The sequence below is a fragment of the Nitrospiraceae bacterium genome (assembly GCA_019637075.1).
GTDB lineage: Bacteria > Nitrospirota > Nitrospiria > Nitrospirales > Nitrospiraceae > JAHBWI01.
The window spans coordinates 288,358-346,028 of sequence record JAHBWI010000003.1 but is presented as its reverse complement, the minus strand read 5'-3'; the positions used below and the strand labels follow the sequence as shown (position 1 = coordinate 346,028).

The following is a 57,671-nucleotide window of genomic DNA, read 5'->3' as shown; positions in this document are numbered from 1 at the left end:
AAACCGCATGGTCTGCCATCCAGGGCAGGCTGCTCAAAATGCCCGTCCAGCAAGGCCGCAGCCGATGGCAGCACCGGAGGCGTAGCGGCTGATCACTCAGATGTATCTAAATAGCCTTCTCAAAATGGTTCCTAGTAAGGCCCGCAGGCGAGAAAATACCGCAGGCGTACCCTTGCGGTACGTTGAGGATATTTTCGAACCGAGAACGCCGCTAGGAGCCATTTTCAGAAGGCGATCAGAAGTACCAGGCGAGGCCGGCCATCACAAACCGTGGACTCCCCGGCACAAAATGCGTGTCCGCCACGCCGGCCGCTTCGTTCCGCAAACGCGAGTCGAAGAAGAACGTGGCCTGCTCCCATTTCGTATTGAAGAGGTTCTGCACGAACAAGAACGCCTCCAGCCGTCCGTGCGGCAATGTGACCGGGAGTTGATAGCGCTCGGAGAGGTCGAACGTGGTCCAGGACGGCGCCTTCGCGCTGCGGTCCTCGACCAAAGGCCTCACGCCGAGGTACGTTGCCTGGATCTGTGAGGTCAAGCCTTCCGGCCAACGCAGCAGCAAAGCACCGTAGGCCGTCACTTCCGGGGCCAGGGGAATGGCATCCCCGTTGTTGAATTCCGCCTTGGTCCAAGTCACACTGCCGTTGAAGTAGAGCGGCCCCCAGACTTGCCCGCGCGCAGCGACTTCCATCCCGCGCCGGCGAGAAGCTCCACGAATCTCCGTCGTCCCCGCGTCCCCGACGAATACAAGTTCCTGTTTCAAATCCAGCGCCCAGAGAGTGGCGATCAGCTCAACTCCATCCTGCCCCCAGGGCTTCGACCGAATACCGACTTCATAATTCCTCGCCCGTGCCAATGGCGACGCGGCTTGAGCCACGGCCGAACGGGCATCGTTGCTGTGGTAGCCCTCGCCGTAGTTGGCAAAGAATTCCGTCCTGAACCAGGGTCCCAAGATGACGTTCATCTTCGGCAGCACAACCCCCGAGCTGGTATTGCCGGCAGGCTGTTCCGTGCAAGTCGCGCAGCGGTTTCGCACGTCGAAAGTGAACACTTCCGTGCGAACGCCTCCGGCCAGTCGCAGCCACGGAGTCGGCTGCAGTTCCAATTTGAGGAACGGCGCGTATGAGGCCTCGAAAATGGTGCTGTCCACGGTCGTCCCTAACGGCGCCCGTTTCACTTGCGGACCCAACCGTGCATGGATGTCGTCCGCTCGCGCCTGCACCCCGACCGTCGCGGCGGCGTCCATGTCGAAGAGGTGGCCGCTGTGGCGATAGCCGACATCGCCGCCGTAGATCACGCGCCGGTCCGATTGTTGGAACCCGTCGCCGTTGACCGGATCGTTGAGAAAGAACGTGAAATCGGTGAACAGGTCGAATCGATAGTACTGCGCGTAGGCATTCGCGAAGAAACGCCCGCCTGAGGGGGTGTCGTAATGGTAGTTGATTCGCCCGGTGCTGCGGAGCGTCTTGCCTCCCTCGCTCGGATCGATCGAGCCGAACCGGTCGAGCGATCCATCGTGCAAGGCCCGCAGGGGAATCTCGCCCGAGCCGTTCCACTGCGACTTCTGAAAAGTTCCCGTGATGACCAGTTCATCGCGCCCGAGCGGATTCATCGTGGCCTTGCCCAGGAGATTGCCGCGGAAGTAGCGATTGTCGTTCTGGAACGGCCCGTCCGTGTAATAGCCCTCCGCCGCAAAGAGGGTCCGCACCGCATCCTTCGTCGGCGAGAACATCAAGAGATGGCGCTGCGTGTTGAACTGCCCTCCCGCCGACTGCACGACGCCTTCCGCCACCACCTCGCGTGTACGGAAGTTGACCGCGCCCGCCGTGGCGAAATCGCCGTACTCCGGCAGGTACGCGCCTTTGTACACATCCACCCCTTCGATGGTTTCCGGGATGATGAAGTTGAGATCGGTGTAGCCCTGCCCGTGGGCGTGACTTCGCAAATTGATCGGCATGCCATCGGCAAAGAAGGCGACATCGGTACCGTGATCGGCATCGAACCCCCGCAGGAAGTACTGGTCGGCCTTTCCGGCTCCGCCGGAATGCTCCACCGCGATAAAGCCGGGAATGAGCCGCAACACCTGGGCCGGGCGACCCTGCGGCTGCATGAGATATTCCTTGTCGGGAATGAACTGCTGGGAAGAGGCGGCGACCGGTTGATCGGCCGTCACGTGAATGTCCGGCACTTCCACGTCCGGAGCGTCGGGATCGTGAGCCTTGGCGGGATCGGTCCATAACAGGACCGCCGCAACCGCAGACAACAACCAATGCCTGCTCACCGGCCGCTCACCGCAACCCCTTACCTGTCGTCGTCATCGTGAGCTTGCCGTGCTTCACGCCCTTCACGCTGACCAGCGCATCGGCGACCTTTCGGATCTCGACCCCCTTCCCCTTGACGACCAACACCTCCAGGCAATGGTCGTGGTCGAGGTGAACATGCAGGCCGGCGAGGATATGCCCCTGAAAGTCGTGCTGGATCTGCGTGAGTTTTCGGGTGAGGTCGCGGACGTGATGATCGTAGACAAATGTAATCGTGCCGACCGTGGGCTGGTTGTCGCCCCACTGTTGCTCGACCAGATCGTTCCGGATCAGATCTCGGATCGCTTCCGAACGGTTCGTATAGTTACGCCGCTCGATCAGACGGTCGAATTCACCGAGTAGATGCTCGTCAAGCGACACGCCGAACCGAACCAGCCCATTCCCGCCCTGCTTCGAGGTGTTACGTTTTGTCATTTCGTGGCACGGACATTAGCACGAGCGGGCATGGACTGCAAGACAAAGGGCATGGACCCGGTTGGATGGAGAATCAGGAGAGCGCCGTCGTGACGGTCCGGAAATACGTCAGGCGACGAGCCTGACCGGTGAAGGCTCCGACAGTAACATTTCGCCGTCACGGTCGATGAGCCTGAGAAAGAACGCGCTGAGCTCGGGATCGAACTGTTTGCCGGCCTGATTCTCGATCTCTGCCCGAGCCTGGGCCAGCGTCATCGGCGACTTGGCTCCGTTCCGATGCGTCATGACGTCGAAGGCATCGGCAACCGCCGCGATGCGTCCGGAGAGCGGAATCTGTGTACCCTTGATCCCGAGATAACCGGTGCCATCCCACCGCTCGTGGTGGGTCAGGGCAATTTCCCTGGCCATCTGGAGAAGCGGCGCGACGCTACCCGAGAGGAGCTTCGACCCGATTTTCACATGTTGCCGCATCACTTCTCGGTCTGCCTCGGTAAAGGGCCCGGCTTTCAGCAGTACCTCGTCGGGGATGCCGATCTTGCCGACGTCGTGTAGGGGAGCAGCCTTTCTGATCAACTCGACCTGGTCCGGTGACAATCCGCGCAGTTCCGCCAAGAGCGCCGCGATACGTCCCACTCGCCAGGCGTGCGAACCGGTCTTGTCATGCCGATAACCGGCCGCCAGAGCCAGTCGGTGCAAGATATCGAGTTGCGTTTGTTCGACCGCCTTGGTCCTCAACAACACCTGCGCCTCGAGGTGCTCGCTCTGTCGCCTCAGTTGGTCATGGAGTTGCCTGGTCAGCAGCTGGTTTTTGATCCGCAGCGCAACCTCGATGGCATCCACCGGCTTGGTCAGAAAATCTTTCGCACCTTCCGCCAGGGCCTTGTGCTTGGTGGCGACGTCCAACTCGCCCGTGACGATCAGAATCGGGAAATACTCGTCCCGAGCCACGACCGGGAGCAACTGCCGCATCACCTCGATTCCATCCAAATGCGGCATCCGCATGTCGAGCACGAGCAAGTCGGGCTTCACCGTGCGGAATAACTCGATGGCCTGGCGAGGATCGTTCGAGGCCGTGATGGACCGGTAGCCCGCTTGCTTCAAAATGGCTTCCATCAGCTTGACGCTGTGGACTTCGTCGTCGATGAGGAGGAGCTTCGCGGTCGTCGTGTCGATCTCTTGCATGGGCGATTAAGCGGTTAGTGGTAGGCAGTCCCAGCCATTTAGGCTAGCACGCTCACGCCGCTTCTCCAATGGATTTCCGCTTCTTCAGTTCCACGTTCGGATACGTCAGAGCGCTCAGGGCCTGCCGGAGTCTGTCCATGGTCAACGGTTTGCTCAGCAAGCCGTCGACCCGATCAGACCCGGGCGCCTCATCCTCCGTCGAGTCTCCGCCCGTCAACAACAGCACGGGCGTCTCTCGAGAGATGTCCTTGATCACCACCGCCAGTTGCAGCCCGGTCATATGCGGCATCCCATGATCCGTGACCACGAGGTCGATGACTTCCGGATTGAATGCCGTGATCGCCTCAGCGCCGCTGCCGAGCAGAGTCACCTGATGTCCGGCCACGCGCAGATACTCGCCGGTCACCCGCCCTACCAGCGGATCGTCATCCACGACGAGCACGTTCAACCGGACTCCGTCCAAGGTTCGCCCGGCGGTATCGCCTTCGGGCGCGTCGGCCGCTTGGACCGGCAATTTGAGGCTGAAGGTCGTGCCTTTTCCAAGTTCGCTGGTGATATCGATCGTGCCGCGCAGCCGTCGAATGATGCCATAGACCATGGCCAGCCCCAAACCCGACCCCTTTTCCCCTTTGGTCGAGAAGAAGGGTTCGAGGCATCGCTGCCGCACCTCCTCGGTCATGCCCGTGCCCGTATCGCTGACTTCCACTCTCACATGGTCGCCGCCATCCGCCTTGGTTCGAAGGGTAATCGAGCCGCTCTTCGGCATCGCATCGACGGCATTGAAGATCAGATTCGTGAGCACTTCCCGTAGTTCGGATTCATGCCCCGCCACGGGCGGCACCGCCTCCAGCTCGGAGCGTACTTCCACCGTCACACCGTGGGACAGCGCCTGATCCTTCCACTTCGGCTGACTCAGCTTGATGCTCTGCTCGACCAGACGGTTCAGATCGACGACCCCGACCAGATCGGCCTCCGTCCTCGGCCGATAAAATTCCCGCAAACGACTCACGACCTTGGCGGCGTCCTTGGCCGCCAGGTTGATCGTTTGTAAATACTCGGTCAGCTGCGCTTTGTTGTCCGACATCTGCGGATCGATGAGCAACAACTCACTAAACCCGACGATCGGCGAGAGCGTATTGTTGAAATCGTGGGCGATGCCGCTGGCCATCTGCCCCAAGGCCCGCAGCCGTTCCTGCTGGACCATGTGCTGTTGCGTCGTCTTCAGTTCAACCAAAGCTCCTTCCAGCTTGGCATTACTGTCCCGCAGTTCTGCCTCGGCCCGTTTGCGCTCCGCAAGATCCGAGGCATTGCTCAAGGCCACCGCCACCTGATCGGCCAATTGGCGCAGGAGGTCCTGCGCCTCGCGCGTCGAAGCGGCACCGGCCGGATAGCCCAGTGCAATGCAGCCCAACACCTGCTGCGACCGAAACAGGGGGAAAATATGCACGGACTCGACGTCGGGCACGCACAATCTCCCGAACAGCGCCCCCGCCGCATCCCGACTCAACCGGACGCGATCGCGATGCTCAAGGAATAACTTCCCGATGGCCTCGTCGATCTCCACGCCCTCCACCGTCGTCTGTGCCGCGCCCCGGCCAGCCCTGGCGTACCACCATCCTCTTCCCTGCTGTGATGGATCCAGGAGCAGGACCGCGACGGCTTCGCAAGGCGACACTTCACGCAGCCGGACCAGCACCGTATCGACAATGAGGCTGGGATCCAAGAGCGAGAGGACCGAGCGGTCGATTTCATGCATCGTGGCGAGTTGAGAAAATTGCTGGGCGATCTTGGACGACATGGCATTGAACGAGCCGGCCAATGTTTCAAACTCGTCGCCGCTCGTGACCTGGACCGCTGTGCTGAAATCCCGGCGCGCGATCCTCCTGGTACCTTCCCCCAATTGCTCCAACGGCACCATGGTCTTGCGGATTTGCATCACGCTGAGCAGCGCAACAAATAGCACCGCCAGCAGCACCACGATGGTGAAGCGGTATCGGAAACTCGCCAGCGGCGCCAGGACCTCGCTCCGAGGCTGGCTCAGAATCACGACCCAGGGTTCTGCGGAAAATTCGAATTTGAGAGGAATCGTCCAATAGCCGGCGGTGTACAGATCGTCCCCGTCTCGCCCCTCAAAGACCGCGGTACCTCCCACCTGAGCCTGTTGGGCCCACTGCTCCCGTACAGGTGCCGATACGTCGTCGCTGCAGAACAGGGCGGCAGTCTCACCGAACACGCACATCGTCATTTCGGACGGGAGCGTACCGATGCTATCCGCCCCCCAAAGATAGTCCGAGGCGATTTCCGCCAAGAGTGCTTGTTCACCTCCCTCACCAGACGCCATCACCTTGGCGAGAAAGAGCTGCGACGCGTCACCCGGCCTGTTCTCTGAAACCAACAGGGTCTTTCCCGACCGCAAGAGCATCCATTGAGCCTGAGAGAGAGTGGGCGCAACGGACATCGCGCCGCCCAGCACCTCCGGCGGCTCGGACGGCCTGAGTCGCGCAATGCCGCTGAAGCCGGATTTGCTTGCCGCCTCGCGGGATGGACCGGCGAAGACACCGGTCCCCCAGCCGGAGGAGAGCAATTCGGCCTGCAGCAGCAAAAGCCGCTGGTAGATCGCCATGCCCATGGCTTTACTCTCTTGTCGAACCCGGCGTTCTGCTTGTTGAGTGAGTTGATGGGTGACGTCGCCGAACGAGACGAGGCTCAGGGCCCCGACCGGCAGGAGGGCGCACAGCACAAAAAGGGAAAAGATACGGCGCGCGACGCGGCTGCGAAGAAATGAGCGCTCAATATGGAGCATGGGGATCTCGCCGTCAGAACTCGGTAGCCAGCCCGACAAACTTGCCGTCGTTCGCGCGAATCACATCGTCGTGGCTTTTCTTGGCCGTTAGGGGCTCCACACTCTCTCCGTCCTTGCCGATGCTGTAGAGATCGTAGTCGGAGTTGATCGGATGGAGGAACCGGTCCTTCCGCGGCTTCCCGCGATCGACGTTGCCGGTGCCGTTTGCCGCAGCATAGGCCTCGTCGGGTAGGAGCCAATGCCAAGCGCCGCCTTTATTTCCACCACCGTTGCCGCCTCCGGCGCCATTGCCACCGGCACCTGCACCTCCACCATTTCCACCCGCGTTGCCGCCACCACCGGCGCCCCCTGCACCGCCTCCACCGTTTCCACCCGCGTTGCCGCCTCCGGCGCCATTGCCTCCGCCGTTACCCGGGAGAGCCAGCGCCGCGATGTTGAGATATTCATAGGGATTACCCCATGGATCGACCATGCCACCGGCGCCGGCTTCGGCCAGCGTATCGGGCAGGGTTTCATTGGCTGCCTCGTAGGCATCCACCGCCCGCTCGATGTAGCGAATTTCCGCGATGCAACGCGCGATCCGGGCCTTGTCGAGGTAGCCGACGTAGGCCGGCACGGCGAGACCAGCCAGGGTGCCGATGATGGCCACGACGATCGACAGTTCGACGATCGTAAATCCTTGCTGTCTCCGAAGGCATGAGGCCATCGCCATGGAAATCTAGAAGCCGGAAGCGGTGGGCAGCGGCTGCGGTTGATGATGTTCGTCGGGGTCAGCCTTCGTGCGGAACGATTCCATGGAATGTGAGAACCGGTCGACCGTGACGCGCAAGCGTTCGGTCTCTTGCTCGACCTCACACATCGCCCCCCGCTCCGCCGCCTGCTTCAACCGTTCCAGGTGCGGTTTGATCTCCGCATGGTTCGCCTCGAGCGATTCAATTTTCTCCCGGAGAGCGGCGACCATTACCCCCAAACAGGCCGCCTCGGTCTGCAAATAATCGCCCTTGCGAATCGAAGTCCGCACAGTGAGGTCGCCGGCGGCAACCCGACGGAAGATTTCCCGGAAGCGATACAACGGGCCGGCGATCCGGTGAGAAAAGAAGATGCCGTGCAGCACCAATAGAATCGAAGCGACCAGAACCGCGGGCCAGAACCGGCTATGCAAGAGCAAGAACTGATCGGCCACCACCTTCGCCTCTTCGGAGGACAACGGGATGCGATCCAGCTGCAGCATCAACGGCACGAACAGCGCGGCCGCGATCGCAGCGATGAGAATGACTTGGTAACAACAGCTTACGGTCACAAACCGCGGTTGAAAGGTATTCCAGAGGAAGTACCGGCGAACGCGCGGGCGGCTCATGAGACAGGGGCCTTTCTCGTCCAAGCCAATTGCTCCTGGTTCTTGAAGATGATTCGCCCGCCGTTCGAGGGCTCATAGTAGAACGCCAATTGATAGCGCCCTTTCTCCGCGTCCTGATACGCGATCACGTAGAGTGTCTTGGCGTCTTCTTTGGTTTCAGTCACCTGGGTGATGACATAGCCGTCGGCCGTCACGGCGCTGGTGCCGAAGCCGATGCGGTGACTGTCGATGAAGATGTGCTGATCGTTGTAGCCCTCAGCGTGGGTTTCCCACACACCGATCAGCGTCGACGGTGCTTCCGGCTCCGCGGCGCAACCGACCGACAACGATAGCCACAACACAGCAAGCAACAGCACGCTCGCACGCCGACCTTGCACGGCAACAACCTCCTGCCGAGACCTAGCTGTCCCTTCAACTGAATTTAGTATGCCGCAGTCCGGGACGAATTCAATTGTTTCGACGTTTTTCACAGGGCGTCGTCGATGAATACTACCTAGTCGATTCTCCGAACTTCAGCCATGGGGAGGGAATTGCAACCGAGCCCAGGAGCACCAGGAAGAGTAGTCCACGAGGGATGGAGGGAGGAGCAGCAAGGCGGATTAGACTCCACCGCCGAATCCAGGTGCGACGCGAATTCGCTCGATAGAACCGAGATGCCCGAACAGAGAACTATTCGGTCTGGATGGGTATATAGAGGACGCTGCCTTGGCGATTGACGAGCAGTAACGCCAAGTCCGTCGGCCGCATGGGCTCGGCCAGCCGCTGGAAGACCGTGAAGTTTTGAATCGGCTGCCTGTTGAGTTCCAGGATAACGTCGCCCGGTTGTAAACCCGAGACTTCGGCCAGGCTGCCTTCTTCGATATCGGTCACGACGAGGCCCGCGTTCACGCTCAAATCCATTTGCCTGGCCAACGCTGGAGTCACGTCGTCGACGATGACCCCGGCCAGCGGATGACCGGAAGCGGCGGTCGAGGTGGACTGAGATTTCTTCACCCGTTCTCGGGGCGCCTCCTGCACGGTCAGGTCGGTCTGCATGAGCCGCCCATCGCGGACCAATTCAAGCCGGTGCTTGCTGCCGATGGCCGACGCGGCGATCAGGTTGCGCAACTGTCCGCTATCCATAATATCGCGCCCGTCGAACCGCACGACCACGTCGCCCCGCTTCAACCCGGCCCGTTCCGCGCTGCCCTTCGATTGAAGATCGGTGACGATCGAGCCCTTCACGTCCGGCAAGTGAAACACCTTGGCCAACAGCGGCGTCACGTCCTGCGTCCCCGCGCCCAGGAATCCCCGCACGACCCGGCCGGTCTTGATAAGGCTTTGCATCGCCGACTTTGCCATGTTGCTGGGAATCGCAAACCCCACACCGACGCTGCCGCCGGTCGGGCTGGCAATGGCCGTATTGATGCCGACCAATTCGCCGTTGATGTTGACCAGGGCGCCGCCGGAGTTGCCCGGATTGATCGGGGCATCGGTCTGGATGAAGTCTTCGAAATCAGCCACGCCCACATCGGCGCGCCCCACCGCACTGACGATTCCAAACGTCACGCTCCGGCTCAAGCCCAGCGGGTTTCCGATCGCCAGCACGAAATCGCCGACCGCCAATCCCATCGAATCACCCCAAGGCACGGTGGGCAATCCGGTCGTGCTGATCTTCACCACCGCCACGTCCGTCTTGGGATCCGTCGCCACGACATGGCCCTTGAACTGCCGGCGATCAGCCAGAATCACCTCGACATCGACGGCATCCGCCACGACATGGTTATTCGTAATGATGTAGCCGTCCTGCGAAACGATGACGCCGGATCCTTGCCCGTACTGGCGGCGCGGCGGCACATCCTTGAACATCCCGAACGGCAATCCCTCGTCACTGAAGGCCTGATCGTGCACCACCACCGTGGATGCAATGCTCACCACCGCGGGAATCACTTTGGCCGCCGTCGCCCGGACCTGCGCCTGCAGATCGAGCGCGCCCGTCACAGGGATCGTACGCAACGGCGCCGAATTCGGAGCGGCCGCAAAGGCCGTCGTGGAAAGAGAATAGGAGATGAGAAGCAGGGTCACGAGGCGGAACGAAAACTGAGGCATAATGGACGATTCCCTCTCCATGCAGCATCACAGCCTACCATGCAGGCCGCACACACGCATCCAGAAGTTACAATTCCACCCGTCGGAGCCGCAAGGCGTTGGTGATGACCGAGACCGAGCTGAAGGTCATGGCCGCGCTGGCGAGCATCGGGCTGAGCAGCAGACCGAAGAACGGATAGAGCACCCCCGCCGCGATCGGCACTCCGATCATATTATAGAGGAAGGCAAACAGGAGGTTCTGGCGGATGTTCCGCATGGTGGCGCGGCTCAAGCGGCGGGCACGGACGATTCCCCGCAGGTCACCGTGGAGCAGCGTGATACCGGCGCTTTGCATCGCGACATCGGTGCCGGTGGCCATGGCCAGCCCCACGTCGGCTTGGGCCAGCGCCGGGGCATCGTTGACCCCGTCTCCCGCCATCGCCACGACTCGGCCCTGTTTTTGGAATTCTTGAACGAGCCGGCTCTTTTCTTCCGGCTTCACTTCGGCCCGGACATCATCGAGATCCAGTTCCTTGGCCACCGCCTCGGCCGTGGCCCGATGGTCGCCCGTCACCATGACCAGCTTCACGCCGGCTCGCTTGAGCGCCCGCAGGGCTTCAGGCGTTGAGGCTTTCACCGGATCGGCCACACCGATGACTCCTGCCGGCTTGCCGTCCACCGCCGCGAACATGACCGTCTGTCCCAACCGGCGGATCAAGTCGGCGTTCGCTTCCACGTCATGCAACAATGCCGGCGGAATCCCGGACTCTTGCAGGAAAGCCATCGTGCCGACGGCGACAAGGTGGTTTCCGACCTTGCCCTTTACGCCCCTGCCGGTCATGCTATGAAACTCACGAACCGGATCGAGCGCCACCCCTCGCGCCTGGGCCCCTGCCACAATGGCGGCGGCCAGCGGATGCTCGCTGCCCCGCTCGACGGAAGCCGCTAGTCGTAACAACTCCGTCTCAGGCCAGGGCGACAGGGCACTGACCACACGAAGCTTGGGTTTCCCTTCCGTCAGCGTGCCGGTCTTGTCGAACACCAGCGTATCCACCTTCTCGAGCGTCTCGAGGGCCTCGGCCTTGCGTACCAGCACCCCGGCCGTCGCCCCCCGGCCCGTTCCCACCATGATAGACATCGGCGTGGCCAGCCCAAGCGCACAGGGGCAGGCGATGATCAATACGGCCACGGCATTCACCAGCGCATAGGCCAAACGGGGTTCCGGCCCGAAGAACGCCCAAGCCAGGCCCGTGAGCACCGCAGTCCCGACCACCAATGGGACGAAATACCCGGCGACGACATCCGCTACGCGCTGGATCGGCGCGCGGCTCCGTTGCGCTTCGGCCACCATGCCCACGATTTGCGCCAGCACCGTTTCGGCGCCGACCCGCTGCGCCCGCATCACCACACTACCCGTCCCGTTGATGGTCCCGCCGGTAATGAAGCTGCCGACGCCCTTTTCGACCGGGAGCGATTCACCGGTGATCATCGATTCATCGACCGCCGTCGCGCCTTCTTCGATCGCCCCGTCCACCGGCACCTTTTCACCGGGCCGGACACGGAGACGGTCCCCGATCCGCACCTGTTCCAACAGCACATCTTCTTCGCGACCGTCACCGAGCACCCGTCTGGCGGTCTTCGGCGCCAGTCCGAGCAACGCCTTGATCGCGCCGGTCGTACGGCTGCGCGCCCGCAACTCCAGTACTTGCCCGAGCAGCACGAGCACCGTAATGACGGCCGCTGCCTCGAAATACACCGGCACTGAACCGTTTTCCATCTGGAACGACCGCGGAATGAGGTCCGGCATCAGGGCCGCGACGACACTATACAGGTAGGCGGTGCCGGTCCCGATCGCGATGAGCGTGAACATATTGGGGCTGCGATGGATGATCGAGTTCCATCCCCGTTGGAAGAACGGCCACCCGGCCCAGAGCACGACGGGAGTGGACAGCCCGAGCTGAATATAGGCGGAGAGTTGGTCCGGAATGAGATGCTGCAACGGATGCCCGGGAACCATGTGCGACATAGCCAGCACGAACACCACCGCCGCCGGTCCCAGCGCGATCCAGAACCGTCTCGACATATCGACGAGTTCCGGGTTGGCGGCTTCGTCGATCGTGACGACCCTCGCTTCCAACGCCATCCCGCACTTCGGACAGGCGCCGGGCTCTTGCGCGACCACCTCGGGATGCATCGGACAGACATACTCGGTCTTCGTAGCGGCCTGCAGGGGCGATGCAGGTTCCAGCGCCATGCCGCATTTCGGACAGGGCACCGGTTTGTTCTCCAAGACTTCCGGGCACATCGGACAGATGTATTGCGTGCCGGGGGGAGCCGGAACGGGCGGTTCCATCGACTTGGCGGCACCGGGCTTCATGTAGCGTTCGGGGTCGGCACGAAACTTCGTGAGGCATCCCTGACAGCAAAAGTAATAGGTCTTCCCGCCATGGGCGAACTGTCCCGCGGCACCGGTCGGCTCCACCGTCATCCCGCAGACGGGATCGATCTCTCCCTTGGCGGCGGAAGGAGCAGGCCCAGGGTTGAGCATCGGAAGCGACTTTTTCCCGGCCGGCATCAGAGGGGCCGGCGAGGCAGGCGCAGAGAGGTAGCGTTCCGGATCAGCCGCGAACTTGGTGGCGCAACCTTGGCAGCAGAAATAGTAGGTGGTGCCGCGATGGCGATGGGTGGCGGCGGCGGCAGCAGGCTGGACCGTCATGCCGCACACAGGATCGCGCGCTCCCGCCGGCGAGGCCTCGGGCGCGGGTGCCTGCATCATCGGCAGCGAGCGGGATTTGGGCGGAGCCGTCTTGGCCTCGACCTCGACCGGCCGGAGATAGCGATCCGGGGCCGAGCGGAACCGGTCCAGGCAATGCGTGCTGCAAAAGTAATAGGTCGCACCCTGGTACTCAAACCGCCCGGCTGCCTTCGCCGGATCCACCGTCATGCCGCAGACGGGATCGATCGCCATTCATCACTCCGTTGAGAAACGAAGAGCTTATGGCCAACGGCTCATGGCAACAGCGTTTGGAGATTTCCTTTCTCCCGCCATACGCTATACGCCATCAGCTATATGCTCCGACTATTTTTTCGTACCGTCTCCATCCAAAATGCTCTGGATGATCAGTTTCAAATTGTCCGGGTCGATCTGTTCGACCTTGATATTGCCGTCGAGCAGAATGGTCGGGGTCTGCTGCAACTTGATGCGCTCGCCCCAGCGCCGCCCATCCTCAAACGCCTTCGCCGGCTTCGCGCTCGCCAACCCTGCTTCAAACGCCACCGGGTCCAGCCCGACCTCGCGCACCAGCATTTCGCGGATCGTGCGGTCGATGATGCCGATCTTGTCCTTATGAATGATGCGGAAGAGGACCCGTTTCATTTCGGCGCCCTTGCCCATCATCTTGGCCTGTTCGTACATGTCGAAGGCCGTGGGCAATTTGCCCGGAATGACCGGATAGCCGACCATCGTCACCTCGAGCTTGTTGCCGAACTCCTTTTCGAGAATCGGCAAGCCTTCACCGTCGAAACGGTGGCAATGGGGGCAGTAAAAGTCCGCAAACTCCACCATCTGCACCTTGCCCGGCTTATGGGTCGAGCGCTCATCCGTAAGCAACTCAAACTTTCCCTTGAGTTCCGGCTTCCCTGCCGACGCCGTTCCCACCGACCACACTCCGATCAACAGCGCCAGCATCCCCAGCCCGACGCCGCTCAGTCCCCGTCGCATCACACGCATCATGCCCCTACTCCTTTTTCAATCGGTTCTCGCCTGCCTGTTCGTAGCCTCATTATAAACAATGCCCGTTCAACAATCCCTTCGATGCCGTTCGTTTGGTATAATGCGCAGGATGCGCGTAAAACTTCTAGAGTGGATTGTCCTGACGGCCTGTGCGGCGCTCCTGACCGCCTGTGGAACGGCCAACGATACGTTCTCGCCCCCGCCAGGCGCGCCGCCGGCACCGCCGTTTACCCAGATACGAGCCGCGGTCGATTCCTTCAAGGGCCAAAGCGTCGTGCTCGGCGGCCAGGTGCTCACGGCCCGCCGCCTCAAAGATGGGACACGCATCGAAGTGTTGCAGCTCCCGCTGAACGACTCCCATCAACCGACGATGGACCTGACGAAGTCGGAAGGCCGCTTCGTCGCCGTGCAACGCGAGTTTCTCGATCCTGCCACGATACCCCACGGCACCTTCATCACCATCGCGGGGGAACTCACCGGCAGCACAACGTTGCCGCTGGATGATTCCGAGTACACGTATCCGGTAATCGAAATCAGGACCATGCGGACCTGGATTCCTCAGGAACCGGTGGTGGTCCGTCCACGCCCCTACCCGTACTACAGTCCCTATTGGCATCCCTATTGGGGCCCCTACCGGCCGTTTCCTTATTGGTAGCGGGCCAGGGAGACGCCAGACGTCGGACGGGAAATGTGAGACGGGGGTGGGAGGACGAGGGACGGAAGGCGTCAGACGGGAGACGTTAGGCGCAAGGCCCGGTGAGCGACAGGTTCACATTTCACGTCTTGAGCTTCGCATCCCACTCATCGCCTCTCTCGTCTAACGTCTCACTGCTCACGTCTCTGGTCTTGGGCAGAAAGCAAACCGCCCCGCCCACCGGAGTCCGGCGAGCGGGGCGGAGAGACGGGAATCAACCGGCGGGAGCTACTTCCACATCAACAAGGTGCCACCCGGTGACTTGGGATTGAGATGATCCCGGTACGTCAGCGTGTTGCCCTGAGTCGCGTAGAACAGGTCGCTGGTCGGGATACCGATGTACTTGGTCTCTCCCGGCTTCAACACCACTTCCGCCTTGAGCACGAACGGTGACCCGGCGTTGAGCGCGTCGGTCATCTGGAATCCCCGCTCCGTGCTGGAGTTGTTCGTCACCTTGATCAACAGGGGGCGGCCCGGCCGCACCTTGAAGTCGACCACGCTCGTGTCAGGATAGTAGGCCTTCAAGCTGCCGATTTCCACGGCATACAGCTGGAGATCCACGTCCAATTCCTTGAACGGCTGGCCCACGACGGAGCCCGTTTCAAGGTCTCCCACTTCGACACCACCCGCCTGCAATGCCAAGGCGGCGGAACTCATCATCGCCACCGTACCCACTGCCACAATGCCCGATACGATCCTGCTCAACATAATGCACGCCTCCTGTCAGGTTAAAGAGATGAAGACGGACGATGCTCGGCCGACAGACAAGGAGGCAGTCCCGTGCCCTCGAGCACCTGCCCCCCGATGATCTGTTGGCCTACGATAAGAAACAGCACTTTCATTCGCTTGATCTTGTCTAAAAATTTTCCGCTCGCGACCGCCAACACTTCCCGCGAGCCGTCGCTCTGCGGCTGGTCGGCCTCGATGCTCACATAGTACGCCTCGAACCCTTCGAACTCCCGATTGAAGACCTCCGCCCTCAGGAGCTGCTCCAGGGACCCGTCCCCGGCCAGCGCCGTCGAGACACCCAAGACCATTACCATATAGAGGGTAGAGGAGAGAAGTCGTCGCACCGAAAAATCTCCGCGAGCGTCCGAGTTATAGTCCCGCTCAGGAAGCGCGTCTACCGCCCGGCGCCGACGGCTGCTCACCGGTACTACAAGATCGTTCGACGTATTCGCCTACTTGCCCTTCGCGCTTTTCTTCCCCGAGGCCTGCTCGGCATGAGCCAGGGATTCCTCGGCATGCTTCACGGCTTCCTTCGCATGCTCCAGCGCTTCCTTGGCATGGGCATCATTGCTCGCCTTCACCGATTCCTCGAGATGCTTGATCGCTTCCTTCTCGTGCGCCAAGGCTTCCTTCGCATGCGCGACGGTCTCTTTCACGTGCCCATCTTTTCCGGCCCAGACTAAGCCGGTCGGCGAGGCTAAGGCCGTTGCGACAACGGCACACAGCGCGAATCGACTCCCATAGTTGATCATATTCTTCCCTCCCTTCTGCTCTTCAATTGGTACCAGGCCGGGGGATTGTACTCCTGCGCGAGCCATTTGTCAGGTCATAACGAGGTGGCAGAGGGACGCATATGGGTAGTACGCGTCCCTCTATCGGAACCCACTGCGTGGTCAGCGCAGTCCAACCCAGGTCCCGTCCACCAGTCGCAGCCCAATCTTTTTGCCCCACGCGTCAAGACAATCGGCAGAACCCGCATGAGCTTGCCGCGGCGGCCAGAGGCAGGCCGTCCTGGCCGTAACTCGCATACATCCAGGTCTGCCACCGCTCTGCGCGATCATCCTCCGAACTCATGCTGGCATATTTCCCCATCACGAATATGAACTCAGGCCCCGTCGCATTGCCCGACGCCGGCACCTTCGCCCTACCCGGGCCGTCGTAGGCATAGGTCTCGACGACGAACGACGTCCCGACAGGAAAGGCTCGGTCATCCCCGGTACAGAGCGCCTTCGAACTCACATAACAATGGATACGCCGACAACCGGCTGCCGACTGGACGAGGGCTGAGTAGCTCGGCCAGGCCCGATAGCCTGTCGGAAGCGGCATGGCCACCTCCCGAACACCTACGCCTTGCTCCCCGCTGATATGGAGGGCGATCGTGAGCAACCGCACCACTGCCACCTTCAACCCAGGATACTCGGCGAGCTCAGAGGTCCTGTGCGGAAAGGAACCGACGACCGCTGCCAATCCACCTTGCATGGCTTGCTCCTTTCGCGTCCGTCCGCTCTCTACCGGACGAAGGGATTCATCACCATCCGTCGATCGGACGGATCGGTCTGTCCAGGCATCGAGGTTTGCCGTGATCGGATCGACGCGGCCCTGGCCGCGAACAGCCCCGCCTCGACATGCCTTCCCAACAACTCCAATACCATGGCATAGCGGGAGAGCAACTGACCGACGACCGGATGCTGGAATCCGAGCCGCGCTTGCTGAATCACCAACGCTCGCTCATACAAACCCTGCGATTCATGCCACAGAGTCTGTTGATCCGAGAGGTACGCCATATTGCCGAGGATCGTCCCGACCAGCGTGGCTTCCCGCCCCGATACCCCTTCGCTCACGGAGAGCGCCTCCTCGAAGTACGTCCTCGCCAGTTCATAGAGCCCTTGGGTCTGATAGAGACACCCGAGGTTGTTCAAACTCACCGCCACGGACGGATGGCTCACGCCGAAGCGCGCGCGACGAACCGCCAACGCGCGCTGATAGAAGGGCTCGGCCCAACTGAACAACCCCCGCTCCTTGTACAGCGCGGCGAGATTGTTCAGCACGGGGGCCAAATCTGCATGACCCGGCCCGTAGGCCTGCTCCAAGATCAGCAAGGCCCGCCGATAGAGGGATTCCGCTTCCGCCTCGCGCCCCTGCTGTCGATGGAGTTCGGCCAGATTGTTTAGGCCTACGGCTACGTCCGGATGCGCGGCCCCCAGAATGCGCCCCTCGATCGCGGAGGCGCGGCGAAATAACGACTCGGCAGCCTGGAGGTCGCCTTTGGCTCGATGCACCTCCGCCAGATTGTTCAGCGCGGCAGCGACATGCTCATGTTCGGACCCCAGCGTACGTTCCCAGAGGCCTAACGCCTGCTCATAGTAGGACTGGGCCTGATCGAGCTGTCCCTGATCGTGGTAGACCAAGCCGAGTTCGTTCGAGGCCTCGGCCAGGTAGACATCCTGAGACCCGTCCCTCCTCGCCTGCGCCAAGGCTTCGGTCAGGATACGTTCGGACTCTTCGAACCGGGCGGCCTCGCGGGCCTGACCACCGGCGGCCAACACTCGGCCCCAACCCGCTTCATCCAGTGCTAGGGCCGCATCCGACCACCAGCCGCCGGTCAACAGCAGAGCCAAGAGCAGGGCCGTTGCTGCCATGGCAGGGAGCCGATTATTGGGGGAGCGGCCAACCCTCCGCTCCCCTGCGGGGATCCTGCGAGGAGGTAGGTCATACCCCACACATAGGCCCCCTATTTTGTTTATGGTTTTCTGATGGACATCCATCAAGCTCATCGCTGGTTCACACCTTCACAGATTCAGCCTCGTCTCTGCCGAAGCCCCGAAGGGCCGAGGCAATGGGGGAGGCCACCCCATCGCCTCGGGAGGCAGGTCCGGAAGAAGGGTGCACAACTTCGGGACCCGACACCGTAACATCACAGACGTTTCTTCGCGCGCGCTCGACTGAGGCGAACCACGGCGGCTCGGGACCTCGGTGCCCCGCTCGCCTGCTCCGTCCGATTCTCGTCGACCAACGCCATCACCGAGACGCGGAAGATTCGCAGGCTGCCACCGCCGATCTTGCTGGCTTCCAACCGTCCTTCTTCGATCCAACGGTAGATCGTCCACTTACTGACGCTCAGCAACTGCGCCGCTTCTTTGACTCGCAGGAGCGGAGGCTCCATTGACGCATCTCCTCTGATGGCGACCGGTCCGGCCGGACAGCGGCGCCATCGTCCCCGCTCGATGGGTCCGGAGCGGAGGCTCCCGGAGAAGAACCTGCGCCCCGGGGAGTCCGCGAACGTCACCCGTCCTGCGGACTCGATTCCAGATAGCGAGAAAGCTCAGATCGAATGCACGTCGGCTTGTCCGACAAGGCCTTCACAGACCGGAGCGGAACGAGCGACGCTATGACAGATGATTCGAGAAGGACGCGCAGTCCACCTGAACTATCCCAGGGCTGGGACAGGCGGTGCGCGTGGCTGACGCGCCGAGGCCACTTCGGCGGAAAGATCCGCGGAAGTTGAAGGCGCGATGATGAAGGCGGTGGCTAAGGGAATGCCGGTCGGAGCCGGCAAGACGAGGTCTGAATCGGAAGTGGCCTGACAGGAAACGGCGCAGAGTAAGGAGCCGGAATTGCCCGCCGCATGGTGGTCATGGTGACCGGACTCGGCGGCATGGCTCATCAGGCAGCCGGCGGCCATGAGCGTCAGCGAGAGATACACTCCTGCGACCAGAATGGAGAGAAGGACCGGCCAGCGTTTGGGGAACCACATCTGCATCGTCAGGGTTTTCCTCTGTACGCGTTCTTGTATGCCCATCCTCAGAGCTTGTCTACCGACGCCTGCTCACGGCTGCTACAAATTCGCAGAACTCTTCAGATCTGCGTGACCCGATGGCCTAGCCGACTGCACGTCCGGCAGCCGAAGTAACCGGGCCTGCGCCATGGCCCTGGATCGGCGTTTCTTCACCCAGAGGTACACGCCCGTGACGGAAAGCATCGCGACGACGACTCCCAGGAAACAGACAAAGATCCGATAGGGCAAGCCGAACACATTGGCCATATGCAGTGCATAGAGCCAATTGCTGATGGTGTTGCCAGCATATTGGCCGCGAGGCAGCAGCGCGAGGCGTAGCGCACCCGAGTCGGCGTCGAAAAAGACTTGCGTCGCGTATCGACGCGGACGATCGTCGATTTCCCGATCGGTCTCAACCTGGTACTGATAGACGCCGAGATCACGATATAGCCGAAGCACCACCGGCCGCTTCACCATGAAGCCCTGCAACGCGGCTTGCTCCGCGATGAGCCGCTCCCCGACCGCCTGCGCGTCCAGCCAATCCAACCCTGTCCGCTCCATCAGAGCGGGCCGTGGTCGAAACTCCGTCCAATAGGTGCGGTAGTCGAAGAACGCCCGCGTGGTCCAGGTGTACACCGTATCCCACAGGTTCATGTAGACGCTCGACCAGGCAAACAGCACTAGGGCAAGCCACAACCACAAACCGCCTGCCCGGTGGAGGTCGAAATTGACGCGCTGGGCATTGCCGGGTTTGATGATCCAGGCTCGCTTCCAACGCGCCCACCAGCTTGCATCGCCGGGAGCCGGCTGCAAGTGCGCGTGTGCTTCACGAGACCGCCGGGCCGGGAAGGTCAGATACAACCCGACAAAACAATCCAGCGTCCACACCAGGGCACAGATTCCCAGAATCCAGACACCCGGCATGTCCAGTGCCAACGCATAGTGCAACGCGTAGACGAAAGACATGAGGCCGGTCCATCCGTTCAGCAGCGAGCCCCACCGAATCCGGTCGAGCACCGCGCCCGTCGCCGGATCGAGTAGGACATAGTCGTAGCCCAGCTCGAACAGCTTGCCGGTAGCCGGATCGAGGCGAGGCTCCACCCAGGCGGAGGTCGCGCCGTCGAAGCCCTGCAACGACAACTGCTGGACGCGCAATCGCGGCTCGGCCCTCTCCAGTTTCTCTGCCAGCGCGCCGGCGCCCATCCACGTGGCCGGAGCGCGGTCCGGATACCAGTGTGGATGGACGAGTCGCTCAAGCTCCGGATAAAACGCCAGCAGACTTCCCGTCAGGCCGACCACAATCAGCAAACCGGCCATGGCCAGCCCGGCCCAGCGATGCAGCCGAACCCAGAACGGTCTGGTGAACATACCGGCTCCTTTCTGCAGCGGCCTGCATTTAGAACTCCATTCGAATTGTGCCGAACGCCATGAGGGGCTGTGCGGCAAACAGGCCAAACCGCGGCGACCGCTGGTTGTAGAAGATATCGGTCCCGTCGAAGTACTTCGTATTCGTCAGATTGCGCAGGTTGAGTTGAGCCGTCAGGCGCCGGCCACCAACCATGGCGGTGTAACTCGTCATGGCATCCAGCCTGTAATACGCGGGCAGATTGAACGTGTTTTCCCGATCTCCAGACACCGCGCTGGCCGCCGAGACGCCTCCACCGACCCGCCAGCCCAATCCGCCCTCGCCACCGAAGTGATACACAAGAAAGACTCGCCCACTATGCGACGGCACATTGTCCAGCCGATTACCCTGCAGGCCGCTGTCGTCCCGCGTGACCTTGGTATCGAGATACGCGTACGTCACGATTAGATCCAGTTGCGTGGTCACCGCACCAAGAAGATCAACTTCGACACCCTGACTGCGCGCTTGGCCGACCGCCCTAGCGTCGGTGGGATCCGGAGTGGTCAGATCCGGTGTCAGGATGTTCTTCTTGATCAAATGAAACAGGGCCACGGTGGCCGAGAATCCCTGGAACAGCTCGGTCTTGGTGCCCACTTCGAACTGCTCACCACTCTCGGGAGGCAGCGCCTCCCCAGTCGCCGAGCGACCGTTGTTGGCACCGAAGGATTTTGAATAGCTCGCGTATGTACTCAACTGCGCGGTCCATTGATACAGGATCCCGGCGCGCGGACTGAACTGCTCGTCCGTTCTCACGAATCGTCCGTGGCGATCGGTGATGGCCTCCTCGCGAGAGACGTCACTGTTGCCCTGCCCGACTTCGGCATGGTCGTATCGTCCCCCGAGCAAGACATGCAACTTGCCAAAGAGGGTGATCTGATCCTGAACATAGACGCCAGCCTGTTTCACGAGAGACGAGGCAAAACTTCGAAACCCAGCCCCGTTTAAGGCCTCGTCATAGGCCGAGGTCGGAACGCTGCCATACACAGGGTTGAAAATATTGATGGGGAAATTCGAAAGGCCCTCCGCATAGCTATAGTCGTAGGCATCATGCAGGTAGTCCACGCCGACCAGGACCTGATGCTTCGCGCCCAGCGCATCAAACTTCCCCTTGAGATCCAGGTTGGTCGCGTAGGTGGTGCTCATGAGCTTCTGGAACTGCGTGGTGCGGTCCAGCACCCCGGTCGCGTCGTCCAGCGCCGTGGCGAAGACGTTCAGCTTTTTCATGCTGCCTTTACTGAACAGAAAGCGGCTGGTGAGCGACCAATTTTGGTTGAACCGGTGGGTCAGGTCGTAACCGAGGTTGAAATTGCCGGTCCAGTCGCGGGGATCGTTGGCTTCCTGGAACGACCGGTGAAGCGCGAGCGGCGCCGGGCGATTGCCGAGAGCCGGAAAGATCGTATCGCTCTGCGCATCGTTCCTCAAATACTGCAGGTCGATGACCAGATCGGTCCGATCGGTCGGCTTGAAGGCTAGGACCGGCGCGAGAAACACCCGCCGCCCGCCCTGAAAATCTCGAAACGAGCCATAGTCCTGATAGGCGCCCGACAATCGGTAGCCGATCGTGCCGGACTGATTCAACGGTCCGGTCGCATCCCAGACCGTTCGATAGTGATCATAGGAGCCGAATTCCTGCTCCAGCTTGTAATATGGTGTCGCAAGGGGACGTTTGGTGACGAGGTTGATCAACCCGCCCGGCTCCGCTCGCCCGAACAGCACGGAGGCCGGCCCTTTCAGCACCTCCACCCGTTCGAGGTTCGCGGTCTCATGAATCCCTGGGTTGGAGCCAAGGCCGCCCGCCAAGGTCAGACCGTTGCGGAAGACATGGAGACTGTTAAACCCCCGCAACTTGTAGACATACCCTTCGACGTCATTGTTGTTGGAGCGCACTCCGCTCACGTTCTGCAAGGCATCCTGCAGTCGATTCACCCGCTGATCCTGCAGGACCTGCTTCGGAACCACCTGCACGGCCATCGGCGTTTCCATCAGCGGAGTATCAGTCTTCGTCGCCGTAAAGGCTGAATCCACGGCATACGACTCGCGCTGTGCGGTCACGATCACAGGCTCGGCTTCGATCACCGGGATGTCTCCCGCCTCCTGAAGCCCCTCGGATCGAGCGACCTCCACCGGCAAAACCGGCAAGGGCAGAGGCGCCGAGGGAGCGGTTGTCTGCGATGGAATCTGTTCGGCTTGCGGAGCAGGATCAACGCGATCCGCCGGCTCGACGATGCCTGCCTGACTTTGCGGCGCTGGCGCCGGTTGGACATGGGGTCCGATGCAGGCAGAGAGCATGGGAAGAAGGACAATGACGGCAGTCGTCACCGAACGGCCTCGACTGATACCGGTGAACTCACGGGACAGAGACATGACTGAACACAACATCGTGATGCTCCTCGTTGATGCGAATGGGTCTGAGGCCAGCGCGAAGACAGACTTCGCCCGAACAGCCGTCGGCCTCATATGGGCGAACCGGGGTGTTACGCGAGCATCAGCGCGGGAGGAGCACGGAGACTGTGCAGTGTGGCGGTGATCAGCTTCGGCGGTGGAGGTCGAAGCTTGCGGAGGTGGGGCAGGCGCGTGACGAGACACGCCGGCGGATGGGAACAATCATAGACAACGGCTTGAAGCGACGAGGCCTGCGGCGGATCTACCAAAGAAATCGGATGCGGACAGACCTCATTGCAATGCTCTTCTTCGGGCGTCGTGACATAGTGTTCGGCCAGATCGACCGGGCTCCAGAGCGGCGGCAGCCCGACCCACCACCACACCGGGAGGAAGAGCAGCAGCGCAACGCAGGCTTGCCAGGATCGATTGAGGCGAGACATGAGACAGACTCCTGCGCGAGCTTATAACAGACGCTCCGCGGGCTGCCTACGGATGGGTGCTCATGGCTGCTACAGATTGTGTAGCACAGACCTGAGCAACTCTAGACCGTCCGTTGTCCGAGTGCGTGGACAATCTCGATACGTGCCGCCCGTGCGGCGGGCACGAGGCCCCCGATGACTCCCATGCCGGCGGCGAAGAGCAATCCTTCGCCGACCATCGCGGGGGTGAGATGAAATGCAAAGGCCAACTCGGCGCCGGTATCCCAGTTCACGGTCGAAATCGTCATGGAATTGAGCAGGGCGGCGCCAGCCACACCCAGCAGTCCTCCGGCAAGGCCCAGTAGAATCGATTCGAGCAGAAAGGCCTGCAGAATGTGGCTGCGCGTAAATCCCAAGGTGCGAAGTGTGCCGATCTCCGTCGTGCGATGCGCGACGGAGGCGGACATGGTCATCGTCGCCCCGAGCATGGCCCCGACGCTGAACACCACGGTCAGGAATAAGCCGGTCACGCGAATCAGCCTGGCCAGCCCCTCGGCCTTGCCTTCGTAATACTCCGGCTCGCGCTTCACTGACACTTTGAACCGGGGATCTCGCTCCAGCCGCGCTTTGAATGCCGGCAGCACAGTCGGATCGGCCAACCGTATGGTCATGGACGAGAACGCCGTGCGATGGAACGTGGCCATCATCTGCTCCGCATCGCCCCACACCTCGGAGTCGAAGCCGCTGCCCTCCGACTCGAAGATCCCGACTACCGTCCACTCCCGCCGCCCGAACCGCAGCGTTTCGGACAGACGGGCTTCAGGAAACTGCTTGGCCACCTGGGTGCCGACAATCACCTCCGTCGTGCCCGGCTGCCACAGACGTCCTTGGACGATGCGCACCGGGGGGCGCACGGCAAAGGCATCGGGCGAAGATCCACGCAGCGACAGGCTGGCCAGGCTTCCGCCTCCCTGCTTGCGCAAGGTGAGTTGCAAAGCAATTTCCCGCACCGCCGCGGCCTGATGGTTCGCCAGGGTGATGACCTCCGGCTGTGCCGCCAGCACCCCGGTGTGATCGCGTGACAGGCTGCTTTCGATTTCGGAGAGCGCTCCCTTACTCATCACGATCGCGTTGGCAGGATCCCCGGTCCTGCCCATCGTCCGCTCCAAGCCGTGCGCCAGCATCAGAATGGCCACGAACACGAAGACCACGAGCCCAAGCCCCAGCAGCGTGAGCAGGGTCGTGACGCGGCGCGCCCAGAGATTCCGCAGACTGTACACGCTCCACAACACCGGCCGACCTCGCGACGTTATCCCCTGTGACGCAACCCTTCCAACGTCGTCATATGGCTGAGACGTACGGCGGGCCAGAGGGCAGCCAGCAGGCCGACCAGGACCATTACACCCAGACACATCCCGATCGTCTCGGCGGTGATCTCATAGGCGCCTACCGTTTTTCCACCTGCGACCATGACCGCATAGAGCCGCGCCGCCGGGTACAACAATCCCAACCCGGCCAGAGCGCCGCCCAGCGCCACCAGCAGCGACTCCCCCAGGACGAGCGCCACCAAATGGCGCGGCTGGAAGCCCAGGGTCTTCATCACCCCATATTCCCTCGTTCGCTCGCGCACCGCCATCGCCAACGCATTGACCAGAACCAGGGCCGCGATGCCGTTCATCACGCCGGACAACCAATCCAATGCATCGAGCAACGCGCCCGAGCGCGCGACCCAGCCGGCAATATAGGCTTGTTCGCGCTCCGTCCTGGTTTCCGCGAATGAGTTGGCAAAGGTGGCATCGATGGCGGCGACCACGCTGCGGGGATTCACGCCCGGCGCCGTCGTGGCGACGTACCAACCCACTTGGTCGGCTCGATCCGGCGCCGTCGTCCTCAGACGCTCATTGGCAAACTGCCAATGCACATAGAGTTCGCCTTCACCCATGATGCCGGGGCTGCTGCTGCGGTAGATGCCGCGTACGGTCAACTCCCAGTTCCCAGGATGGGTCGTGCCCTTGAGCGGGATCACGTCACCGACCTTCCAGCCGAAGCGGGCGGCGAGTTTCTGTCCGATAAGGCATCCGCCCCGATCCTTCAGCAACGCCAGACGATCCGCTTCGTTCAAGATGACTTCCGGGTACGTCTCGAAGAACGTGCTCATCTGCTCCGCAAACGCCCCGAACGATTCCTTCGCATCCCGGTACTCGACGCCGAACACATTGCCGTAATGCGCCACCTGCACACCGGGGACTACCGCTATCCGCTCTCGATACGACAACGGCAGAAGCAGTGAATCGGACATGGCATGGACGGTGATCAAGCGATTGTTGGCCGCCGCCTTCACGCCGCTGTGCCATTCATCCAGCGTCAGCCGCAACAACCCGAAGGCCAAGACGACCATCGCCAGGCCGCCGATCGTCAGCGCCAGACGCACCGGCCGCCGGATCGTGTTCCGAAGCATCAAGCGGATCAGTGTCATGGCGGCAACTCCAACAGCCCCTTTTCGAGATGCCGGATCATCTGCGCCCGCTCGGACGCGCGGGGATCGTGCGTGACCATCACGATGGTCTTGCCCAATTCACGGTTCAACCTGGCCAGGAGAGTGAGGATGTCGTCGGCCGATTCGCGATCGAGGTTTCCGGTCGGCTCGTCCGCGAGGATCATGGTCGGGTCGCTGACAATGGCGCGCGCCACGCCGACCCGCTGCTCCTGGCCACCGGACACCTGCCGTGATAGTGATCCATACGATCACTCCAGCCCGACCAGCCGTAGCGGTTATCTTTACACGGTCGGCGCGCTCCCGCCGCGTCGATGTCAGGGCCAGCGGCAATTTCCACATTTCCGCCGCCGTCAGCACCGGAATGAGGTTGTAGGTCTGAAACACATACCTGATGTGGCGCGCGCCACCGCGCCATCTCACCTTCGACAAGCCGTCCAGCCTGGTTCCGCCACCACCACCGATCCGCTTCCGTCGGCCGATCGATCCCCGCTTCATTACGTTCAGCAACGTACTCTTGCCGGACCCGGACGGTCCCATGATCGCGAGTAAAGGTGCTGGCCGGAATGCCAGCGGACAAATCCTGCAGGACCGACACCTGAGTGCCGGCACGCTATAACTCTTGGTGACCTTCTGAGACTGACGACCGGATCAAACATGGACGGACTCGTTACGAGACACGACGGATGACCGACACCGTGCTGCCGGAATGCACGGTCTCGGTCGGCGCGACAATGACTTCATCGGTCTGCGACAGGGGTCCATGCACGGGGACCATCCCGGCCGCGGGGGTCCCGACTTGCACCACCGCTTCCGCCACGATACCCGCACGCACAACGAGCACCACCGATCGCCCCTCGCGGGTCACCACGGCGGTGGATGGCACACCCCAGTCCTCCCCCGGCTCTGCCGGCGCCCCGGGAACAGGACCAAACGTGACCTTGGCGCTCAGCTCAGGCCGCACCCGATCATCCAGGTCACGAAATCGGATGCGCGTGAGCACTGTCCCCTTGGCGCGATCGGCGATCGGCATCACCTGCTGCACTTCGCCCTGATATCGGTGCCCCGGCACCGAATCGAGTTGAATCTCCGCCGGCTGACCAGCCCGCACGCGGTGAATCATTGATTCCGACACCTCCGCATCGACCGTCACGGACAAGGGGTCGACCATGTTCACCACGGACCCTCCGGAACGGACGGTGGCGGTGAACGGTGACACGACCTCGCCGATCTCGGCCAATTTCTTCACGATGACCCCGTCGAACGGCGCGTGGATGCTCGTATTGTCAAGTTGGACCGTCGCGTTTTGGCGTTCGGCCTCCGCCGCCGTGACTGCCGCTTCAGCCGATTTCACGGCAGCGGCGGCACGACGCAGACGGGCCGAGGCCATGTCGTACTCCGATTTGGTGACAAACGACTTCTCCAGGAGCGTCCTCACCCGCTCGAAACTCAGCGTCGCCTCTTCGAGCTCCGGCTTTGCGGCACCCAGTTGCGCCCGCGCCACACCCAACCGGGCCAAGGCCTGCCGATAGAGCGCATCCATGTCGTCGTGTTCGATCCGCGCGATCAGTTGGCCCTCCTTCACGCGATCGCCGACGTTGACGCCGAAATAGATCAATCGTCCGGTGCCCTTGGACGCAATCGAGGCCTGCCGCTGCGCGACCACATACCCGGTCGCCGCCAGGCCTGCCCCGCTCCCTGACGGCATGCGAATCACCGGAACCACCTCGACCCGTTGATCCGGTCGCAGCCAGGCGCTGCTCCAGGCCAATCCGGCCGCAACCAACAGAACGGCCAGAGTCAGCCAGATCCACCGGCGCCGACCGGCAGGCGAGGGCTCACCGGGAGCGGGACGACGAATCGCCAACCCGTCCAAATCGGCGTCGTGAATGCCGGATTTGCGAGGCTCAGGACGATCGGGTGATTGATGAGCAGACACGATACCTCCTCCAGGGAACGGCCGCGAGTCGCCCCGCTCCCTGCTAATGCCATTCGAACTGCCGGAGCGCGAGTTATGACATCGGCACAACCGCCCGCCGCTCGCGCCCACGCCGCTTACGCCACCACATGAGGAACCCGGTGGCATAGATGACCGGACAGGCCAGGCCACTGGCGCACACGAGCAGGCGGCCGGGCATCCCGAACGCCTGCCCCGAATGCAGGGGCCATTGCCAATCGATAAACGTTTCTCCGGCGCTCCGCCTCGTATCGGGGGCCCGCACGTCGAGAATCGCACCACTGTATTGATCCACGCTCACGATCCGTTCCGACCAAAACGTGCTCAATCCCGGCACGCCTTCCCGCCCGACCTGATAGACGCCTGTTGCATCTTCCGGCATGGAGATCGACCTCAGTCGGCCCTCCGGATAGCGAGCCGCCGCCAACGCCACCGCCTGCTCCGGGCTGATCGGATGCCCACCGGCAAGCGGGGTGGAATGAGGGGCCTCCGCAGGCCCGCGTGTTGCCGGAGACATGAGCTGTGTCACCCAGACGATGGGATCTGCCCAGTTCATATAGGCACCCGACAGCAAGATCGCCCCGATCGCAAGACAGAGATAGAGCGCGACCGTCTTATGGAGATCAAACAGGAGACGGAAGGGTATGGCCGGCCGCCTGATGACCAGCGCCTGCCGCCACTGGCCGTTCACAGGCCACCAGACGATCACGCCCGTGATCAACGAGAGGATCAGCAGCCACGCCACAATCGCCGCCAGCGTCACGCCGTTCACACCGGCCAAGAGTTGAAAATGCAGCGAAAAGACGGCATCCATGAAATACCGTGGGACCCACTCGCCAGCTCCGTAGCTGCGCACCCCCGTGACCCGGGCCCGATAGGGATCGACAAAGATTCGCTGCCAGGCCGTCGAGGGCTGCTCAACATACACGGCCACGACACGTTCACGAGTCGGCGCGCCATACACCTGGGTGATGCGGCTCCCCGGCGCCGCCGCCCGCTCCGCCGCCGCCAAGATCTCACCCACCGGCCGATACTCATCCTGCCCTGGCGCCGGAACCTCTACCGTCAGGAGTGTTGGATTCAGCCACTCGTCGATCTCCTGAAAGAAGACGAGCACGCTACCCGTCACCCCGAAGACCACCAGCAGAGCTCCGACGAATAGCCCCAAATACAAATGCACCTGCACCCACACAGCGCGCCACGCGCGTCTGCGAGTGCGCCGGGAGGCGTCTGGCATCGAAACCGATGCGGATGTGACGGTCTCACGTACCATGTGACTCATGATCCTGCGCACCACACCTCCGGAGATCGCGCCGCAACCGGCATCATCACCACGGTCTCATACACGTCGTTCGACCGAACGACGATGCTGAGGACGGGCCATGACCCAATCCATGACACGAGCTCCGACTGAATCGGACCCACATGCGAATGAAGCCCACTGCGTACGGATGAATCGTGTGATCAGGAGAGAGGAACGGGGGGACCGCGGCCGTGGGCCACAATCTCAAACAAGGTACGATAGGACAGCAGCAGCAACACCAGCGGAACTAATTCAGAGACCACGATAGGGAGACGTGGAATTTCCGGGAGAATGAACGCCGTTTCGTCCTGCGTCACCGTACAGGCCCAAGTCGTCAGGGGACTCGCTTCGGCTCGGCCGTGGTGACAGGGATCACGATCTCCGCCGGCGTGGAGATGAAAGCTTCTGGAGGTCGGCTTTTCGAAATCAATGAAGCAGGTGTGACAGACAAATCCGGCCACCAAACGGATGGCCACGAGGAGACACGCAACAAAAACAAGCAGCGACGGGGTCCGTCCCGTTCGCCCACGGATGGACGCAAACTGAAAAATGTCGTTCACCGGATGTACTCCGTACAGCTGCAGCCCCCTTACCATACGAAACTCAACCTCCCATGTCTACTAGCTCCTGCTCACCGATGCTACAGTCCCGCCAGACCCGGTAGGCGCTCCTCACTGCACCGGGCACCATGACTCGAACTCCCACCGCAACGAACCGACTACCATCAGCGGCTCCCCCGGCATGTTATAGGCCGGAGAATCGTTGAACTTATGCAACCCATTGACGTCGACCAGCGGCCCCTCGACTTGATCCCTTGGAAAACCCGGCTGGTTGTAGAACGTACTGATCGGCACACTCGCACGATGATCCCCTTTCTTCGGTTCGCGCAGGGCCCCGCCCGTCGAGACAGAGGCTCGATCGAACGACGGCGGCTGCCGATGGACGCAGGAATGCGTTACGCGGGAATCAGCGTGGGAGGGGCACGGAGACCATGTGAAGGGGAAGATCCGAGCGGAGACGGACGATCACGCTGCCATTCATCCAGCACTGCACGATCAACCAGTTGCGGAGCCGGGCAACAGAGGAGCATGACCGGCTGAAGCACCTGATTTGCTTGCGGCTTTTCTATTTGCGGGGCGGCATAGTATCCATAATCCGAAACATGTTCCCCTTCGATCGCATAGTGCGCTGCAAACTCCTCGGCGCCTAAGAACGGAAGAAAGCCGACGAAGTAGGCATAGATGGCACAGAGCAGCAGCCATGCCGTCCACTGTGTCGAATCGATTCATTAGGGGTGCCGACTACACGCACGAGCAAGCGGAGCGTCTACTGATCGCTGCTCACTGCTGCTACAGAGGGGAAGAATGGCACGAACCGGCTCGGCATGGAATCATGCCGAGCCGGTGTGCACTCCAGCCTGGTGGGCTCAGTAGTAGATCGAATAGCCGATCGAGGCCGTGGTTCCGCGCCCTGCGAAATAGAAACTGTTGGTGAAGGAAATCTGGTTGAACGGCGTCGCGTACTGCTTGTTCAGCAGATTCTCGATGCCGAACCGGAGTGTCCCAGGACCGGCCTTCACGGTACTGACCAGATCGACCAGAAAGTACTCCGTCTGGCCGAAGGGATCCGCGGTGGGATCGATCCCGCTGTTGAATGCCGTCAGCGAGCGGGTGCGGCTCCCCGAATAGAGCACCTGGATCCGATTGCGCCACTGCCATTCAGGCACCGTCAGGTGTTCAAGGTATGCGGTGATCTTCTGCGGCGCGATCGCAAAGCCGTTCAACGGCACCCGGACATCCGGGTTGAAGGCGATGGTCTGATCGCCTTCCACGAACGTATAGGTTCCGCCCAAACGCACCCGCTCGATCGGCTGCACATCGAGCGTGGCCTCGACGCCGTAGATCGTTTGCGGAGCCCGCCGCAGGGAATTGGTGAATTGATCGAAATTCAACCCCAGCGATGACTTGGAAATGTACCCGGAGAGCGACGCCTGAACCTTGCTCCATTTGCCCCGCACACCGAGTTCGTAATTATTGACTCGTTGCGGCTGCAGGCGCGAGAGCGAGATGGCGGTACCGGACGGCACATTGCCCAACGCGTTGTCGATCGACCCCACCGGCACACTGAAGCCTTGGCTGAAGTTGAAAAATACATCCAGCGGGTCCAACAGGTGGTACACGAATCCGGCATTGAACACGGTCGTGTCGAAGTCGATCGAACTGGCCGGGAGGAAGGACCCGTTCCCGGTGAAATCGCTGCTGGACACCTTCACCCGCTCATGCCGCACGCCGCCGCGCAGGATCAGCGCGGCGAGCGGAGTCCACTCCCCTTGCGCGAACACTGCGGTGCTGTTGAAGACACGCGAGGGAGACGAGGCCACCTCGCCGTTCTTGCTGTAGACACGCCCTCCGGACCCATCATACACGGCCTGGTCGAAGAGACTCTGCGACTGGGCCCCGTGCTGGCTGGAGAAGTCCATGCCCCACACGATTTCCGGCTTCCCATAGATCGGAATGGGCGTGGTGATGTCGAGCCTGGTTCCCAACACGTCGCTTTGGTTATAGCCTTGCAAAATATCCGTGCCGCCGAACAGCCGGCTGTCCAAAGTGGGAAACCGCGTCTGCTGTGTACGGTAGTACCCTTGCAAGTGCACGCGGCTGTTGAGAAACAGGTGGGGGTGGGTGTAATCGACGCTGATCTGCGTGTTCGCCAGCTTGGGTTGGTCTGCCAGCGACAAACCAGGCACATATCTCGCGAAGGTCCGCGGCAACGCGTCCACATTGGGATCTACCAGGTAATTGGTATCCTGCCGCGACTCCTTGCGATTGAAGGTCAACTGCAACCGGTGGTCGCCGAACGTCGCCCCGAATTTGCTCATAATGTTGTAGCTCTTGGTGTCGGCAAAGCCGCCGACCGTATTGGTGCCGGGCATGGTGCGCGAGCCGTTCGCGTCGAACATCCCACCCTGTTGGCTGAAGCTGCCGACAATGTTGTAGTCGAACCAGTCTTTCTTGCCTTGAAAGCCCTGCACCACGGTCCCGCTGAGCCCACGCAACACCCTGGTCAACGACCCGCTCCCTTGCACCTCCGTGTAATAGCTTGGCTTGCCCTCACCCGGCTGCTTGGTAATGATATTGATGAGACCGCCCGTGGCGCCGTTACCGTAAATCGCGGTCGCCCCGCGGATGATTTCGATGCGTTCGATGGCGCTGGGATCGATATGGGCCAGATCCAGTTCCGTGGTCGGACTGCTTTGCTGCGGGACTCCGTCGATCATGATCGCGATCGACCGGCCCCTAATCTTCAATGATGTGCCGGAATCCATCGACTGATCGTTCTGCGACATGCCCGGCACGAGTTTCGTCAGAATCTGTGTCAAACTTCGGCTCGGTGACGCAGCAATCTGCTGCTGCAATTGTTCCTCCGTCACGATCGTGACGGCCTGATTCACGTTACCGACCGAGGTCGGCGTGCGGGTGGCGGAAATCATCACCTCCGCCGACTCGACCATAGGAATCTCCTCCGCCGCTCCGGCTCCAGCCGACTCGTCGGCCCAGGCCCGTCCCCCCGGTAACAACATCATCGCCACGATCACGCCGATGACCGGACGTGCGCTCTGCATATGTGCGGTACTGCTCTTCATCACGACAACACTCCTTGTTGCGTCCCATGACACCCATTCCCCGAATCGACCGGCTTGGCACCGAGCAAGGCTCAGCTCCAATTCACAGGTATCCGGATGACGGAGCCCTCAGGCAGGCGCGTCCTCGCGCACCCAACCGAGCCGGCTGATTCGGACACACGATCTCGCCCAACGCGGTCTTCAGGGCTGGGAGATCGTTTCCATCTGTTGCAGGGGCTTATCGAACGAACGAGTACGGGGGCGGAGCACGACCGTTGGCCGCGATCGAAGCGAAGCTCCGATACGAGACCAGGGGCAGGAAGAAGGGAACGAGAGTCGAAACGAGGATCGGGAGCCGTGAGATCTCCGGAAGGAGAAAGGCCGAGTCATCCTGATTGACCGAGCAGGCCCACTCGACCCACGGCGTCGCCGGCGCCTGCCCGTGGTGGCAAGGATCCCGGTCGCCGCCGGCGTGGAGATGGAACGTGCGAGTGGGAGGCTTCTCGAGTTCGGTGAAACATGTGGCACAAACAAGAGCAGCGGTCAGGCGGATGCCGACGAGCAGGCACGTCACCATCAACGTCAACAGCGGCACCCGACGGACGTCGCGGCACGCATGGATGGAACGGAGCATCGAAGTCACAGGCCACACCGTCAGCAAGCAAGATCGGCATGCTACTCAACGGTTCAAAGGGGCGTCTACCGAGCCCTGCTCACCGCTGCTACAAGAAAACGATCTCGGAAGCCCCTGCGTCCGTCGGCAGAACGACGGGCGCAGGGATCCTCCGCAGATCAGAATTTGTACTCGACACCCCCGAAGGCGCTGATGCCGAACCCGGGGTTCGCGAAGCGATTGAATTGATCGTTCACCACGACCGCTCCGGCATAGGTCTTGTTGGTCAGGTTGCGGCCCTCGGCGAACAGCGTCCAGTGCTCGTCGATACTCCAGCCCGAACGCAGATGAACGAGGGCATAGGATGGATTCTTGATCGTATTGCTGTAATCCGTGTAGAAGCCGGACAACGACCATTCGACGTTCGGCGCAATCCACCACCCGGCCGGGTGGTCGTATCGCATTTCCACATTCAGGCTATGCTCCGGCGCGCCGGCGACGGTGTTGCCGTCTTTGGCGATCAATACGTTGGGGCCGCCGATTCCTCCGCCCCGCACGTCGTCCGTGAACTTGAACCGTGACCATGTGTAGGCCACGCGGGTCTGCAGGCTGTCGTCCTTGCCGGCACCCCCCTGCGCAAACAAACCCTTCTTCAGCACCGTGGCACCGCCGGCTTCGACGCCGGTATGCCTGGTCCCGTTGGCATTCTGGAACGTCCCTTGGTTGTTGATGTTGGAGGCCAGGATCTCCTTCTGCATTTCCAGGTTATAGACGGTCACGTCCCAGCTGTATCGCTTGTCCGCCGTGGTTCCGCGGTGACCGAGCTCCAACTGCCAAGCCCGTTGCGCGTCGAGATTGAGGAAACCCGTATTGGCCGAACCGTTGGCATTGACGGAGGACAAGAGCTCCACATTGAGCGGTGCCTCATAGGCCCGGCTGGCGTTGAAATACAACTGCGAGGTCGGCGTCGTGCGATAGACAAAACCGACCTTCGGACTGATGGCGCCGAAATGCTGCAGCGGTTTCTGCGTACCGGTCTGCACCGAGGGGGTGTTGGGGTTGAACGGGTTCCCGGCCGGTCCGAAGTTATCGACCGTGGCCTGGCGTCCCGTGTAATCCCACCGGCCTCCGATCACGATCGTGAAGTCCTTGGTGGCGTCGAAGGCATCTTCCGCATAGGCGCCGAAGTAGGTGGTCTTCGCGTTGTAGCTTTGCGTCAGCGCCCCGATGTTGCCGTTGATGTTCACGAAGCGCTGCTGCCGTTGATTGCCGTACCGCGGCTGGAACCCGGCGACGAAGGAGTTGTTCTTTCCGAACAGCGCGTTCGAGTTGACGTAGCGGAACTCGCCGCCGACGTTGTTGTTTTCCTGCCGGATCGTCTGGAAGATCGGATGGTCGACAAACTGATTGGAGAAGTAGGGAATGATTTCAAAGAACTGATTGGGCGCAAATTCGTTGTGGTAGGCGATACCGATCCGCTGCAGGGTGTAGTACCGGCCCCAATTGCACGCCTGATTGCTCGTGACACAGGCAAAGAACGGCGGCGTCCCCGGAGGACTCTGCCCGCCGGTTTGCTGCCGATTGGAAAACAGCTGTTCGTTGGTAAGCGACCCGGGAATCCGCTCGGCGACGTTGGCTTGGAGGAAGTACGCCCGAATCTCTTGGTGGTTGCCCAACTGCAATCCGATGTTGGCGTTGATGCGCTCGCGCGCCTGCTGGCTGTTGTCCTGAAACCCGTCCTGACGGTTGCCCGACACGCTGATGTAATAATCCATCGTGGCGTTCATGCTGCCGACCTTGAACGGTTGCGTGACCTTGCCGCTCGAGACCTGACCGCTGATCATGCCGAAACTGCCGCCGATCATTCGCATCTGCAACATCGAGGCGCTGTAGCCCGTGCGCGGCACGAAGTTGATGGCGCCGCCGATACTGTTCGCGCCGTATCGGAGCGCGTTCGCCCCTTTGTAGACCTCGATCCGCTCGTAGGCCAGCAGATCGATCGACTCGAAATCAGAGAAGCCGTCCGCGTCGCCGAAGAAAATGCCGTTGATGAGGATATTGATCCCGCGATGGTGAAAGTTATTCCGCAGCGACGTACCGCGAATCTGGAACTGGCCTTCGTCGGCGCCGAACCGTGATTGGAAACGGACGCCCGGCGCAAACTGGAGCACGTCCTGCAAATTGAGCGCCCGCGACTCGGTGATCTCCTTCTCTTGGATCAGGATGTTGCTGCCGGGCCTGCGCGCAAACTCCTGCTTCACATCCTCGATGTTTTCGATTCGCTGCCCCTCGACCTTGACGGTTTCCATTTCGACCACCGGAACCTCTCCCCCCGGCGGCGCGTCCTGAGCCAAGGCCCCTGCCGGGCCGGCTCCCCAAACCAAGCCTGCAAGCAGGCCACAGTGAACCACATGAATGAAATGTCTACGGTGACGATGCATGGACGACTCCTTTCACATCAATGCGTAACGTGTCCTGGATTCGGAACGGCCAGCGGCCGTCCCTGTTTGAAGCGACTGCGAATGGCGCGAACTTCCGAGAATTCCGCGATGGGATCGCCGGCGAGCACGAGAAAGCTGGCCTCGTAGCCTTCTTCCAGACGCCCGATCTGTCTTCCCGGATAGAGTGCGCGCGGCGTGTCCCGGCACCAAAGGGTCAGAAGCGTTCGGTTATCGAACAGTCCCAGCTGTTGCAGATTAAAAACCTCGGAGAGGGATGTGTCGGCATGGTCGCTGCCGACAGCCAGATGCACGTGATGCCGGTGGAGCAAACGAAGGTTGTCCCGCTGGAGCGCCCGCACCGTGGCGGAATCGATCGGCGAAGCATGGTGCCCGTGCGGGTCAGGTGAGGGTCGATGGTGCGGCTCGTGGGACGAGCCTGTTCCGTGCCCCGGCATGAGTGCTGCCGCCACGGTGGTCGTCACCACGGTGACACCGACCGACGCCGCCAGCTCTGCGTCTTGCTCGGTCAATTGCGCCGCGGCGACATCGCCAGGCTCCGCCACCCACCAACCCGGCACATGGGTGAGTTCGTCCGCCCCGGCCCGAATCGCAGCGCGAAAATCGGCCGCCGTCTCGACATGCACGCTGACCCGCAGTCCCTGTGTGTGTGCCTTGGCGACGATCTGCGGCAACAGGTCCGGATTCAGTCCCACATGGCGCGCGGGACTCGAGTGCGCCGGTCCTGCGGCGAAGTTCTCGCTATGGGCGAGGTAGGCCTTGATGAAATCCGGTCGGTCCGCTTGGATCGCAGGCCAGACCGCTTCCACATCGCCGGGCTGATCGATGAAAAAGTATGCGCGACGGTTGAACCAGTCTTTCGGCAGGGTTCCAACAATCGCCGCATAGCGGGTGCCGGCCAACACCTCTTCGTACAAGGGTGCCGGGTGTCCGCCGGTTGCCGTCAGTCCACCGTTGGAGAACAGCACGTCGATGCTGTCCGGGCGGTTCACCCTCGAACGAATCTGCTTGGTGAACTCCGCGATGTTGCCGGGAATCTTCACGTAAAAGACGCCGTCGGCCAGGTATCGCGAGACAACCTGCTCCAGATTCCACGGACCTTCCACGTTGTGGTTGTGCGCCTCGGCAAATGGCGGCACGACGTAACCGCCCTGCAGATCGACGATCTCGATGGGAATGTCCGGCTTGCTGCGTGTCAGCTTCCCTTGCGCTGCATACCAAGTCCCTTCGCGAAAGCCCTCCCCGTCGAACCATCGACCATTCGTGAAGGCGTAGCCGGTCGTTTCCTGCCTCCCATGAGACCCAACCCCCGGACCGGTGCAAGAAGAGAGGAGCACAGTCCACAGCAGGCAGCAGGTGAGCAGGCAGAGCGTGCGGGATACAGGAACCAATTGCGTATGGGCAGTCATGAGAAACGTTCCTTCGCGTTGGGCCGGACCGGGCCACAGGCCGTCGCAGCGGAGCCAGACAGGCCCACCTCGGCCTCAACCAATAGACTCGACTGATTGGATGGTTATGTGAGCGCAGGAATGGATGGCGGACCACGGACGGCGGCACAGAGAGACAGACTGGGCTGCCAGGATTGCGCTGCTCGAGGAAGAGCACACGCACCGGCCATTAACATAGGAGCAGTGACGGGCGCCGCAACCAACCACACCCCGACTCCGGCCTGGCAGCCCCATTCACAGAACAGGTGATGATCGGCTGATTTGGAAGACGAATGGTGCGCAGAGGCTGGGTGCGTCGTGCCTGGACCGGCCGCCTCGGAACACACTCCTGCCATCACACCAGCGGCAAGGTAGACGGCGATCCCAAGCAGGACCAACGCTGCTCGCCACCTGATGAAAGAGAAGGCCCTGTCCCTTCCCCGAACCATCCGGGCATGATGCTGCCGGCTCACGGTGTCCTCTCCGGTTGCGGAGGATCGATTCGGCCTTCTTGCACGACGATCTTGTTCGTGGGAAAGACGTGCTCGGTCCAGGCCAAGGCGAATGTTCCCGATGGATGAATAGCAACGGTTGGGTGTTCCGCCTTCGTGCCGGCGCTCAAGGGCAGCACCGCCCCGAACGTTTTGCCTCGATCGAGCGAGAGCCGTAACACCACGCGTTTGCGCACGCCGGTGACTTCTTCCCACACCGCCGCGACCATGCCCTCAGGATGGACCGCCATACGCAGGTTGTCCGGCAAGGAATTGGTCGAGGTATGCAGCAGGATAGGCTCCGTGAAGCTCTTCGCCTGGTCATCGGACACCGCCAAATAGATCCTGGCCTGCTCGTCGGTGCCCTCCGTATACCAGGCGACGTAGAGTCTTCCCCGTCGATCGAATCCCAGGGAAGGACCTCGGTGGGGGCAGGCGGAAAAGACCCAATGGTCTTCATGCACGAGCCGCGGTGAACCGAACGTCCGGCCCCGATCGGTGGATTGGGCGACCACAATATCGCGGACATGACCGTCGAAGGTTTTTCGCCAGGCAGCCCAGAGACTGCCGTCCGGCGCCGCTGCCAGCATCGGCCGGCAACAGGGACAGGCCATGCCATCGACCGTGAGGTTGGGAGAAAATGTCGCACCGCCATCTCGGGAACAGGCGAACTGGACCGCGGCACCGCTGCGATCCTTGCCGCGCCCGTCCAACCACATGACGTAGAGGTCCTGTTCGGGACCGCGCAGGATGTCGTCGAATGTATGGGCAATGGGCAAGCCGTCGTCGTTGACCAGGACCGGCGGTGAGAAACTCCTTCCTCCGTCCCTCGACGAGGCGACTCGGAGATCCGAGGCAAACATGGCACCCGCAGCCCGATTCGCCGTAGACCAGCTCACGAAGACCTGGTCCTCTCCTCCCACCGTCACCGCAGGCGCCTGGTGAAGAGCGTCCGGTCCCAGGCCGACGGAACTCACTTGAACCGGATCGTCGGGACGCCGCGATGCGCCGGCCAGCCGCAGGGATTTCACCAGCCCTTGACTGTCCGGCTTTTCTTGCCAGACGACGTGCAACGTTCCTGCCGCGTCATACTGAAGGGACGGAGGCGAGAAGGCGATTGGCCCAGCAGCCACGACCTGGGCCGGAGCCAGCGTGACGTCTGGAATCGAAGGGGACTCCGCTTGAGCGGGACCGGGACTCAACCAGAGTAGGAACAGCAAGCACAGCCAGGCGGCAAACATGACCTCTCCCGAAAGACCGAAACACACGGCAGGGGTCGCATGCTACGCGGCGTGATTCCTGACTGTCTACCGACGCGTGCTCACTGTTGCTACAAGCGTATGGGCGGGACTCTACGTTCAGTCGAGATACTGGTGAAGGAAGCGGTCGAGTTCTTGAAACACCTGCAGACGGTCTTCGTCCGCGTTGAGTTGATAGTCGGCTTGGGGTAGTTCGACATACCGAATGGTTCCGATCCCGGCCGCCTTGAGTGCGGCGGCCAGCTCTCGCGAATGGGCGACCGGAATCAGCCGATCGGCAGCCCCATGCAACAATAGGAGAGGCGCTTTGAGTTCCTTGGCATGGGTAGTCGGTGATGTCTCCTGCAGGCGTTCGGGATCGCCCCACCAAGAACCGATCCGAGCCTCGGACACATCCTTGCGGTTCAAATACCAACGGCTGTCGGAAACCAATTGCGGTAAATCCGTGATGCCGCCCAAACTGACGGCGCAACGGTACAACTCCGGCGTGCGCACGACTCCCATCAAAGCCGCATACCCGCCATAGTTGGCCCCGACGATGCAGACCCTGTTCGGATCCGCGAATCCTTCCTGAACCGCCCAGCGCACGCTATCGGTCAGGTCGTTCTGCATCTCGAGCCCCCAGCGCTGAAATCCCCCCCGCAGAAAATCATCGCCGAACGCACCGACGCCGCGAAAACTGACTTGCAGGACCATCCACCCCTGACTGACGAACCACTGGGTCCAGGGATCGAACCCGGTCGAGTCACGCGAGGACAGATTGCCGTGGGGATAAACGACCATAGGCATGCGCCGCCCATCAAGCCCTCTTGGCTTCACCAACTGCACCGGCACCTCTTTCCCGTCCCGAGCCAACACCCTGACCGGTTCCGGCACGACGGGACGCAGCGCGGCGAAGCCTTCATAGGCATCGCCCAATTTGGCCACGTGGCTGTCCCGTTCATCGAATAGGTACCATTCGGGGGGATGCGCGACACCTCCGGATTTCACGATGTGCAGATGACCGTCCCCGTTGGTGCTGTGGACGATATTGGTCCGGCCCGGCAACGCCCGATCGACTCGGGCTTGCAGACGTTGCGCGTCGAAATCCCAGAACAGCACACGTTGGTCCTCCGCGCCATAGCGGACCCCCACGACCTTGCGTCGCCAGCGAGAATAGACGAGATCCCCCAGCAAATCGCACTTGGGATCGGTCGCGACGAGGATCCGGTCCGCACCGGGATCGGCCGTATCGATCTTGAAGATCGACGTCCGTCCACGATGCATGTCCCGCACATACAGCCAGCGTGGGTCTTCGTCGAACCCCAACGGATAGGGTCCTGTTTCCTTCGTCAGGTCGTATTCGGCAAACTCACGCCAGGAATCGCTCCCCGGAGCTTTCGCGATCACTCGAACAGTGGTCCGATCCTGCCCGACGCCTGCCCGCACCTTCCCTTCGCGGTCAACGACCCAATTCGACACATTGCGGACACCGGTGTGCAGTCCCGGATTGGTTTCGACGATCGTCCGCTCACCGCTATATACATCCACCTTGTACACGTCGGGAGACAGCGGCCGCTCGAAATCCAGTTGCATGAGGACATGCCGGGAATCGTCGGGCAGATCCCCGATGATCCGATCCTGGAACTGGGGAACGTGTTTAGGAGCGAACAGGAACGAAGAACTTTTGAGCAAATCGGACTTCTGTTGGCTCCCGTCGCGATTGACGGCCAACAATCGCGTGTCTTGCTGCTCGGCCTTGCCGCTGACGGCGGCAACCTGGAGACTCACCACCATCCGCTCGTCATTGACCCAGGTGAACCAGTTGATGACGTGTTCCCCATTGTCGGTGGTCACCACCACGCGGGAGTCTTGCCCAGCGACGGTCTGCGTGACGAGCATCGACTTGCCGTCCTGGTTGCGAAGCAGGGCCAGCTGTTGTCCTGACGGCGAGAGCTGAACGGAGACGATGCGTGGGAGGGAGGCGAAGGCTTCTAGACTGGTCGTATCGGCCGCCGTTGCGGCCTGGGCCGGGATCGCACAGAGCAGGAACAAAATAACGAGCCAGCGGAACATACCACTTCACCCGCCCGTGCGCCGACGGGCGACGCACGAGTGCTACGAAGCCTCCGGTTGATGACGGGCCCTGTCCGGTTATCACACAGTGAGTCGGCAGTCGTCTACCCTATTTTGCTGGACCAGTTTCTCGATCGAAGTCCGGAACACCCGCAGGCTTCCGCGCCCGATCTTGGTCCCCTCGAGTCGCCCCTGCTCCACCCATCGGTAGATGGTCCAGCGGCTCACGGCTAATGCATCCGCGGCTTCCTCGACGCGCAACAGCTGTTTCATCATGGCTCCCTCCCCTCAACGTGATTGTGAGCGCCGTCCAGGCAAAGGAAGTTCAAAATGGCTGACCGGCGAGTCCTCAGCGAACGCAGAGGCGAATCGTACGCGATGTCGCACGTTGCACCTCTGCGTGATGTAAGGACGAGGCTGGCAGCCATTTTCAACATCCTGTTAGAACAGGCCCAGCGTGATGCCTCCATAGATCGCTCTGCCGTAGCCGGCAAAGAAGATCTGGTTCAACGCGGCGGCGCCGGCGGTCTCTCCGCCGATCACCTGGCCGGACGCGGCGTACTTCTTATCGGCGATGTTGTCCACTTCGACATAGAGCTTCGCGAATCGGAACCACGAATTCTTGACTTCGAATGTCTTGTGCACGTTGACGTTCGCGATGAAATACGACGGGATCCCGAATGTATTGCTGTTGTTGAGGAAGTAACTGTTGTAGTAATTACCCTCGACCCAAGCGCCCCAACCGCTCTGCCAGTGATCGTATTCCGCTTTGGTGAAGAACACGTCGGTGGGCACATTGGGGACCTTGTTGCCGTCCCGAGCCAGAAACCCCGTCGCCAAGCGGTCGGAGAAGTTGATGTACTTGGCATCGATGTGGGTGTAGGCGCCCGACAAGCGTAAGCCGGTCACCGGACGGTAGTCGTAGAACATTTCGATCCCGCGGTACTGAGATGAGTCCGCATTGACCGAAGCCGTATTGGCGCCCGAAATCGTCTGCGTGATGATTTCGTTCTTGAAGAAGGTCCAGAACCCGACCAACTGGATCAACAGGTCCTTGGTGAGCTTCGACTCGGTGCCGATTTCCGTGTTGAGGTTCTTCTGCGGCTTCAGGTCGAAATTGGATCCCGGGAGGCCTGTGATCGGATCCCGCAGCAAATTACCGAAGCCCGGAATACCATAGCCCGTGGAACCACGCACCCAGTGGCGATAGCCTTCGGCCGGCTTCCAGGTCAGGGACATTTCCGGCGCCCAGTTGTAAAACGTCCGATCCGCACTGCTCGGCGAGGGTGTCGCGCCGGTGTAGTTGATTTGCTGGACGCTCACCATCGACTGTTCAAAGCCCAAGCCTGCCGCCAGAGTCCACTTCGGCACGAATTCCAACTCCTCGCGGATGCGACCGCCGATGTTGCGGATGGTGCCCCGGTTGTTTTGCAACAACGATCCGCGCGTCCCGAAGCCCGTCGCCAGATTCTGGAACGTCTGGCCTTCTTGCTCCATTTGATTGGCGAAGAAGCCGACGTAACTGCGGAGCGGCATGTCGCCGAGCCTGCCGTCATGCCGCAGATCCGTATAGTGGTGATAGTTGGGATTGACGTTGTCGGTGATTTGCGAGAAGTACTGATTGATGTCCTTGACGTCGTAGTCCGCCTCCACCGTCAGCACCGTATTCGCATTGATCTGCCGCTCGTACATACCGCCGATGATGGTGCGGCGGTCGACGCGCTGCTGGTGCAGCAAGGTCGCATTGGCGCAGCCGGCGTTGTAGACGCCCGGCGTACAGGTCGTTTGAGCGCCGCCCGCCTGGCGCTCGTCGGCATGGAACTGCGCCTGGGTCAACCGGGTCGGAACACGGGAATCCAGCCAGTTGGTAATGGCCTTGAAGTAGAAATTCTGCTTGTCGTCGATCTTGAACCGCAGATTGAAATTGAGCGTCTGGGTTTTATAGTCGCTGTTGCGAATGAACCCGTCTTCTCCGACGTTGCTGGCAAAGAGGGAGATATCGAGGTTCTCGTATTGCTCACCGACGGCGAAGGCCTCCTTGTGATAGCCGAAGGAACCGCCCGACACGAACGTCTCAAAGCCGTTGATGTCGCTGCCCCGGCGCGTCCTGAAATGCACCATGCCGCCCAAGGCATAGTTGTCGTAGAGGGAGGATGACGCGCCGCGCGTCACTTCCACGCTCCGCATGAACCACGGATCATGAATATCCAGGCGAGACAAACCATCCGACTGAGTCTGGATGAACCCGTCTTCGTATATTTTGATATCCCGCACCGCGAACGTCGTTTTGGCACCCTGGCCGCGGATCATCATGCTGAAATCGCGCGGTCCGTTCGCTTGCCGCATGACTACGCCCGGCAATGACTCCATCGACTCCTTCATGGTTCTGGTCGGCTGGGAATCGGTTTCCGACGGGAGCGTCGAGGAAAGGGAAAGACCTTCAGGACGTCGCTGCACCCGTTTACTGACGATGCTGATATCGGCCAACTCATACTCCAGCGCCTCGCCCCCCTTCCCGTCTTCCTGCACCTGCGCCGTCGTCTCCCTCTCCTTCACGACGGGAGCGGCTGGAATCTCAGCGGCCGGAGTAGCCGGCTTGGCCTTCTGCAGTTCCTCCAGTTCGTTTAGGATGGTTTGCATCTGGTCGCGTAGCTGCTTTTCCCGCTGAACGGAGTCTACGGCTCCGGCACCGGACTCTTGCGCCCACGAACCGTTTGCACACCATGAGATCGACATTACCGAGGCAATAGAGACGAATAATCCGACTGTTCTCCAATCACCAATGGCCCACATCACGCGCTCCTTCTGACAATGACTTGCCGCGACGAAATCAGACAAACCCCTTGCGCCCTCGTCTCGGGCACAAGCGGACCTCACACATATGTAGGGATGAATGGCTTAGAAACGGACGGGAGGCGCCCGTGAGGCACGAAGAGACTGAATGGGCCCGGCTTCGCCCGGCAACTCCGGTCGCAGCACGGCCCTTGCGACCGCGATGGGTTCCGAGACAGGGGTCTGAACAGCCCCGCCGGAAGTCGGATTCGCCTGACAGGCCCAGGCGCAAAAAGACGAATGGGAAAGATTGCTACCATGCTGCGAATGGTGCTGCGGCACCGCGGCCTCGGCATGGTCCGTCACGCAGGCCGTGGCCAGGAGGGCCAGGGCGAGATAGGCGACCGCCAGGATGACGGCGAGAATCGGCGCGTGACGTCTCACTCGCGTACCTCCGCCAATTGCTGTATCAGCTTCAACGACGCCGGCGCATCCCATTCGCGGGGACCGACCGCTCGCCCGACCAGGGAACCCCGGCGATCGATGATGACGGTCGTAGGCAAAGCCCGCACCATGTAGGCGCGCGAGACATCTTGATCCTCATCGAACAACACCGGAAGTCGCACGTCCATGGCGGCCAAAAATTGCTTGATGCCTTCGCGCTGCAGATCGGTCGTTACGGTCAACAGCATCGCTCGCGACGGGTCGAGTTGTTGCCGTAGCCGCTCCAACGCCGGCATTTCATCCTTACAGGGGCCGCACCAAGTCGCCCAAAAATTCAAGATGACGACCTTGCCGGCCAGCTCGTGCCATTGAACCGTGCGACCATCGAGCGCTCGCAGCTCGAACGGCGCCGCAGCCGTTCCGGCCGGCGCACGGCCGATCTTCATCGCCGCCAAGGGGTCGTCGGCACCGAACGCAACGGTGGCTAGGCTCAATACCCAACCCATCATCCAGCCGGCCACGCTTCCAAGACCGATTGCGGGACGCCCCTGAAACGGCATGTCGTTCACGGCTTGACGCCCTCTTCCGACGCCACCTTGACCTCCGGCAACCGTAACGTCTGCACGACCATCTTATGACCGGGCATGCCGTGCTCGATCCAAGCCATCGCGAATTCCCCGCGCCCGTTCACCGCCACGACCGGCGTCTGACTCTTCCGTTCGTTCACCTTGAACGGCGCCGTGAAGGATTGGCCGCGGTCGGTGGAGACGCTCACGACCACGTCGCGTTTGACCGGCGCCTGTTCTTCCCAGATGACCACCACTCTGCCGGCCGGATCCACCGCCAATTGCGGATGATCGGGGAATGTGTTCCTGGCCGTATTGAGCTTGCGCTTCTCCGAGAAGGTTTTCCCCCGATCGTCTGAATAGGCCAAGTAGACGGATGGGATTTCGTCTGTGCCTTCGGTGTACCAGACGACGTACAGACGACCCTCTCGGTCCACTCCCATGGAGGCCGGACGATGCGGGCAGGCCGGGAACACCCATTGATCATGCCCGACGATGACGGGCGCCTCGAACGTCTCGCCGCCGTCAAGGCTGCGGGCCACGACCGTCTCGCGAACGTTGCCCTCAAAAATCTTTCGCCATGCGACGTACAGCGTGCCGTCCGGGCCGGTGGCGAGCGCGGTCCGGCAGCAGACGCAGGTTCCTTCATCCACCTTGAGGTTCTTGGTCACGGTGGCGCCTCGATCCAACGACCTGGCTGCATACGTTCCCGGTTCCTTCTTTCCGTCCCGACCGTCGATCCACGCCATGTACAGACGGCCGTCGGGCCCGCGATGCAGCGAATCGAATGTGTGTTGAATCACGCCGGAATCATCGTTGACGAGCACGGAAGGTTCGAACGTGCGGCCTCCGTCGGTCGACCGGCTGAGACGCAATTCGGTCGCGAGCGGCTGCTGTGGTCCCGCCTTCGGATGCATCAACCCCCAGGTGACGAACACCTCATCACCGGACACGACCATGGCCGGCGCCTCTTGACGCCAATATGGCGTTTCATCCGGCCGGTTGATCCGCACCGGTGAACCGACCGTGCCCCCGGGCTCGTTGCCCCGGGCATACATCAGGGTCCGCACATCCTTGTCGTCTTCCATCCAAGCAAGCGACACGACGCCGCGCTCGTCGATCTGGACGGACGGGCCGGCCACGACCTTGACCTTATGCTCGGTCACCTGTTTCGGCGCCAACTGCATGCCGGCCGGCGGATCGGCAGCCGCAAGCGTCGCCTCGGCCGCGCCGAGCATGGCCGTGACTGCAATGGAGCCCCACCCGATCGAACGGAGCCGAGTCCCGTACGTCATCATCTCGCCTCTAGCTTCCCGCGGAAATCAGCTGGAACGACTTCGTCAAGCCGAACACGAAACTGGTCCCCTGCGCCAAACTGTTGTTGGAATCCCGAGCAAAGGGAATTTGCGCGTAAAAATACACCGAAGCCATGTTGGTCACACTCGACTGCACGAGCTGCCCCAGGTCGATCTGAAATCCGGGCGAGAACGCATGGTAGGTGGAGCCGGTCGTCGGCACTGCCCGACTGCGGATCGTCGGATCCAGCAGCACCGGTTCACCGGGGAAATCCGGAGCATCCGCCGGTGTCGCCGAGCGAAGCAGCGAGGAACTGAAGTTGTCATGCACCAAATAGCGGTAATTGACCTGACCGGTCAGCACCAGCCACGGCGTGGTGACCACATTCAACCCGGCATTGAGTATGTACTCGTCGCCGAATTGATAGCCGTCGTTGTTCCGAAAGGTGTGCCGATAGCTCGCGGAAAGGAACTGGTTGAGTCGGTGAGGAATGAGTTCGTACGACTGATAAATTGTCGGGTTGATCCCGACTTGCCCGCGTCCCAGCTGAGCCGGGGATTCCATACGGGTTCCGGCATCGTCATGCGCGCCTGTCGCGCCGGTCGGCAGATACACCCCGAAGCCGAAGACCACCATGCTGCGCAGGGTCGGGAGCACGTTGTACTTGAGGCCGACCCGAATGTCGCCGATCCCGTCCGTTGAAAACTTGGTCGGCGCGCCCTCGCCGTTGAGCCCATCCTCGCCGATCCCGTCGATGTGTTGGTGCGTCCGCCACACGTAAGGCAACGTGATCTGCAATCCCAATCGCTCGGTGATGCCGTAGTTCACATCCAAGGTCGCCTGCTGCGTGATCGTGCGCGTTTCCTGATGGTGATCGAGGATCATTTGGCGATTGGCCTGGTCCACACCGGGAATGATACCGGACGTGCCGTTCAACACTCGCATCGGCGTATAGTTGTAGATCCCGTTCACCGTGAGCACACCGGCCTGCGGGACCTGCTGCTGCGACCCGATCACGACAAAACAGGAGACCGCTCCGCAGGACGCCTCCGCCTGAGGCTGGTTGCCAGCCAATACCGTCACTGCCCCAAGCACGACTGCCGCTGCACTTTTTCTCCAACCGTACGCCATTGACCGACTCCTTTTTCCTGCGCCGTCTTCGTGAAAGACCAACCGGCCCACTGCCTTGGATTGTTCTATGGAATCACCACGTCGGGCCAATCGTGCATGCACCGCACCCTGCCGCGCATGAAAGGGCGACGAGAATACGTGCCTGCGATCCGCACAATGAGGCGCTTAATTGAATTGCATCGCGGGAGGGCCGCGCGAAGAGAGTCTTGAGGGCAAGAGACGGGTCGCAACCGACTGGGCGACTTGATCGGCCGACGTCACGGCGCGTAGCGGCTCGAGCACCGGCTCTTCAGAGCCGTTCAGCACCTGACCTGCCGCGCACATCACGGAGCACTCGGTCGTAGAGTGGGAAGCGGCTTCGTGGTGGGTATGCTGAGCAGCATGCTCCATCGCATGCAGCGGCGCACCGACTTGGAGCGCCAGAAAAAGCAGCACTACCGCAATACCCGTTATGATGCGAATCGGACCGGACATCCTAGTTCAGCGAAGTGCCGCCGTCTTAAGGGTTTCGGACTGGATGCGAGCAACAATCTCCTGGATCTTGCGCTCCGTCAGCAGCCCGCCTTTGATGTATTCCTGCACCACACCTTGCTGATCGATGAACACACTGACGGGAAGACCAAATACGCCGTACTGATTGGCCACTTGGTTCTGGCGATCCAACAACACCGGGAACGTGTGCTTGTAGGTGGCGATGTGCTCGCGCACCTTCGCCTCATCTTCGAGTTCGTTCACCGCCAACACGACAAATCCCTTGTCGCGCAGTTGATCGTAGGCAGCCTGCATCGCAGGCATCTCGGTCGTGCAGGGCTTGCACCATGTCGCCCAAAAATTCAGCAACACGACCTTGCCCTTGTATTGCTCCAGACTATGGGCCTTGCCGTTAAGATCCGTCAGAGAAAATCCGGTTGCCGGCATGCCTGCCGCCGGGGGACGAGTCCCCATGGCCCACGCCGTGCCGGCGAGCGCCAGAGCAAAAAGAGTGACCAGCAAGAGCTTGCCGCTGTATCGACTGGCAACCGATGTGTTCATCGCAGGCTCCCGATTGTGACGGTTACGATCAATTCCCCAAGTTGTAGCTGATCGGCACTTGCACCACGACCGTCGGGGTCACGACGTCCTGCTTCATGTGCAACGGGCAAGCCCGCCGCACGGCTTCTATAGCGGCGCTGTCCAACGCCTCGTACCCGGAACTCTTCACGACCTGCACGTCCTCGAGATGTCCGTCACGCTTCAGCGTGACCCGGAGCACGACTTTCCCTTCCCATCCGTTCAGTCGGGCGGTCTTGGGATAGTGCCGCAGCTCAATGATGCGCCGATGGAGCGATTCTGCCAGCCAGGCATAATCTGACTTGGACGGCGTAGACTTGGGCGGTACCGCGCGCGCGACGACTTGGTGCTCCTGCTGTTGCGCCGGTGCCGGTTCGTGCATGGCCGGGGACTGAGCCGCCACCGGTTCGGCGGCAACAGGCGGGGCTGCGACCGGCTCGGCCGAAGCCGTGACACTCGCCACCACGGGAGGCGCTTCGGGTGCCTGCTCGGCGGAAGGCGCCGGAGATTGCGCCACTGCGACAGGCTCGGCGTGAGTTTCGACCACTGGTGGAGCCGCCACGACCGTCGGAGCTTCACGGGTTTCTACAACCGGCTCGCTCGTCACGATTGCCGGCGCCTCATGAGTCTCAACCGCCGGTGCCGCCTGATACGCAACGGCTTGTTCCACCACCGGAGTAGCCTCACGCTCTACGGGAGCAGGCACGACGGCCTGCACGACCGGCTCCGGCCTCTTGATTTCCTGAGGTTCGACCGGCTTGATCTCAGCCTGAATGACTTCCTTCACCGGCTCCACGCGCTGAACAGGTTCGACGGCCCGCTGCATCGGTTCAGCCACGCGTTGCACGGGCTGCGCGACCTCCCTAGTCTCGACCTGTCTGGTCACGACTTGAGGAGGAGGCTCGACGGCCTGCACTGGCGCTGCCTTCTTTGGCTTAGGCGGTGTCGGGGGTGTCGGCGGCTGAACCTGCGGCGGAGGCGGTGGTTCCTCACGAGCCACCTCGCGGGGCGGCTCAACCAGGGCCACGTCCCATTTGAAGGGTTCCTGCGGCACCACGGTCATACGCGGCGTGAGCGCCAGGGCAGACAGAACCAAACAGGCGTGGAACGCAAGGGAAGCGCCCCAGCCTGTGGCACTTTGCCTAGACTGCCACCGGTCCTGCATCGTCGCGTGATTCACGTCCGTGCTACCTTCCACTTCCTTACACGCCGCTACTTGAAAACGATCTTCGACACGGTTCCGACCGGCACCTCAAATTGGCCGAAATCGGACTCGCCCTTGAGGCTGCCGGCAACGGCCGGTGTGAATTCGCCATTCTTGCCATTGGCCAGGGTCACGGTCATCGCCGGCGTATTCTTGTCGGCACCGCTTTTCACGTCGATCTGCTTGATCTGCTCGAATTTAATATTGACCGTGGCCGTCCCGCGCTTGGCAGGGAGGTGCCGCAGTTCGTGGGGAACAAATGACGTTTCGCTCATCTTCTCTTCCCAATAGAAGATGACGTTCTTCAATTCTGTTTCCACCCCCTGCGCATCCGTCACGATGGCCTGGAATGATTTGTCGCCTTTCGACTCTGCGGCCACGCTTGGGCCTGCCATCGTCGACAAAAAGCTAAGTGCCGCTCCGAAACAGGCCACAAACCGGAGGCACCTCCGGACGACACGATTATTGGTATCCATCTGGTTCCGCATGATCCTCGCCCTAATCAGTCCCTCGAAAATAAAGTAGAGGTGCACCCTGGTCCCAGGCCCGATATCGCTGGTGTATCTGATGGAGCTCTCGCCTCGCGATACCCTCTAAGAGGGTGGTCGAGGCCTGTATGGACCTCAGCAGCCCTTCATGAAAGGACGGCTGACAATGCACTCGCTGCGGATGACGAGATTAGCGGGAGACTGGCGGCGCGCGGGGTGCGCTGGAGGTAAAGATCTGATCGGATGCAGCAAGGTCCGTGAGCATGGACAGCTGCTCAAGGATGGCGAAGATCTGGAAGTGGTGCGCGGGCCCTGCGGTATCCGCGGCGGTCGTCGCGCACATCCAGGCACAGAGTCCCGACCCGTGCATACCGGCGGTATGGTGCGTGGCATGCTGTAATTCGTGGGCGACAGCCGAACCGGTGGTCGCGGCGATCAGGATGATGACTGCGCCGAGCACCGCACAAGCGACCGATTTCAGGGAGAGGGCCATGCCATTCTCAACTTCCGGGATCAGGGTCGGAATAGTACCAAACGGCGGCCGGCAGGGTCAATGCGATTGATGCCCTATGGCCCGCCTAGCCCCACGATCCGCTCAACTCGCTCATCCTTGCCGCCCAGGTCGCGATACCGCCGGTACTGGGCCAACGCCTTGACCTGATCCTTCCGGTGCAGCTCATAGAACACACCGAGGTTGTAATGGGCTTCGAGGGAGTTCGGCTTCAGGGACACGGCCCGTTCGTACTCCCGCTCAGCCTCGTCGAGCCGGTTCAATATCGTGTAAACCATGCCCAGATTCAGATGCGCCTCGGCGTATTCCGGACGGTAGCGGACTACTTCCAACAATTCCCGTTCCGCTTCCGGCAACAACCCTTGGCTCCTTAATACAAACGCGAGATTGTAGTGCGCATCCACAAAGTCCGGCTTGACGGCAATGGCCTGTTTGAATGCCGCCGCAGCCCCGTTCAAATCATTCCCTCGCTCGGCGAACCGACCAAGCAGATACCACGCATCGGCATGGCGGGGGTTGGCTTGGGTAAGCCGCGAGAGCTGTTCGCGGGCCCGCTTGGCATCACCTTGGTTGTCGTAGAGATTGGCCAAGTGATAGAGCGCGTCGCTGTGGTCGGGGTGGACCCGCAGCAGCGACAGATACATATTAATGGCATGTTCGCGATCATGGCGGTCTTCATACAACCGCGCCAGATCGAGATAGGCTTCCTCGTTACCCGGCGCCACCTCCAATACCTTGTTCAGCACCGCTTCCGCATCGGCCGACTTCCCCTCCGCAAGGTAGACGTCTGCGAGGTCGTTCAGCACCTCCGCCGACCGGGCATTCAATTTCAGCGATTGTTTGAAGGCCTGGACGGCCTCGTCGGGATTGCGCTTCCCTTTGAAATAGACCAGCCCAAGGAGATGATAGGCATCCGCTTGGCGGGGGTTCTGCCCGAGAGATTTCTTCAGGGCGTCGATCGCGCCGTCGGCATCGCCTTCGCGAAACAGCGCCACCGCCTTATCGTAACTGCGCCTAGCCTGGTCCACCGCCGCGGTCTGCGCAGCGTGGGCCATAGGGAGAAGTGTGAACGAACCGAGTCCGGCCAGCGTAAGGGCCAAGAAAACAATGGTGGAGTTCGGGAAGCGGCTCCGCATGGACCTCCATCACTCCTTCGAAATTATCGAACCATGCGCGCGTGAGTGCCCGCACTATATGATGGGAGTGAGATGAAATCAACGCAGACCAAATCTCAAGACTGGACTAAAGCGGTTGAGAGTCCTGGCGTATCTTCGGTAGGATTCCCGCAATGATTCCTGTATACTTCGCCGCTAAACGTTTGATGCCCTGCCGAGTCATGCGCCGGCTGGGTTACGGTGTGTCGCTATGCTGACCCAGGTCCTCAATATCATTTTCGGCAGCAAAAACGATCGCGAGATCAAGGCCTTGCGGCCCATCGTCGATCAAATCAACGGGCTCGAATCGTCGCTCACGCCGCTCTCAGACCATGCCCTGGCCGACAAGACACAAGAGTTCAAGAAGCGACTGGAAGCCGGTGAGACGCTCGACGATATTCTGCCCGAAGCCTTCGCCGTCTGCCGCGAGATGTCCCGCCGCAGGCTCAACATGCGGCACTTCGACGTCCAGCTCATCGGCGGCATGATCCTGCACAAGGGCCGGATCGCCGAAATGAAAACCGGTGAAGGAAAAACGCTGGTCGCCACCCTCCCGATGTATCTCAATGCCCTGGAAGGGAAGGGCGCACACCTCGTCACCGTCAACGATTACTTGGCCAAGCGCGATGCGCAGTGGATGGCGCAGATCTACCATGCGCTGGGCCTGTCCGTCGGCGTGATTCAGCATGATGCGTCGTTTCTATTCGACCCGACGTACGAAGCGGCGGACAAGCGGCTCCTCAGCCTTCGCCCCTGTAGCAGACAGGAGGCCTATCGCGCCGACATCACCTACGGGACCAACAACGAATATGGATTCGATTACCTTCGCGACAATCTGATCGTCAGCGACTTGAGCCAATGCGTGCAGCGGCCGCTCAACTTCGCCATCGTCGACGAAGTCGACAGCATCCTGATCGACGAAGCGCGAACCCCGCTGATCATCTCCGGCCCGACCGACCAGACCACGGACCTCTACTACCGGATCAACGCGATCATCCCGCAGTTGAAAGTCGAACAAGACTATACGATCGAGGAAAAGACGAAGACTGCTTCGCTGACCGAGGACGGCAACATCCGGGTTGAAAAGCTGCTGGGCGTCGACAACCTCTACGATTTGAAGCACATGGACCTGGTCCATCACGTCGTCAAGGCGCTCCAGGCCTATGCTCTCTACAAGCGCGACGTCGATTATGTCGTCAAGGACGGCGAAGTCATCATCGTCGACGAGTTCACCGGCCGGTTGATGCCGGGACGCCGCTGGAGCGACGGGCTGCACCAGGCCGTCGAGGCCAAGGAAGGCGTTAAGATCGCCAACGAGAACCAAACCCTCGCATCGGTGACTTTCCAGAACTACTTCCGCATGTACAAGAAGCTCGCGGGGATGACCGGTACCGCCGACACAGAAGCGGGCGAATTCGCCAAGATCTACAACCTCGACGTCAACGTCGTCCCGACTAATCGGAGCATGGTCCGTAAGGATTATGCCGACGTGGTCTATCGGACCGAAAAGGAAAAATTCAACGCGATCGTCGAGGATATCAAGGACTGTCACGAACGCGGCCAACCGGTCCTGGTGGGCACTATCTCGATCGAAAAATCGGAACGTTTGGCGGGGTTCCTAAGCCGTCATGGCATCAAGCACAACGTGCTCAATGCCAAGTTCCACGAAAAGGAAGCCGAGATCGTCGCCCAGGCCGGCCGAAAAGGCGCCGTCACGATCGCGACGAACATGGCGGGCCGCGGCACCGACATCCTGCTCGGCGGCAATGCCGACTTCCTGTTCAAGCGGGTACTGTATCAGGACGAAACGTTGACCGAAGAACGGAAACAGCAGATTTTCGATCAGATCAAGGCTGAATGCGAAAAAGACAAGGCCGAAGTGGTGACGCTCGGAGGATTGCACATCCTCGGTACCGAGCGCCACGAAAGCCGCCGGATCGACAACCAGCTCCGCGGCCGCGCCGGCCGCCAAGGCGACCCGGGCTCTTCCCGCTTTTATCTTTCGCTGGAAGATGACCTGATGCGGATCTTCGCCTCGGAGCGCGTCTCACAACTCATGCTCAAGCTGGGCATGGAGGAAGGCGTGCCGATCGAACATGGGATGGTGACTCGCGCAATCGCCAACGCCCAGAAAAAGGTCGAAGCCCACAACTTCGAAATTCGCAAACAGCTGCTCGAATACGACGACGTCATGAACAAGCAGCGCGAGGTCATCTATCAGCACCGCCATGCCGTACTGGCCGGCGAGCACATCCAGGAAGACATTCACGACATGACGCGGGATGTGGTCACCGCGATGGTCGACACCTATTGCCCGGCCGACCAGTATTCGGAAGAGTGGGACTTCAACGGCCTCGGCGAGGCCCTCCAAGGACAGTTCAACATCGACATCACGAACGGCTCCGGCACGGTCGCCGAACACTTCAAGGACGTAGGCCGCGACGCCGTCATCGAAGACATCCACAAGCACGTCCACCAGACCTACGAACAAAAGGAACAGGAACTCGGCACCGAGCTGATGCGCTATCTCGAAAAGATGCTGCTTCTCCAAGTGATCGACCATCACTGGAAGGACCATCTCCTCGGTATGGATCACCTGCGCGACGGCATCGGCCTGCGCGGCTACGGGCAGAAAGATCCCCTGATCGAGTACAAACGCGAAGGCTTCGATATGTTCTCGTCCATGATGGACCGGATCAAGTCTGACGTCCTGGAGCGGCTGTTCCGTGTGCAGGCCGTGAAGGGCGAACAACCGCCGCCCGCTGAACCGGAACCGACACCGCCACCACAGATGGTCTTCAACCGCAGCGACGAGCCTGCTCCTCAGGCAGCACAACGTCCGGCCGACCGAGTCGGCAGGAACGATCCCTGTCCCTGCGGTTCAGGCAAGAAATACAAAAAGTGCCACGGGGCGTGACCACTAGCCGACAAACGCCTCCCGCCTGAGCATTTCTGTTCAGTGAAAAACGTTCCGCTTTTTAGCTAGGACGCTGGCGACAAAGGGCGGGACTTCTACCCTCGTCGGGGTACAGGACTCACTGTCCCGGACTCTTCTCATCTCATGCGAGAGCCGTCGGCGACGATCTTCTCCCCGCAAGACGCCGACATGATTCATGGTGATATCTCGTTCACCTCACCGCGATTCAGCTGGACCACCACGTCGAACAAGTGCTCCGGTGTGCCGCACGGTGCGACAAGCATCGGCGGCAACGCCTTCCAAAGGAGCGAGTTCACCGGAAACGCGTGACACCGTCGAATATCAATTTAGAATGGCGGAGTAGAACACAACAATCCGTGCGGTTGGCCGAACGCATCACGTGAAGACGCTCCCCCATTCTTAGGCTGGCTTTCGTTGGCGCCATTGAGCAGTAAATATATCGCGGTATGGATTGGAGCCTATGGGCTCTATTGCATGACCATAGAAGTCATCCTGCGATCCGAAATCCTGTTCTCGATAACTCATGGGCTCTCATTCACTCACTACCTATTGAACTTGCTGTTCGTTCCGGTTGTGTCGATCGCACTTGCCACCGCTGCAACCATCGGTGCATTCACCGATAGAAACTGGTTTCAGTATCCGATCTACCTGCTCACAGCAGTAGTTTTCTCCATGTGGATCAAAGATTGCTCCCCATTTTGGCCCGCTGCAGCAGATGTTCATTCCTGGATTCTGGTGCCGTCCCCGGCTGCCGGTTTCTTCCGAGGCTTGGGAATGGCCTTGGGTTTTGGCGTCCTCAGCTACATGGTATTCGCGCTCACCACCCAAACACCTCCACCTGTGACAACGATCACGAATATCCGCCCATTGATATGGGGGTGGCGAATCTTGGGAGCCATCGCTCTTCTCTTTTGGATCTCCCATTTTCAGACAACCGCCTTCATCGCCGTCATCGGGCTAGGGCATCTGGGGAGCATCGAACGAATTTTTACCCTACTCTACTTCTTACTCAGCCTCACCTATCCGCTGACCTATCTACTCTCGCTCTATCGGACCAGACGGTCGGCCTCGAATCAAAACTCAACAACGATGATTCATCTGGCCAACCGACCGCTGATCCACATCGCCCTTGGAAGTGCTAGCTGGCTGTTGAGTGGTCTGGCCCTTCCTTTAGCTTTGACAAAGCCTTGCTGAGAGAAGGCTGTCGGTGCAACGGCGAACAAGTCGCCCCCCTCCGCCGCCTCCCGCAACCGGCTCTTACTTCCCCCTCTTCTCACTCACCTCGTCTGATCGGACTCCTCACGGGATGGTGGGTGATGGAAGACTCCTCGTGCGCGCATCATCCCACCACCCCCAATAAAACTGTTCCCTTTCAAACAAAGAATGATGCTCGTGGGGTGGCGACCGGGCGCCATTTTCTTCATTTTTTCTTAGCGGGTGGGGGTGGGAACACTCCGGTGCACGCATCGGCCGACCGCCGACGACTACCTTAGGATTCTATTGATCTTGTCGGGGAGCCTGCGAGCACGGAGTTGCCTCCACCACCTCCCCATCCGGGTCTTTTCGCCTTGACTTGCCCGCAACCCAGCGGCTAATCTAACCCCCTCTTTTCCCTAGAGAATACGGTAGGAGAGCGGCTTCTTGGAGAGCATGCCAAGACACAGCTCGAATTCCGACAAGGGTGGTGTCACTTTGAGCGCTGGGCATCCGCAGTTATTGACTGAAATCACCGCGGAAATCGCCGCGAACGGCCCCATTCCGTTCGCCAGATTCATGGAGCTCGCCCTCTACCATCCACAGTTCGGGTACTATGTTCGCCCTGTCGAAGCATCGAAAGAACGCATAGGCTGGTCCGGCGATTTCTATACGAGTTCTGATGTGCATCCGATTCTCGGTCAGGCTCTGGCCAAACAGGCCTGGCAACTCGACGAAGCCCTTGGCCATCCGAATCCGTTCACGGTCGTGGAAATGGGACCAGGCAAGGGGTTGCTTGCCCGCGATTTCCTGGCGGCCTGTGCCCACGCGCCGGCCGGTTTCAGGGATCGTCTACGGTATGTGCTGATCGAACGCAGCGCATCCATGCGCACCCAACAACAGCAGAACCTGGCCCCTTGGCTTGGCGAAGCCGGTCAAGTGGCATGGATCGACCGCCTTGCGGACCTACCGCAGCAGAGCGTGACCGGACTGTTCTTCTCGAACGAGCTTGTGGATGCGTTCCCGGTTCACCGCTTGGCAGTGCTCGACGGGCGCCCACAGGAACTGTGGGTTGACTACCGGGACGGACGATTCGTCGAGACCTATCGCCCCATGTCGGATGCATTGTCGGCCTATTTGCGGGACGGACAGATCAGTTTGCCCGATGGCTATCGGACCGAAATTAATCTGGCGGCGCTCGACTGGATGACGCAAGTTGCGCAGGTCATGGATCGGGGGGTCGTCCTGACCATCGACTATGGCCACACCGCCGACGACCTCTATGGCCCGGAGCGTAAACAAGGCACATTCCTCTGCTACTACAGCCAGACGACCACGGAGGATGCCTTCGACCGCGTCGGGTACCAGGACATGACCGCACACGTGGATTTCACGGCCTTGGCCCGCATCGGCGCTCGCGCCGGCTTGGAGGTCACCGGTTTTACGAACCAGATGAGCTTCCTGATCGGCTTGGGCATGGAACAGATGCTCGAATCGCTGCCACCGGAATCACCGGAATTTTTTGCCGCCATTCAGCTGCTGCGACCTGACGGCATGGGGCGCACGTTCAAGATCCTCGTCCAGCACACGGGCATGCCGAAGCCCGAGTTGGATGGGCTGAAGTTCCAGCCGTTTTTCGGTTCGATTTTGGCCGCACGCTCTGCCGCTTAACAGGAACGAACGACCAATGCTCGTCAACGATTCATGTCTCACGCCTTACGCTTCACAGGTTGTGCATGGGTAACGAAGCTGCGCCGCTGAATTACATTCCGATCCTGATCTTCATCGTGATCGCGTTTGCATTCGGCGCGGTTCAGTTGCTGATCGGGCGTATCGTACGGCCCAGCCGTCCGTATCGAGCCAAGCTCGCGCCGTATGAAAGCGGCAGCCCGCTGTTCTCCGACGCCCGCGTGCAGTTTCCGATGCGCTACTACATCATCGCGATGCTCTTTGTGATTTTCGACA

At 61.0% G+C, this 57,671-nt stretch carries 49 protein-coding genes and 1 pseudogene (1 of these 50 running past the window's edge); 5 read left to right on the top strand and 45 right to left on the bottom strand.

The genetic code is table 11. The features are described 5' to 3' along the window. Positions 1–235 precede the first annotated feature (235 nt). From KF814_09720 to KF814_09675, 10 genes are all read right to left on the bottom strand, one after another. The gene (locus KF814_09720) at positions 236–2,278 is read right to left on the bottom strand and encodes a TonB-dependent receptor plug domain-containing protein (protein ID MBX3236419.1); all 2,043 of its coding nucleotides are present in this window, start codon (positions 2,276–2,278) and stop codon (positions 236–238) included. Between the two features lie 7 nt (positions 2,279–2,285). Next, positions 2,286–2,732 (bottom strand): nickel-responsive transcriptional regulator NikR, encoded by a 447-nt coding sequence (gene nikR / locus KF814_09715; protein MBX3236418.1) that lies wholly within the window; start codon positions 2,730–2,732, stop codon positions 2,286–2,288. A 108-nt stretch (positions 2,733–2,840) separates the two neighbouring features. Beyond that, positions 2,841–3,914 carry a response regulator gene (locus tag KF814_09710; protein ID MBX3236417.1) on the bottom strand — a complete coding sequence of 358 codons (1,074 nt, stop codon included), beginning with the start codon at positions 3,912–3,914 and terminating at the stop codon, positions 2,841–2,843. Positions 3,915–3,966: 52 nt separating this feature from the next. Next, complete coding sequence (locus KF814_09705) at positions 3,967–6,717, bottom strand: response regulator (GenBank protein ID MBX3236416.1); 2,751 nt, start codon at positions 6,715–6,717, stop codon at positions 3,967–3,969. Between the two features lie 13 nt (positions 6,718–6,730). Next, on the bottom strand, positions 6,731–7,429 hold the full coding sequence (locus tag KF814_09700; GenBank protein ID MBX3236415.1) for a prepilin-type N-terminal cleavage/methylation domain-containing protein: 699 nt from the start codon (positions 7,427–7,429) through the stop codon (positions 6,731–6,733). A gap of 6 nt (positions 7,430–7,435) precedes the next feature. Next, positions 7,436–8,074 (bottom strand): methyl-accepting chemotaxis protein, encoded by a 639-nt coding sequence (locus tag KF814_09695; GenBank protein MBX3236414.1) that lies wholly within the window; start codon positions 8,072–8,074, stop codon positions 7,436–7,438. Then, entirely contained in the window at positions 8,071–8,451 is a 381-nt protein-coding gene (locus tag KF814_09690) for a hypothetical protein (protein MBX3236413.1), read from the bottom strand. The genes KF814_09695 and KF814_09690 overlap by 4 nt, the downstream gene beginning before the upstream one ends. Positions 8,452–8,743: 292 nt before the next feature. Next, the gene (locus KF814_09685) at positions 8,744–10,162 is read right to left on the bottom strand and encodes a Do family serine endopeptidase (GenBank protein ID MBX3236412.1); all 1,419 of its coding nucleotides are present in this window, start codon (positions 10,160–10,162) and stop codon (positions 8,744–8,746) included. Between the two features lie 67 nt (positions 10,163–10,229). After that, on the bottom strand, positions 10,230–13,109 hold the full coding sequence (locus KF814_09680) for a heavy metal translocating P-type ATPase (protein ID MBX3236411.1): 2,880 nt from the start codon (positions 13,107–13,109) through the stop codon (positions 10,230–10,232). A gap of 111 nt (positions 13,110–13,220) precedes the next feature. Continuing rightward, entirely contained in the window at positions 13,221–13,862 is a 642-nt protein-coding gene (locus KF814_09675) for a thioredoxin domain-containing protein (GenBank protein MBX3236410.1), read from the bottom strand. Between the two features lie 121 nt (positions 13,863–13,983). On the opposite strand from KF814_09675, the gene KF814_09670 reads away from it, so the two are divergent. Then, on the top strand, positions 13,984–14,529 hold the full coding sequence (locus tag KF814_09670; GenBank protein MBX3236409.1) for a Slp family lipoprotein: 546 nt from the start codon (positions 13,984–13,986) through the stop codon (positions 14,527–14,529). A gap of 267 nt (positions 14,530–14,796) precedes the next feature. On the opposite strand, the gene KF814_09665 is transcribed toward KF814_09670, so the two are convergent. From KF814_09665 to KF814_09495, 35 genes and pseudogenes are all read right to left on the bottom strand, one after another. Then, on the bottom strand, positions 14,797–15,276 hold the full coding sequence (locus KF814_09665; GenBank protein ID MBX3236408.1) for a hypothetical protein: 480 nt from the start codon (positions 15,274–15,276) through the stop codon (positions 14,797–14,799). A gap of 20 nt (positions 15,277–15,296) precedes the next feature. Further along, positions 15,297–15,641 (bottom strand): hypothetical protein, encoded by a 345-nt coding sequence (locus KF814_09660; GenBank protein MBX3236407.1) that lies wholly within the window; start codon positions 15,639–15,641, stop codon positions 15,297–15,299. Positions 15,642–15,749: 108 nt separating this feature from the next. Beyond that, the gene (locus KF814_09655; protein ID MBX3236406.1) at positions 15,750–16,049 is read right to left on the bottom strand and encodes a hypothetical protein; all 300 of its coding nucleotides are present in this window, start codon (positions 16,047–16,049) and stop codon (positions 15,750–15,752) included. Positions 16,050–16,251: 202 nt separating this feature from the next. Beyond that, the gene (locus KF814_09650) at positions 16,252–16,776 is read right to left on the bottom strand and encodes a hypothetical protein (protein ID MBX3236405.1); all 525 of its coding nucleotides are present in this window, start codon (positions 16,774–16,776) and stop codon (positions 16,252–16,254) included. Positions 16,777–16,805: 29 nt separating this feature from the next. Beyond that, positions 16,806–17,936, bottom strand: coding sequence for a tetratricopeptide repeat protein (locus KF814_09645; protein MBX3236404.1), 1,131 nt, complete (start codon positions 17,934–17,936; stop codon positions 16,806–16,808). A gap of 341 nt (positions 17,937–18,277) precedes the next feature. Further along, a pseudogene (locus KF814_09640) lies at positions 18,278–18,460 on the bottom strand (helix-turn-helix domain-containing protein). Between the two features lie 264 nt (positions 18,461–18,724). Beyond that, positions 18,725–19,096, bottom strand: coding sequence for a hypothetical protein (locus tag KF814_09635; GenBank protein ID MBX3236403.1), 372 nt, complete (start codon positions 19,094–19,096; stop codon positions 18,725–18,727). A 36-nt stretch (positions 19,097–19,132) separates the two neighbouring features. Beyond that, complete coding sequence (locus KF814_09630) at positions 19,133–20,440, bottom strand: PepSY domain-containing protein (protein MBX3236402.1); 1,308 nt, start codon at positions 20,438–20,440, stop codon at positions 19,133–19,135. A 28-nt stretch (positions 20,441–20,468) separates the two neighbouring features. Further along, positions 20,469–22,856, bottom strand: a complete 2,388-nt coding sequence (locus tag KF814_09625) for a TonB-dependent siderophore receptor (protein ID MBX3236401.1) — start codon at positions 22,854–22,856, stop codon at positions 20,469–20,471. 95 nt (positions 22,857–22,951) lie between these two features. After that, positions 22,952–23,299 (bottom strand): hypothetical protein, encoded by a 348-nt coding sequence (locus KF814_09620; protein MBX3236400.1) that lies wholly within the window; start codon positions 23,297–23,299, stop codon positions 22,952–22,954. A gap of 101 nt (positions 23,300–23,400) precedes the next feature. Beyond that, positions 23,401–24,570 carry an ABC transporter permease gene (locus tag KF814_09615; protein ID MBX3236399.1) on the bottom strand — a complete coding sequence of 390 codons (1,170 nt, stop codon included), beginning with the start codon at positions 24,568–24,570 and terminating at the stop codon, positions 23,401–23,403. A 17-nt stretch (positions 24,571–24,587) separates the two neighbouring features. After that, entirely contained in the window at positions 24,588–25,754 is a 1,167-nt protein-coding gene (locus KF814_09610; protein MBX3236398.1) for an ABC transporter permease, read from the bottom strand. A gap of 99 nt (positions 25,755–25,853) precedes the next feature. Further along, positions 25,854–26,312 carry an ATP-binding cassette domain-containing protein gene (locus KF814_09605; GenBank protein MBX3236397.1) on the bottom strand — a complete coding sequence of 153 codons (459 nt, stop codon included), beginning with the start codon at positions 26,310–26,312 and terminating at the stop codon, positions 25,854–25,856. Positions 26,313–26,442: 130 nt separating this feature from the next. Further along, positions 26,443–27,711 carry an efflux RND transporter periplasmic adaptor subunit gene (locus KF814_09600; GenBank protein ID MBX3236396.1) on the bottom strand — a complete coding sequence of 423 codons (1,269 nt, stop codon included), beginning with the start codon at positions 27,709–27,711 and terminating at the stop codon, positions 26,443–26,445. Between the two features lie 73 nt (positions 27,712–27,784). Further along, complete coding sequence (locus KF814_09595; protein ID MBX3236395.1) at positions 27,785–29,002, bottom strand: PepSY domain-containing protein; 1,218 nt, start codon at positions 29,000–29,002, stop codon at positions 27,785–27,787. Positions 29,003–29,193: 191 nt separating this feature from the next. After that, on the bottom strand, positions 29,194–29,565 hold the full coding sequence (locus tag KF814_09590) for a hypothetical protein (protein ID MBX3236394.1): 372 nt from the start codon (positions 29,563–29,565) through the stop codon (positions 29,194–29,196). Between the two features lie 138 nt (positions 29,566–29,703). Beyond that, a complete protein-coding gene (locus KF814_09585; protein MBX3236393.1) occupies positions 29,704–29,886 on the bottom strand; it encodes a hypothetical protein in 183 nt (60 codons plus the stop codon). Positions 29,887–30,458: 572 nt separating this feature from the next. After that, on the bottom strand, positions 30,459–32,675 hold the full coding sequence (locus KF814_09580) for a TonB-dependent receptor (protein MBX3236392.1): 2,217 nt from the start codon (positions 32,673–32,675) through the stop codon (positions 30,459–30,461). Positions 32,676–32,892: 217 nt separating this feature from the next. Continuing rightward, positions 32,893–33,297: a hypothetical protein gene (locus KF814_09575; GenBank protein MBX3236391.1), complete on the bottom strand. Its 405-nt coding sequence runs from the start codon at positions 33,295–33,297 to the stop codon at positions 32,893–32,895. A 149-nt stretch (positions 33,298–33,446) separates the two neighbouring features. Continuing rightward, the gene (locus KF814_09570; protein ID MBX3236390.1) at positions 33,447–35,708 is read right to left on the bottom strand and encodes a TonB-dependent receptor; all 2,262 of its coding nucleotides are present in this window, start codon (positions 35,706–35,708) and stop codon (positions 33,447–33,449) included. A gap of 17 nt (positions 35,709–35,725) precedes the next feature. Next, on the bottom strand, positions 35,726–37,135 hold the full coding sequence (locus KF814_09565; protein MBX3236389.1) for an amidohydrolase family protein: 1,410 nt from the start codon (positions 37,133–37,135) through the stop codon (positions 35,726–35,728). A gap of 487 nt (positions 37,136–37,622) precedes the next feature. Next, positions 37,623–38,885 carry an exo-alpha-sialidase gene (locus tag KF814_09560; protein ID MBX3236388.1) on the bottom strand — a complete coding sequence of 421 codons (1,263 nt, stop codon included), beginning with the start codon at positions 38,883–38,885 and terminating at the stop codon, positions 37,623–37,625. 117 nt (positions 38,886–39,002) lie between these two features. Continuing rightward, positions 39,003–40,958, bottom strand: a complete 1,956-nt coding sequence (locus tag KF814_09555) for a S9 family peptidase (GenBank protein ID MBX3236387.1) — start codon at positions 40,956–40,958, stop codon at positions 39,003–39,005. Between the two features lie 81 nt (positions 40,959–41,039). Further along, the gene (locus KF814_09550; GenBank protein ID MBX3236386.1) at positions 41,040–41,234 is read right to left on the bottom strand and encodes a helix-turn-helix domain-containing protein; all 195 of its coding nucleotides are present in this window, start codon (positions 41,232–41,234) and stop codon (positions 41,040–41,042) included. A 165-nt stretch (positions 41,235–41,399) separates the two neighbouring features. Beyond that, the gene (locus KF814_09545; protein ID MBX3236385.1) at positions 41,400–43,751 is read right to left on the bottom strand and encodes a TonB-dependent receptor plug domain-containing protein; all 2,352 of its coding nucleotides are present in this window, start codon (positions 43,749–43,751) and stop codon (positions 41,400–41,402) included. 105 nt (positions 43,752–43,856) lie between these two features. Next, the gene (locus KF814_09540; protein ID MBX3236384.1) at positions 43,857–44,174 is read right to left on the bottom strand and encodes a hypothetical protein; all 318 of its coding nucleotides are present in this window, start codon (positions 44,172–44,174) and stop codon (positions 43,857–43,859) included. Further along, positions 44,171–44,743: a TlpA family protein disulfide reductase gene (locus tag KF814_09535; protein MBX3236383.1), complete on the bottom strand. Its 573-nt coding sequence runs from the start codon at positions 44,741–44,743 to the stop codon at positions 44,171–44,173. Before KF814_09535 ends, KF814_09540 begins: the two co-directional genes overlap by 4 nt. Next, the gene (locus KF814_09530) at positions 44,740–46,038 is read right to left on the bottom strand and encodes an exo-alpha-sialidase (GenBank protein MBX3236382.1); all 1,299 of its coding nucleotides are present in this window, start codon (positions 46,036–46,038) and stop codon (positions 44,740–44,742) included. Before KF814_09530 ends, KF814_09535 begins: the two co-directional genes overlap by 4 nt. A gap of 7 nt (positions 46,039–46,045) precedes the next feature. Next, positions 46,046–47,167 (bottom strand): transporter, encoded by a 1,122-nt coding sequence (locus KF814_09525; GenBank protein ID MBX3236381.1) that lies wholly within the window; start codon positions 47,165–47,167, stop codon positions 46,046–46,048. A gap of 165 nt (positions 47,168–47,332) precedes the next feature. Then, complete coding sequence (locus KF814_09520) at positions 47,333–47,641, bottom strand: hypothetical protein (GenBank protein MBX3236380.1); 309 nt, start codon at positions 47,639–47,641, stop codon at positions 47,333–47,335. Between the two features lie 6 nt (positions 47,642–47,647). Next, entirely contained in the window at positions 47,648–48,199 is a 552-nt protein-coding gene (locus tag KF814_09515) for a redoxin domain-containing protein (protein MBX3236379.1), read from the bottom strand. A gap of 28 nt (positions 48,200–48,227) precedes the next feature. Beyond that, positions 48,228–49,397 (bottom strand): TonB family protein, encoded by a 1,170-nt coding sequence (locus tag KF814_09510; GenBank protein ID MBX3236378.1) that lies wholly within the window; start codon positions 49,395–49,397, stop codon positions 48,228–48,230. A 32-nt stretch (positions 49,398–49,429) separates the two neighbouring features. Further along, positions 49,430–49,909, bottom strand: a complete 480-nt coding sequence (locus KF814_09505) for a hypothetical protein (protein MBX3236377.1) — start codon at positions 49,907–49,909, stop codon at positions 49,430–49,432. Positions 49,910–50,099: 190 nt separating this feature from the next. Continuing rightward, positions 50,100–50,402 carry a hypothetical protein gene (locus tag KF814_09500; GenBank protein MBX3236376.1) on the bottom strand — a complete coding sequence of 101 codons (303 nt, stop codon included), beginning with the start codon at positions 50,400–50,402 and terminating at the stop codon, positions 50,100–50,102. Between the two features lie 74 nt (positions 50,403–50,476). Beyond that, positions 50,477–51,556 carry a tetratricopeptide repeat protein gene (locus tag KF814_09495; protein MBX3236375.1) on the bottom strand — a complete coding sequence of 360 codons (1,080 nt, stop codon included), beginning with the start codon at positions 51,554–51,556 and terminating at the stop codon, positions 50,477–50,479. A gap of 229 nt (positions 51,557–51,785) precedes the next feature. Here KF814_09495 and secA point away from each other — a divergent pair, with 229 nt between their 5' ends. The 4 genes from secA to ndhC form a co-directional block, all read left to right on the top strand. After that, a complete protein-coding gene (gene secA / locus KF814_09490) occupies positions 51,786–54,491 on the top strand; it encodes a preprotein translocase subunit SecA (GenBank protein ID MBX3236374.1) in 2,706 nt (901 codons plus the stop codon). A gap of 495 nt (positions 54,492–54,986) precedes the next feature. After that, a complete protein-coding gene (locus tag KF814_09485) occupies positions 54,987–55,706 on the top strand; it encodes a hypothetical protein (protein ID MBX3236373.1) in 720 nt (239 codons plus the stop codon). 456 nt (positions 55,707–56,162) lie between these two features. Next, the gene (locus KF814_09480; protein ID MBX3236372.1) at positions 56,163–57,377 is read left to right on the top strand and encodes an SAM-dependent methyltransferase; all 1,215 of its coding nucleotides are present in this window, start codon (positions 56,163–56,165) and stop codon (positions 57,375–57,377) included. Between the two features lie 65 nt (positions 57,378–57,442). Beyond that, on the top strand, positions 57,443–57,671 hold the 5' portion of the coding sequence (gene ndhC / locus KF814_09475) for an NADH-quinone oxidoreductase subunit A (GenBank protein ID MBX3236371.1). Its footprint extends 143 nt past the window's final position; 229 of the gene's 372 nt are visible here — the first part of the coding sequence; the start codon lies at positions 57,443–57,445; the stop codon falls past the right edge of the window.

What these genes read in the sequence shown, in the direction of transcription:
- KF814_09620 (MBX3236400.1), bottom strand. Translation starts at nt 23,299, where the DNA reads ATGTCTCGCCTCAATCGATCCTGGCAAGCCTGCGTTGCGCTGCTGCTC.
- KF814_09645 (MBX3236404.1), bottom strand. Translation starts at nt 17,936, where the DNA reads ATGGCAGCAACGGCCCTGCTCTTGGCTCTGCTGTTGACCGGCGGCTGG.
- KF814_09635 (MBX3236403.1), bottom strand. Translation starts at nt 19,096, where the DNA reads ATGGGCATACAAGAACGCGTACAGAGGAAAACCCTGACGATGCAGATG.
- KF814_09525 (MBX3236381.1), bottom strand. Translation starts at nt 47,167, where the DNA reads ATGGCGTACGGTTGGAGAAAAAGTGCAGCGGCAGTCGTGCTTGGGGCA.
- KF814_09665 (MBX3236408.1), bottom strand. Translation starts at nt 15,276, where the DNA reads ATGTTGAGCAGGATCGTATCGGGCATTGTGGCAGTGGGTACGGTGGCG.
- KF814_09495 (MBX3236375.1), bottom strand. Translation starts at nt 51,556, where the DNA reads ATGCGGAGCCGCTTCCCGAACTCCACCATTGTTTTCTTGGCCCTTACG.
- KF814_09675 (MBX3236410.1), bottom strand. Translation starts at nt 13,862, where the DNA reads ATGCGACGGGGACTGAGCGGCGTCGGGCTGGGGATGCTGGCGCTGTTG.
- KF814_09710 (MBX3236417.1), bottom strand. Translation starts at nt 3,914, where the DNA reads ATGCAAGAGATCGACACGACGACCGCGAAGCTCCTCCTCATCGACGAC.
- KF814_09485 (MBX3236373.1), top strand. Translation starts at nt 54,987, where the DNA reads ATGACCATAGAAGTCATCCTGCGATCCGAAATCCTGTTCTCGATAACT.
- KF814_09520 (MBX3236380.1), bottom strand. Translation starts at nt 47,641, where the DNA reads ATGTCCGGTCCGATTCGCATCATAACGGGTATTGCGGTAGTGCTGCTT.
- KF814_09580 (MBX3236392.1), bottom strand. Translation starts at nt 32,675, where the DNA reads ATGAAGAGCAGTACCGCACATATGCAGAGCGCACGTCCGGTCATCGGC.
- KF814_09570 (MBX3236390.1), bottom strand. Translation starts at nt 35,708, where the DNA reads ATGCATCGTCACCGTAGACATTTCATTCATGTGGTTCACTGTGGCCTG.
- KF814_09560 (MBX3236388.1), bottom strand. Translation starts at nt 38,885, where the DNA reads ATGTTTGCCGCCTGGCTGTGCTTGCTGTTCCTACTCTGGTTGAGTCCC.
- KF814_09695 (MBX3236414.1), bottom strand. Translation starts at nt 8,074, where the DNA reads ATGAGCCGCCCGCGCGTTCGCCGGTACTTCCTCTGGAATACCTTTCAA.
- KF814_09550 (MBX3236386.1), bottom strand. Translation starts at nt 41,234, where the DNA reads ATGATGAAACAGCTGTTGCGCGTCGAGGAAGCCGCGGATGCATTAGCC.
- KF814_09555 (MBX3236387.1), bottom strand. Translation starts at nt 40,958, where the DNA reads ATGTTCCGCTGGCTCGTTATTTTGTTCCTGCTCTGTGCGATCCCGGCC.
- KF814_09625 (MBX3236401.1), bottom strand. Translation starts at nt 22,856, where the DNA reads ATGTTGTGTTCAGTCATGTCTCTGTCCCGTGAGTTCACCGGTATCAGT.
- nikR (MBX3236418.1), bottom strand. Translation starts at nt 2,732, where the DNA reads ATGACAAAACGTAACACCTCGAAGCAGGGCGGGAATGGGCTGGTTCGG.
- KF814_09605 (MBX3236397.1), bottom strand. Translation starts at nt 26,312, where the DNA reads ATGGGACCGTCCGGGTCCGGCAAGAGTACGTTGCTGAACGTAATGAAG.
- KF814_09610 (MBX3236398.1), bottom strand. Translation starts at nt 25,754, where the DNA reads ATGACACTGATCCGCTTGATGCTTCGGAACACGATCCGGCGGCCGGTG.
- KF814_09530 (MBX3236382.1), bottom strand. Translation starts at nt 46,038, where the DNA reads ATGATGACGTACGGGACTCGGCTCCGTTCGATCGGGTGGGGCTCCATT.
- KF814_09700 (MBX3236415.1), bottom strand. Translation starts at nt 7,429, where the DNA reads ATGGCGATGGCCTCATGCCTTCGGAGACAGCAAGGATTTACGATCGTC.
- KF814_09515 (MBX3236379.1), bottom strand. Translation starts at nt 48,199, where the DNA reads ATGAACACATCGGTTGCCAGTCGATACAGCGGCAAGCTCTTGCTGGTC.
- KF814_09705 (MBX3236416.1), bottom strand. Translation starts at nt 6,717, where the DNA reads ATGCTCCATATTGAGCGCTCATTTCTTCGCAGCCGCGTCGCGCGCCGT.
- KF814_09685 (MBX3236412.1), bottom strand. Translation starts at nt 10,162, where the DNA reads ATGCCTCAGTTTTCGTTCCGCCTCGTGACCCTGCTTCTCATCTCCTAT.
- KF814_09480 (MBX3236372.1), top strand. Translation starts at nt 56,163, where the DNA reads ATGCCAAGACACAGCTCGAATTCCGACAAGGGTGGTGTCACTTTGAGC.
- KF814_09680 (MBX3236411.1), bottom strand. Translation starts at nt 13,109, where the DNA reads ATGGCGATCGATCCCGTCTGCGGCATGACGGTGGATCCGGCGAAGGCA.
- KF814_09655 (MBX3236406.1), bottom strand. Translation starts at nt 16,049, where the DNA reads ATGATCAACTATGGGAGTCGATTCGCGCTGTGTGCCGTTGTCGCAACG.
- KF814_09505 (MBX3236377.1), bottom strand. Translation starts at nt 49,909, where the DNA reads ATGCGGAACCAGATGGATACCAATAATCGTGTCGTCCGGAGGTGCCTC.
- KF814_09545 (MBX3236385.1), bottom strand. Translation starts at nt 43,751, where the DNA reads ATGTGGGCCATTGGTGATTGGAGAACAGTCGGATTATTCGTCTCTATT.
- KF814_09595 (MBX3236395.1), bottom strand. Translation starts at nt 29,002, where the DNA reads ATGGTACGTGAGACCGTCACATCCGCATCGGTTTCGATGCCAGACGCC.
- KF814_09565 (MBX3236389.1), bottom strand. Translation starts at nt 37,135, where the DNA reads ATGACTGCCCATACGCAATTGGTTCCTGTATCCCGCACGCTCTGCCTG.
- KF814_09650 (MBX3236405.1), bottom strand. Translation starts at nt 16,776, where the DNA reads ATGCAAGGTGGATTGGCAGCGGTCGTCGGTTCCTTTCCGCACAGGACC.
- KF814_09670 (MBX3236409.1), top strand. Translation starts at nt 13,984, where the DNA reads ATGCGCGTAAAACTTCTAGAGTGGATTGTCCTGACGGCCTGTGCGGCG.
- secA (MBX3236374.1), top strand. Translation starts at nt 51,786, where the DNA reads ATGCTGACCCAGGTCCTCAATATCATTTTCGGCAGCAAAAACGATCGC.
- KF814_09500 (MBX3236376.1), bottom strand. Translation starts at nt 50,402, where the DNA reads ATGGCCCTCTCCCTGAAATCGGTCGCTTGTGCGGTGCTCGGCGCAGTC.
- KF814_09630 (MBX3236402.1), bottom strand. Translation starts at nt 20,440, where the DNA reads ATGTTCACCAGACCGTTCTGGGTTCGGCTGCATCGCTGGGCCGGGCTG.